The organism is Alcaligenes sp. DN25 (assembly GCF_023674485.1).
In the GTDB taxonomy this organism is placed as follows: Bacteria; Pseudomonadota; Gammaproteobacteria; order Burkholderiales; family Burkholderiaceae_B; genus Alcaligenes; species Alcaligenes phenolicus.
Map to the genome: position 1 here is coordinate 2500827 of NZ_CP098408.1, position 57671 is coordinate 2558497.

A 57671-nucleotide genomic window follows, 5' to 3' on the forward strand; every position below is an offset into this window, starting at 1 on the left:
ATAACCTTCAACAATCAGGACAAAGCCTTCTTTGCGTATGCCCTGACGTCCTTCCCACAAGCCGTATAGCTCGTGTCCTTTGGAAAACAGCGTGGTTTCCGGCGAATTCAGGTACTTGGGTTCGCCTTTTTCGATCAGACGACCGCCAAAGCCAATGATATGGCCCTTGGTACTGCGGATCGGAAACATGATGCGTGAACGGAAACGGTCGTAGCGACGACCATCTTCGGACTCGATCACCAGACCGGACTCAACCAGCTGCTTGTCTTCGTACTGCGGAAATACAGCCGATAAGCCGCGTCGCTCCGTACCTGTCCAGCCCAACCCGAAACGGGCAGCCGTCTCCCCATCCAGGCCACGACGTTTTAGATAGTCGATGGCAATGGGTGACTGTTTTAGCTGACGTAGGTAGTGCCCCTGTGCCGTTTCAAGAATATGATGCTGACGCGACAACTCGTCTTTACGACGCGCATCGGCAGCACGTTGGCGTGGGGTGCGATCTGCTTCGGGCACAGTCATTCCGACGGAACCAGCTAAGCTGCGTACCGCCTCGGGGAATGAAGCCCCTGTGTGTTCCATCAGGAACGAGATAGCCGATCCGTGAGCGCCACAACCGAAGCAATGGTAAAACTGCTTGGTGGGACTGACTGTAAATGAAGGGGATTTTTCGTTGTGAAAAGGGCACAGGCCAAGCAAGTTGGCCCCGCCTTTACGCAACTGCACGTACCGCCCGACGACATCTACGACATCGACACGGGCGAGCAGTTCCTGAACAAAAGATTCAGGGATCAATACAAGCGTGGAGGCAGTTGCTGGCTGCGGATGCGTTTGTAGTGACGCTTCACGGCGGCAGCGTGCTTGCGCTTGCGCTCAGCCGTTGGCTTTTCGTAGAATTCGCGCGAACGCAGCTCGGTCAACAGACCGGTTTTTTCAATAGTGCGTTTGAAGCGGCGCAGAGCAACTTCAAAGGGTTCGTTTTCTTTCAGGCGAACAATGGACATGTAATCCCTGACCTTTGTAAAAAGAGTTAGCGTAACAGATAGCCCAATATGGTAGCACGATTGCTGGCATACACCAAGCAAGGCGCAATTAGGCTATCCACCAATTATCTGAATGCCAGCGATCAAGCCTGGCCGGTACCCTTACGGATCCAGGCGTCCAGCTGATGAGGGCGAATGCTATCGTAGTCCTCAAAAGGCTGATGAATCCAGGGATTTGTGGGCAACTTGGACACGTAGTAGTCCGGGTCGACCTGGGCGTGGCCTTTCCACCACAAAACGGCGGTTTTCAGCTCGGTGATCGCGGGAAACTGTGCACGCAGGTGATCACGTACACGCATAAAAGTCTTGCCCGTATCGACCATATCATCGACCAGCAGCACATTGCCATCCAGGGTGCCACGGGTAATGGTGATGTATTGCGCAATATCCAGATCACCCTGTTCGGTACCGGCGGCTTCGCGATAGCTGCTGGTGGCCAAAATACCCAGGGGTACATCATAGATGCGCGAAATAACGTCTCCCACTCTCATGCCGCCTCGGGCCAGGCAAACAATTTTGTCGAATTTCCAGCCTGATTCGTGAATGCTCAGGGCCAATTGTTCAATCAGGCGATTGTATTGTTCCCAGGAAACCCATTCATCAGTATCGCTATTTGGGGGCAGACTCATATGTATTCCAGATATAAATGCACTAGCTGCGCTTTGGTACCTGCAAAACAAGAGTCTGGTAGGCCAACGCAGCGTCCAGAACGACAAAGCGGCCCTTCAGGCCGCTCTGTACGCACCGTACAACGGTGCAAGGCATTATACCGCGATAAATCGCTTATTTGGTAAACGGATCGCGCAATACGATGGTTTCGTTGCGATCTGGCCCTGTGGAAACCATGTCGATAGGTACATCGCACAGTTCAGCAATGCGTTCCAGGTAACGACGAGCGTTGATAGGCAACTTGTCGTAGTCAGTCACGCCCACGGTGGACTCGGTCCAGCCGGGCATTTCTTCCAGAACGGGCTCGGCTTCGGCAACCGCGTGTGCGCCGTAGGGCAGGACGTCCAGGAATTCGCCCTTGTAGCGGTAACCCACACCAATCTTGATTTGCTCAACGCCGTCCAGCACGTCCAGCTTGGTAATGCACAGACCGGAAATACCGTTAATCATGACCGAACGCTTCATGGCCGCCGCATCAAACCAGCCGCAACGACGTGGACGACCGGTAACGGAACCGAATTCCTTGCCAACCGTAGCCAGACGCATGCCGGTGTCATCCAGCAACTCGGTCGGGAATGGACCCGAACCCACGCGAGTGGTGTAGGACTTGGCGATACCGAGCACGTAGCTCAATTCCTGAGGACCCACACCCGAACCTGCGGAAGCGGCACCGGACAAGCAGTTGCTGCTGGTCACGAAGGGGTATGTACCGTGGTCAATATCCAACAATGCACCCTGGGCACCTTCAAACAGGAGTTTCTGCCCTGCTTTCTTGGCCTGGTACAGGTTGTTGGATACATCAGCGACCATAGGAGCCAGCTGTTCAGCGTGCTTCATGGCCAGGTCGCGAACCTGTTCAGCGGAAACAGCTTCAGCGCCCAGGTACTGGGTCAGCACGAAGTTGTGGTAATCCAGCGCTTCGGACAATTTTTCGTCAAAGATTTCGGGATCGTACAGGTCCTGAACACGCAGGGCACGGCGTGCCACCTTGTCTTCGTAGGCAGGGCCGATACCGCGACCGGTAGTACCGATCTTGCCGTCGCCTTTACGCTTTTCACGAGCCTGGTCCACGGCGATGTGGTAGGGCAAAATCAGCGGGCAAGCGGGCGAGATCTGCAGGCGCGAACGCACGTCCAGACCGGCAGCTTCCAGCTCGGCGATTTCAGTCAAGAGGGCCTCAGGCGACAGCACCACGCCATTGCCAATGTAGCAAGTGACGTGCTCGTGCATGATGCCCGACGGAATCAAGCGCAGAATGGTCTTCTTGCCATTAATCCACAATGTATGGCCAGCGTTATGCCCACCCTGGAAACGAACCACGCCATGCGCGGACTCGGCCAGCCAGTCGACGATCTTGCCTTTGCCTTCGTCACCCCACTGGGTGCCAATCACCACAAGGTTTTTGCTCATGTCTAGTATCAGAATAAAGGAGGCCGGCACGGTGCCGGACCAATAACAATCACCAACGCTACAAGCCGCCTGGCTTACAGCGCCCTAACTTGCAACTGACCGTCCAGCGAGACCAGCTCGCGATCGATCACGAATTCATCCAGATTCAGCTCCTGACCGGGCAGCATCTGAATCACAATTTCACCGTTTTGACGCAGCTGCTTGACCGCTGCAGTCAGGGCCGCATCACTCCCCCAGGGAGCGCGTACTGCACGGGCTGCCTGAGCCGGTGCCAAGCCAGCCGAGAGCTTGCGCAAATCCAGGCTGAAGCCGGTTGCAGGACGAGCACGACCATACATGCGGCCAATACCGTCAAAGCGTCCGCCCTTGACTAAGGCATCGTGCCATCCTTCGGCGTAAACCGAAAAGATCAGGCCCGAATGGTAGGCATAACCGCTGCCGATGTCGGCCAGGTCCACCGTAATTTCGTGGCCAGGCAAAGCATCAATGAAGCTGCGCAGGCTACCCAGAGCTTCGCGCACTTCCGGTTCGTCCGGCAGAACACTGCGGGCACGCTCCAGTACGCTGCCATCGCCATACAGCGAGGTCAAAGCCAGCAGATAGCGGGTGGTTTCAGGCAGACAGCCCGACTCACGACCCAGGGCGCGCAGGCCCGACACATCTTTGGCGTTCAGAAGCTCACACACTTCTGCCACGCGGGTTTTCAAAATAGGATCGCGCTCGATCAGGAAGCGCCCCAGATCGGGGTAGTTCAAGTCCAGGCGAGGATGATGCACCCCTGCCCGACCCACGCTTTCCAGCGCCAGTTGCACTACTTCCAGATCGGACTCAATACCGGCGTGGCCGAAAATTTCCGCGCCAATCTGCAGCAATTCACGGTCCGACAACAAACCAGCCGGACGGGCATGCAAGACCGAACCACAGTAGCAAAGCCGAGTGACGCCTTCGCGGTTAAGCAAGTGAGCGTCGATACGTGCCACCTGGGGGGTCATGTCGGCGCGTACGCCCATGGTGCGACCCGAGATTTGATCGACGACTTTGCTGGTACGCAGATTCAGATCTGTGCCAGAAACCGCTTGCAGGGATTCCAGATACTCCACCAGAGGTGGAGCTACCAGTTCGAACCCGTAAGTACGATACAAGTCTAGCAAATCGCGGCGCAGTTCTTCGATGCGGCGCGCCTCTGCAGGCAAGATATCAGCCAGGCTCTCTGGCAACAACCAATTGGACATACTCGTGCCTCGGACTACTTATAAACGAAAGTTCCAGCCAAACAAAAAGCGACTTGGGGCCTGTAAGCCGCCCAAGTCGCATGCGAAGTGGTGTTAGTAACTTACACGCTAGTATAAACGATCAGGGCCGCGGGTGGAACACCCAGCGGCCCTAAGTTCTCTAGCGGGGATCAGTTCGCAGGTGCTGCGGGTGATCCTTGCTTGCCCCAATACTTGAAGAAATCAGAGTCAGGGCTGATGACCAGTGTGTCGGTCTGTTTGCTGAAAGCACTGCGGTAGGCTTCCAGGCTGCGGTAGAAACGATAGAACTCGGGGTTCTTGCCATAACTATCGGAGTAAATGACAGCGGCTTCACCATCACCCTGACCACGGATGGCCTGAGCTTGGGCATACGCGTCGGCCAGCAACTCTTCACGCTGACGTTCGGCCTCGGCACGGATACGCTCACTTTCAGCCGCACCAGTTGCACGCAAACGGTTGGCTTCTTGTGTACGCTCGGCTTCCATACGACGGTATACCGATTCCGAAATCTCGGGAGCAAAGTCAATACGACGCAAACGCACGTCAATCACTTCCACACCCAAAGGACGGGCACGGGCCTCAACGGCCGTCAGCACTTCACGCATGATCGCATCACGCTCGGTGGAAACCACTTCTTTCACCGTACGTACGTTCACCGAGGCGTTCAGGGCATCACGAATCTGGGCCTGCAAACGCTCGACAGCACCACGATCCGTTGCACCAAACGTCACGTAAAACAGGCGTGGATCGGAAATACGCCATTTGACGTACGAGTCGATCAGCAGGTTTTTCTTTTCAGCCGTCTGAATACGCTCAGGGTCCTTGGTTTCAATCGTCTGCAGACGCTTGTCCAGGAACACCACGTTTTCAAACGGTGGCGGCAGCTTGAAATACAAACCGGGAGTCGTGATGGTGCCACGCACCTCACCCAGGGCAAAAACCAGAGCCGCATCGCGCTCACGCACGATGAAAACGGAAGACAGCAGCAGACCGACAATTACCGCCAGGGCCACCAGAGCAGGAAATAAACGTTGCATCAAGCTCTCCTAGCGTGCGTATGGGGAATAAGGACTGACCAAAGAGCCCAGCGAGGTATCCAGACCGGCTGGATTGGCTGGCGCAGGCGCTTTGGGTGCCGCAGCGGGAGCTGGACGGCTGACCTGTCCTTGCGAAGCGGCCGAAGCGACAGGAGCGGACGGCTCCATATCCGTACGGCTACCCACCTGACGCACGATCTTGTCCAAAGGCAGATAGATCATGTTGTTATCGCTACGGGTATCAACCAGTACCTTGCTGGTGCTCTCCAGGATTTCCTGAATTGTGGACAGGTACAGACGATCCCGCGTTACACCCGGAGCCTTCACGTACTCGGCCTCGACGCTACCAAAACGGGCAGTATCACCCTTGGCATCACCGATCACACGAGCCTTGTAACCCTCAGACTCCTGCATCATGCGAGCCACTTGACCAGCGGCTTCGGGCAACACCTTGTTGGCATAGGCCTGACCTTCGTTGATCTGACGCTCGCGGTCCTGACCGGCCTTGACGGCATCGTCAAAGGCGGCCTGAACCTGCTCGGGCGGCTGCACGTTCTGGATAGCTACGGTGCTGATCTGAATGCCGGTACGGTAGCGGTCCAGAATGGACTGGGCCAGCTGCTGCACGTCCGATGCAATCTGGGTACGGCCGGAGTACAGCACGGAGTCCATGGGCTGCTTGCCCACGACTTCACGCATGGCGGTTTCAGCCGCCTGACGTACCGACTCGTCCGGATTATTGGTGTTGAACAGGTAATCCGGTGCGCCTGTAGGCAGCAAACGGTACTGAACCACATACTGCATGTCGACGATGTTCTCGTCGGTTGTCAGCATCAACGATTCAGGCAGGACTTTATTGCGTGCACTGCCGCGGTAGCCCACTTCAAAGGTACGCAACTGCGAAATATTCACAGTCTGGTGATCTTCGATGGGAGCGGGCCAACGCCACTGCAAACCGGGATTCAGAGTTTTCGTGTACGCGCCAAAACGGGTAACCACGGCAACCTGACCTTCCTGCACGATGGTAAAGCCACTGGCCATCCACAGACCGACCGCGACCACACCGCCGATGATCAGCAGCTTGGGCGAGCCTTTGGGGATGGATGGGCCATTACCGCTACCCGGAGGCATGCCACCGGGAGGGGAGCGACGTCCCTTTTTGCCGAATAAAGATCCCAAGCGACTGTTGAAGTCACGCCATACCTCGTCGAGGTCAGGCGGGCCATCTTGTTTCTCGGGGCGGCGAGGTGGCTCGGAACCGTTTTTGCCACTGTCTCGTCCCCAACCGGGATCATTGAGATTGAATATTTTATTGTTCAGACGCATTGTTTTCCGCGAAATGACCTGATTCGACGATTGCTGTACGCAAGCCATCCAATCCGATGCGCTCTAAAGCGCTAACAAAGACTCGGGCAATAGTACCATGTTCATCCCGCTCTACCCGTGGCTCATAGCCGGCTTGGTCAATTTTGTTATAGACCAGAATGCGAGGTATTTCATGGGCCCCGATGTCCTCCAGAACCTTATGAACTTCAGCGATTTGTTCATCGCGTTGAGGGTTGGCCGCATCGACCACATGCAGCAATACGTCTGCATGGACGGTCTCTTCCAAAGTGGCCCGGAAAGCGGCAATCAAGGTCGGTGGCAATTCACGAATGAAACCCACCGTATCCGAAATTACGACCTGCCCTGCCCCTTCAATCCAGATACGACGCGTGGTGGTATCCAAGGTAGCAAATAACTGATCAGCTGCGTAGGCATCTGCACGGGTCAAGGCGTTAAATAGCGTGGATTTTCCCGTGTTGGTGTAGCCCACCAGTGACACCGACAAGGTGCCGCTACGAGAACGGGCACGACGTTGGGTGCTGCGCTGGCGTTGCACCTTGGCCAGACGCTCACGCAAGGTACGGACTTTGTCGCCAATCATCCGGCGGTCCATTTCCAGCTGCGATTCACCAGGACCACGCATACCGATACCACCCTTTTGCCGCTCCAGGTGAGTCCACATCCGGGTCAATCGGGAAGTCAGGTGTTGCAGTTGGGCCAGTTCCACCTGCAATTTACCTTCGTGACTTTGCGCACGCAGGGCAAAAATATCCAGAATCAGGGCAACCCGGTCAACCACACGCAGCTCCAGCTTGCGCTCCAGGTTACGCTGCTGAGCCGGGCTCAAGGCATGATCAAACAGCACGACTTCGGCGCCAGTTGCCTTGGCCAGGGCGACAGCCTCTTCCAGCTTGCCCGTACCGATGTAATAGGCAGAATCTGGACGGGACCGACGCACGACCATCAGTTCCATAATCTGGGCGCCCGCCCCTTCAGCCAGCATGACGAATTCTTCAGCATGGGCCTTGTAGTCCAGCTCGCCCATATCCACACTAATTACCAGTGCCTTCAACGCTTGCTCCAGAAACAAAGACCCGCCCGCGGGCACCGCGAGACGGGTCTTTCAGAGTACAAAGAACTGGGTGAGGATTTATTCAGCCTGCTCATCCGCAGCCAAAGTAACGGGGCGTGCAGGAACGACGGTAGAGATCGCGTGCTTATACACCATTTGAGTGACTGTATTGCGCAGCAGTACGACATACTGATCGAAGGACTCGATCTGACCTTGCAGCTTGATGCCGTTGACCAGGTAGATCGACACAGGGATATGCTCCTTGCGCAGCGCGTTCAAAAACGGGTCTTGTAGAATTTGCCCTTTATTGCTCATTGGTGAGGCTCCGGTTATGTTGTTTTTCCAGAAATGGAAGCGAATCCCACTACTTTACCGGGTTTTCCCTGAATTCGCACGTTCCAAACTGGAGATTTTTATCTAATAAGTGTATATCAGGCGCCTTGCCCTAAAATCTGCCGCAAACTGTTGCACAGTCGGGCACATTGCTCGGGCGATCCTACCGTAATACGTAAATACTGCTCAATGCGTGGCTGACGGAAATGGCGAACCAAAATCCCCTGTTCACGCAAGGCCTGCTGAATACCAGCTGCCGAATGCTTAGGGTGAGTTGCCATCAAAAAGTTCGCTTTCGAGGGCAAAATCTCGAAACCCAGCTGCTCCAGATCAGCGCGCAACTGCTCGCGTGCATCAATCACAGCCTGGCATTGACGGTCAAAATACTCCGTATCCTTCAAGGAAGCTACCGCACCCACCTGGGCAATCGTGTCCATGGGGTAGGAGTTGAAACTGTCTTTCACCCGCTCCAGCGCCTGGATGATATCGGCGCTGGCCAGGGCATAACCCACACGCAAGCCAGCCAGAGCGCGCGACTTGGACATGGTCTGAATGACCACCAGATTGTCGTATTTTTCCAGCAAACCAACCGAAGAGGTACCGCCGAAATCGACGTACGCCTCGTCCACCACCACCGTGGTGTCCGGGTTGGCAGCCAGAATGGCTTCTATATCCGTCAAGCACAAAGGAATGCCGGTAGGCGCATTAGGGTTGGCAAAAATAATGCCGGCAGGTGGCAGACTGCGCTTGCGCACATAGTCCTGCACATTCAACGTGAAGTCCTCGCGCAGCGGCACGATATCCGCAGGCACACCGAAGTACGAACAGTAAGTGGTGTAGAAGCTGTAAGTGATATCGGGCAGCAGGACCGGGCGCACGCCACGCAGGAACAAGGCGCTGAACACATGGGCCAGCACTTCGTCCGAGCCATTGCCCAAAAAGACGTTGTTAGCTTTCACACCGTGGTTGTGCGCCACAGCATCACGCAGTTCCTGCGCGCTATAGGAAGGGTAAAGACGCAAATCATCGGTCGCCGCCTGGCGGATCGCTTCCAGCGCTTTAGGCGACGGACCGAAAGGATGTTCGTTTGTGTTCAGCTTCAAGAGGTTATCCAGCTTGACCTGCTCACCCGGTACATAGGGTGAAAGCCCCGCTACATGATCACTCCACAAACGGCTCATTACGCGTCCTTCAGATAAGGGTTTTTAGATGATTTGAATTCGATGCGCAAAGGCGTGCCTTCCAGCTTGAAGGCCTCGCGAAAACGCGTCTCCAGATAACGGCGGTAACTGTCCGAAATGGCATCCAGGGCGTTGCCGTGAATCACCACGATCGGCGGGTTCATGCCACCTTGGTGAGCATACCGCAACTTGGGACGGAAAATGCCCTTGCGCGGTGGCTGTTGCTGTTCCACCGCTTCTTGCATGACGCGAGTGAGCTTGGGCGTGGACAGCTTGGAGAAGGCAGCCGCATGCGCGGCATTGACCGACTTGAGCAAGGGATTGATCCCCTGCCCTTTCAAGGCCGACAAGGTGTGCATCTTGGCAAAGTTCAGGAAGCGCAATTTGCGATCGAACTCGCGCTTGATCCACTCGCGCTGGTACTCGTCCAGGCCATCCCACTTGTTGATGCCCACCACCAGTGCACGACCGGTTTCCACCACGAAGCCCGCAATGCTGGCGTCCTGGTCGGAAATTTCGGTGTGAGCGTCAATCATCAACAAGACCACGTTACACGCTTCAATCGCCTGCAAGGTCTTGATAACGGAGAACTTTTCAACTGCTTCAAATACCTTGCCGCGCTTGCGCAAACCGGCCGTGTCGATCAGGGTGTATTCCACCCCATTGCGCTCGAACTCGATCTCAATGGCATCACGCGTCGTACCGGGCTGGTCAAACGCAATCACGCGATCTTCACCCACCAAGGTATTGATCAAGGTGGATTTACCCACATTAGGGCGGCCCACAATCGCCAGCTTGATACGGTGCTGAAATTCATCGTCATCCTGGCCATCCTCTTCAGGCTCAGGATTGGGCACTTGCTCCAGTGCCAGGTTGATCAGCTCTTCCACGCCATCGCCGTGGGAAGCGGAGATCAGGTAAGGCTGACCCAGGCCCAGTTCGTGGAATTCCACGCCACCGGCCTCGTAACGCATGCCTTCGGCCTTGTTGACGGCCAGCAGCACTTTCTGCCCCAGCTTGCGCAGCAACTGCGCAATTTCCAGATCCAGTGCGTTGACGCCCTCACGGGCATCGACCAGAAAGACGACCACGTCAGCTTCGGCAATCGCCTGCTGGGTCTGACGAGCCATCTCCAGCAACATGCCGGTTTTGGCCACAGGCTCGAAACCACCCGTATCGACCACGATATAGGGGCGGCTGCCAACCCGGCCTTCGCCGTAATGACGGTCGCGGGTCAGACCAGGGAAGTTCGCCACCAGAGCCGCGCGCGAGCGCGTCAGGCGGTTGAACAAAGTGGACTTGCCGACGTTGGCCCGACCGACCAAAGCCACTACGGGCTTAAAAGAAACGCTTTTCAATTGATTCCAACCAAGACCAAATTACCATTGCCGGTCTGGACCAGGACCCCACGCGGGGTTCCGATCAAAGGCGACACAATGGCACCACCGCCGACACTGACCCGGCCCAACAAGGTGCCGTCCAGTCGCGATAGAAAGTGAACATAGCCTTCCATGTCACCGGCGGCGAGCGCCTGGGGCATGACGGCCAAAGGAGCCAGACCACGGTTACGCAAAGCATTCTGCTTCCAGATGGTTTGCCCGTCTGTCATGGCAAACGCTTCAATCTGGTCGCGGCTATTGGCGGCATACAACATATGGTTGTCCGCTGCGATACCGGTACCGGCCGAAAATTCCCTATCCCACACCAGTCGTCCACCTTGGGAGACGTCAAAGCAGGCAACACGACCTTGGTAGGTTGCACCGCACAGCAGGGGATCGACGACCTGGGGAGCACCCACGACGTCATTAATGCGCTCCAGGTCCGTCGCGCCGCGGGAGACAGAAATACTGCCTTCCCACACCAGATGACCTTGAGCTGCGTCAATGGCCATCAAACGGCCGTTGGGCATTCCTGCCAACAACAAACCATCAATAATGCGCATTTGCATGCTGGTTTTCAGCGACAAGGCGGGGCCAGGACGCTGCAGACTCCAGCGCAGATCACCTGTGCTGGCATCAAATGCCTGCAAGCGGTAGTCGCTGGTACGCACCACAACCACACCGGCACCCACAGCAGGCGGCACATTCACAGCGCTGCTGCTACGACTGCGCCACAACTCCTTGCCCGAGTCGTCAAACGCAATGACGTTGCCGTCCACCGAAGCGACCGCAGTCACCACACCATCCGAACCTGCACCGGCGGTCAACTTCTTGCCGGCATTGGCCGACCACTGCACGCGACCCGTATCCAGATCAACCTTGCTGACCTGACCCGAGACCGTCGCGGCGTAGACCGAGGAGCCACTGACTTGCGGTGCAAATCCGGAGTCTGCGCCGCTACCAATCGAGGTACTCCAGCTGATCTTGGCGGCCACACCAGGGGTGTATTCCGTCAGGGGCGTAGGCTCGAAACGAGGATCCTTGCTGGAGAACATGGAGCAACCGGCCAAAGCGGTCAGGCTCAGGGCCAGAGCGCTCAAGCGCAGGACACGCATGGCAGAGGATGGGGATTTGCGAATAGTAGGAAGAGACATGAATTAAGCTCCTGCCAAGGCATCAAGTTTGATCTGTACCAACTGCGAAATAGGGTCTTGCTTGAGCAACTCCACGGCCTGCGTCCAGGCTTCGCGTGCTGCATCGTTCTGCCCTTGAGCGGCCAGAATATCGCCTTTGCGATCCGCAAACAGACCGGCAAAGCTGGCAGGAGGATTTGTCAGCTGAGCCAGGGCATCATCGTAATTCTTCTGTTCCAGCAAGATACCAGCCAGACGCAAACGCGCCAGCGGAGTCAGCGCCGGGTCGTGATTGGTTTTGACCATCCACTCCAGTTGCTCACGAGCAGGCGTCAGATTGCCGCGTTGCTGCAAAGCCTGGGCAGCCAGCAAGACACCGCGGGAGGTGTAGCCAGACTTGGGGAAATCGTTACGCAAGGTTGTGCTGGCAGCCAGCACGCGGGCATCGGCCTCTTCGCCGGTCTGGGCAGCCGCACTTTCCAGCGCCTCAAAGTAACCCATGGCCTGACCGGCCTGATGCCCCTGGTACCACTGCCAACCGCGCCAGCCGGCTACCGCCGCCAAGGCAGCAAAAGCCAGCACGATGCACAAGGTGCCCCAGCGGTCCCACCATGCTCGCATGGCATCTAGTTTTTCCTGTTCTTCAAGATCGTAGGCCATGCTCAAATCCTTGCTGACAAAACACTGGCGAGTTCAGAAAATTCAACAGACTGTTGCTGCTCGGCGCCATCCGCAGCACGCAACCATTTCACACTGGCCTGTTCTTTTTGGAGTTCGTCGTCACCCAAAATAACGGCGGCCTGCGCACCACTGGCGTCAGCCCGTTTGAACTGGGACTTGAAGCCGCTGGAGCCTGCATGGACTATCACCTGCAAACCGGCATCACGCAATTGCTCGGCCAACAGCGACGCCTTGCGCTGCGCTGCCTCACCCTGGTGAACCATATACACCTGACATTCGGGGATGGCTGGCTGCTCGCCATCTTGCGAGCACAGGTCCAGCAAGCGCTCCATACCAATGGCAAAACCTACAGCGGGCGAAGGCTTGCCACCCATCAATTCGATCAGGCCGTCGTAACGGCCACCGCCGCACACCGTCCCTTGAGCACCCAGGCGATCCGTTACCCACTCGAACACGGTCAGATTGTAATAATCCAGACCACGCACCAAGCGCGGGTTCAATGTGTAGGCAATACCGGCATCATCCAGACGATCGCAGACGCCCTGGAAGTGAGCACGAGACTCTTCACCCAGGAAGTCGAACAAACGTGGGGCCGCATTGGCCATTTCCTGCATGGCCGGATTTTTGGTATCCAGCACGCGCAAGGGGTTGGTATACATGCGACGCTGGGCCTCTTCGTCCAGCACATCCTTGTGCGCTTCCAGGTGCTCGATCAAGGCCGCACGGTGGGCGGCACGCTCTTCAGCCTGACCCAGGGAGTTCAGTTCCAGACGGATGTCCGTCAGACCCAGCTTCTTCCACAAACGAGCCAGCATGACGATCAGCTCGGCATCGACGTCCGGCCCTGGCAGACCCAACGCTTCCACGTCGATCTGATGGAACTGACGGTAGCGGCCACGCTGCGGGCGCTCATGGCGAAACACCGGTCCCATCGCATAAACCCGATGAGGGCGATCGTACAAGAGATTATGTTCGATAGTGGCGCGCACCATGCCCGCCGTAAATTCGGGACGCATGGTGAGCTTGTCGCCGTTGAGCGAATCGGTAAAGGAATACATTTCCTTTTCGACAATGTCGGTGACTTCGCCAATACCACGAGCAAACAGCTGGGTATGTTCCAGCACGGGGGTACGCATATTGCGATAGCCATAGCTGGCCAACCATTCCCGCACCAGAGCCTCCAGGGCTTCCCACTGTGCGCTTTCACCCGGTAAGGTGTCTTTCATGCCCGTCAGGGCGCGGAGCTTTTGAAACTGCTGCGTCATAATTCTAATGGTTTGCTCGCCATAGACTGACAAGCGTGTTGATCAAACCGTTGATGTTTTGCCGTAGCGGCGCTCAACGTAATTCTGGACAATGGTCTGAAATTCCTGAGCGATAGTATCACCCTTCAGGGTCACCACCCGCTCGCCATCCACATAGACGGGTGCCGAAGGGACTTCCCCGGTTCCTGGCAAGCTGATGCCAATATCGGCGTGGCGGCTTTCCCCCGGACCATTGACCACACAGCCCATCACCGCGACGTTCATGGTTTCCACGCCGGGATACAGATCCTTCCAGACGGGCATCTGGTCACGCAAATAGCTTTGAATATCGTTGGCCAGCTCCTGGAACACCGTGCTGCTGGTGCGACCACAACCCGGACACGCCACCACCATAGGGGTGAAAGCACGCAAACCCATGGTCTGCAAGATTTCCTGAGCCACCACCACTTCACGAGCACGATCGCCACCGGGTTCAGGAGTCAGGGAAATACGAATGGTGTCACCAATGCCTTGCTGCAACAAGACAGCCAAGGCGGCGGTGGAAGCCACAATCCCCTTGCTGCCCATCCCCGCTTCGGTCAGACCCAGATGCAAGGCGTAGTCACAACGAGCCGACAAATCCTGGTAGACCGTGATCAGGTCCTGCACATGGCTGACCTTGCAGGACAGAACAATACGGTTGCCCGACAGCCCCAGTTCCTCGGCACGCTGGGCGTTGCTGATGGCAGAGATAACCAGAGCATCGCGCATCACCGCCTGAGCCGTCCAGGGATGAGCACGCTCGTTATTTTCATCCATCATGCGGGCCATCAGTTCGTGATCCAGGCTGCCCCAGTTCACGCCAATTCGCACGGCCTTGTCGTAACGGCAGGCGATTTCGATCATCTTGGCGAAATTATCGTCCCGGCGCTTGCCACCGCCCATATTGCCCGGATTGATCCGGTACTTGGACAGGGCCTGAGCACACTCGGGGTAATCTGCCAGCAATTTATGGCCGTTGTAATGGAAGTCCCCCACCAAGGGGACATTTACGCCCATGCGGTCCAGCTGCTCGCGAATGGCAGGCACTTCACGGGCCGCTTCGGGGGTATTGACCGTAATACGCACCATTTCAGAACCGGCACGCGCCAGTTCCTTGACCTGGATAGCCGTTGCAATGGCATCGACCGTATCCGTATTGGTCATGGACTGCACCACGACTGGCGCCGAGCCCCCCAGTTTCACAACATGATCACCCCAGCGCACATCAACCGTACGCGTCACCCGCTTGGGTTGGGCCCCCACCGGCAGAGGTTGGCAAGCAGAGGGAGTTTCGGGACCCTGCGTCATTTCTTCAAGTCCTTGAGCCAATCGAACACCAGCCACTCTTCGGGAACCCAGCCCCGATCAATGGCGTAAAAACCAGCGACCAACAGCAAAACAATAATGATAAGAATCCAGATCCAGCCAAACCCGCCGCGCGAGTCCGAATACAGGCTCAAGTCCGCACTGGACAAGCCCGCACCCGAATGATTGCGCGGCACGGGCTTGGGCGCAGCGGTATCGCTGACCTGAGCTTCCAGCATGACCAGCACAGCCGATACGTCGGCCTCCAGAAAGCGCGCGTAATTGCGCACCATGCCCCGCAACGGCTGCCCACCGGGCAACTGGTCCCACTCCTGGGCCTCCAGGGCCTCTAGCTGGCGAACCGAAAACTTCAGGCGAGTGGAGGCTTCGTTCAGCGTACAGGATCGCGCCAGACGCAGTTCACGCAATGTCGGGCCTACACCTGAGTCCGTTTCCGGAGCCGATTGGTTGGAGGGGACCAGAGTCTCGCTCATGCACGTTCCTGTTTGATTTGAATGACAGCACGATCAGGCAAACGTTGTTCGATACGGGTGCGATCACGAATATCGCCCGCCAACTGTCCACAAGCGGCAGCAATATCATCGCCGCGCGTCTTGCGCACTGTGGTTACCACCCCACCATCCATCAGCCGTTGGGCAAACTGTTTGACCCGTGCAGCTGAAGAGCGTTTCAGACCGGACTGCGGAAAAGGATTGAAAGGAATCAAATTAAATTTACAGCGCACAATGCGTGCGATGTCCAACAGTTCCTGCGCATGCTGGTCGGCATCGTTGATGCCGTCCAGCATGATGTATTCAAACGTGATGAAGTCACGCGGCGCGTGCTCCAGATAGCGATTACAGGCATCCAGAAGCTCGGCCAGCGGGTACTTCTTGTTCAAGGGCACCAGGCGATCACGCAACGCATCATTGGGCGCGTGCAGCGATACGGCCAGTGCGACCGGGCAATCTTTGGCCAGACGATCCATCATGGGCACCACCCCGGAGGTGGAGACCGTCACGCGGCGGCGCGACAGACCGTAGGCATTGTCATCGAGCATCAGGCGCAAGGCACCGAGCACCTGATCGTAATTGAGCAAGGGTTCGCCCATGCCCATCATGACCACATTGCTGATAACACGTGTGCTGGTTTGCTCGGCATCGCCAATACGGGCGGTTTCCGGCGCATTCAGCAAAGCACGGCGAGCAAACCACAGCTGACCAATGATTTCAGAGGTCGTCAGGTTGCGGTTGAAGCCTTGATAGCCCGTGGAACAGAATGGACAGGCCACCGTGCAGCCAGCCTGGCTGGAAATACACAGGGTGCCCCGGTCGTCCTCGGGAATGAAAACCGCTTCGACGGCGTTATTGCTGCCTACATCAAACAGCCATTTACGAGTGCCGTCGGTAGAAATATGTTCGTGCGACATGCTGGGCGCGGTGACAACGCAATTAGCGGTCAGCTGCTCGCGGAACTCGCGCGCCAGATCCGTCATCTGCCCAAAATCGTCTTGTTGACGCTGGTGTATCCAGCGCTGCAATTGGCGCGCGCGGAAAGGCTTGCCACCCCATTGGGCGACCAGTTCAACAAGTTGCTCCGGGCCCAGGCCCAGAAGGTTAGTAGGTTCGAGCGATGACATAAAAAAAATAATACCTTCACGCGGTCTGGCTATTACTTTCTTGCAGGAAGGCAAAAAAGCCTCTTTTTGCGGATTTGCCCGGCACACCCATTCCGGTGTGCCGGGCAAGTCTTGCTTAGAGTGCCGCCAGTACTGCGCGGTTTAACGAATTAACGGCTGTAAACGTTGCACTCTGGGAAGAAGAAAGCGATTTCGACAGCAGCGGTTTCAGGAGCGTCGGAACCGTGAACGGCGTTAGCGTCGATGCTTTCAGCGAAGTCAGCACGGATGGTGCCAGCGTCAGCTTTCTTGGGGTCGGTAGCGCCCATCAGTTCGCGGTTCTTGGCAATGGCGCCTTCGCCTTCCAGAACTTGAACGAACACAGGACCGGAAACCATGAAGTCGACCAGATCCTTGAAGAAAGGACGCTCGGCGTGCACGCCGTAGAAGCGCTCGGCTTCGCCACGGGACAGGTGAACCAGGCGACCAGCGATCACTTTCAGGCCAGCGCCTTCAAAGCGGGAAATAATCTGACCGATCACGTTTTTAGCAACAGCGTCGGGCTTGATAATGGACAGAGTGCGTTCAATAGCCATGTGAAAATCCAAATAAGAACAATATAGTGTAGTCTTTGCTGCGTAAAGCAAAATGCAGATCCGACGGTTCGCGCTAAATTTTTTAATGAAAACAAGCACTTTCATCAGATTTACGGCAACCCGGCATTTTACCACGCCAAAGACGCACGGCCACATCTTAAAATAGTGCATCTTAAATTCGTTTTTTACCCAGGATTAGTCCCGCCCTATCTGGCACTGAACGTGCAATAAGGGGCAGGCAGACCGCATCACCATGACCAACTCATCCGCTACGACCTCCGACGAGCAATTATCCAAGAGCTTTGAACCCCAGGAAATCGAAACGCGCTGGTACGCGCGCTGGGAGCAAGCCGACCTTTTCAAGGGTGGCCAACATGTCCAGCCCTTGGGTGATCATCAGTCCGAACCCTTTGTGATCCAGTCCCCACCACCAAACGTCACCGGGACTTTGCACATGGGCCACGCCTTTAATCAGACCATCATGGATGGCCTGACGCGCTACCACCGCATGAAAGGCGACGATACGGTCTACATTCCCGGTACCGACCACGCCGGGATTGCGACCCAGATCATCGTGGAACGCCAGCTTGATGCCCAGAACATCAGCCGCCACGACCTGGGCCGCGAGAAATTCCTGGAAAAAGTCTGGGAGTGGAAAGAGAAGTCGGGCAATACCATTACCGGCCAGTTCCGTCGCCTGGGCGCGTCCTGTGACTGGAGCCGCGAATACTTCACCATGGACGACAATCTGTCCCGTGGCGTGCTGGAAACCTTTGTCCGTCTGTACGAGCAAGGCCTGATTTACCGCGGCAAGCGCCTGGTGAACTGGGACCCCGTGCTGGGCACCGCCGTGTCTGATCTGGAAGTGGTCAGCGAGGAAGAAGACGGCCATCTGTGGGAAATCAGCTATCCGCTGACCACACCTCAAGGCGGCCTGACCCACCTGACGGTGGCCACCACTCGTCCGGAAACCATGCTGGGCGACGTTGCCCTGATGGTGCATCCTGAAGACGAGCGCTATATCGGCCTGATCGGTCAAACCGTTACCCTGCCCCTGGTTGGCCGTTCCATCCCGATCATTGCAGACGACTACGTAGACCCGGCCTTTGGTACCGGCGTGGTGAAGGTTACTCCTGCCCACGACTTCAATGACTACGCCGTTGGCCAGCGCCACGGCCTGGAAATGATCAGCATCCTGACGCTGGATGCCCATATTGCCGACACCGCCCCCGAAGCCTACCAAGGCCTGGAGCGCTTTGCTGCACGCAAGCAAATCGTGGCCGACCTGGAAGCCCAGGGCCTGCTCAAGGCCGTCAAGCCACACAAACTGATGGTGCCACGCGGCGACCGTACCAATACGGTTATCGAACCCATGCTGACTGACCAGTGGTTTGTCGCCATGAGCAAGCCTGCACCTGAAGATTCCCTGCACCCTGGCAAGAGCATCACCCAGGTTGCCCTGGATGTGGTGGCCGATGGCCGTGTGCGCTTCTACCCCGACAACTGGTCCAACACCTACAACCAGTGGCTGAACAATATTCAGGACTGGTGTATTTCCCGTCAGCTGTGGTGGGGTCACCAGATTCCCGCCTGGTACGCCGAAGACGGCAGCCTGTTTGTCGCCCGCTCCGAAGAAGACGCTCTGGAGCAAGCCCGTGCCGCTGGCGTGACCGGCCCGCTGCGCCGCGACGAGGACGTACTGGACACCTGGTTCTCCTCTGCCCTGGTGCCCTTCACCGATCTGGGCTGGCCTGAAGAAACCCCGGATCTGGCTCGTTACCTGCCCTCCAGCGTGCTGGTAACTGGCTTCGACATTATTTTCTTCTGGGTGGCCCGCATGGTCATGATGAGCATGCACCTGACCGGCCGCGTTCCGTTCAACACCGTCTATGTTCACGGACTGGTGTGCGATATGGAAGGCAAGAAGATGAGCAAATCCAAGGGCAACACGATTGACCCGGTGGATTTGATCGACGGTATCGACCTGGAAAGCCTGATACACAAGCGCACGTTTGGCCTGATGAATCCCAAGCAGGCTCAAAGCATTAGCAAGCGCACCAAGAAGGACTATCCCGATGGCATCCCCGCCTTCGGTACGGACGCGCTGCGCTTTACCATGGCCGCTTACGCCACCCTGGGTCGCAACATCAACTTCGACATGAAGCGCTGTGAAGGCTATCGCAACTTCTGCAACAAGCTGTGGAACGCCACCCGCTTTGTGCTGATGAACACCGAAGGCCATGAACTGCATACCGACGCTGCTGCCGAACTGAGCTTTGCAGACCGCTGGATCATCAGCCTGCTGCAAGGCCTGGAACAGGACGCCGAGCGCGGTTTTGCCGACTACCGTTTCGACAACGTCGCCAACGCCATCTACCACTTTGTCTGGGACGAGTACTGCGACTGGTACCTGGAACTGGCCAAGACCCAGATCCAGAACGGCACGCCCGAGCAGCAGCTGGGCACCCGCCGCACCCTGATCCGTGTCCTGGAAGTGGTGTTGCGCGTGGCACACCCCATCATCCCGTTCATTACGGAAGAGCTGTGGCAGAAAGTCTCGGTGGTAGCTGGCAAACGTGCTGCCAATGAAACCACCAGTATTTCGGTCCAGCCCTACCCTATCGCCAATCCGGCCGCCATTGATGAACAGGCCATGGCACAGGTTGCAGAACTGAAAGCCCAAGTGGACGCGATTCGCGCCTTGCGCGGGGAGATGAACCTCTCGCCCGCTCAGCGCGTGCCACTGGTTGCCCAAGGTGATGCTGCAATCCTGAGCGCCAACAGCCCCTATCTGGCCAGCTTGTGCAAACTGGAAAGCGTGGAGATTGTGGACCAACTGCCCACCGACGCCGGCGCCCCAGTACAAGTGGTCGACACCACTCAGCTGATGCTGCACGTAGAGATTGACGTGGAAGCGGAGCGCATCCGCCTGTCCAAGGAAATCGAACGTCTGCAAGGCGAGATCAACAAAGCCGAAGCCAAACTGGGCAACGCCAGCTTTGTAGAACGTGCACCTGCCGCCGTGGTTGAACAGGAGCGCCTGCGCGTGGCTCAATTCGGTGAGACACTGGCCAAGGTGAAACAGCAGTTTGATCGTCTGGGCTAATCGCCTGAATCAGGTCTCGGTGACGAGAAAAGGCCCTGCACGAGTGCAGGGCCTTTTTGCATCTATGGTCCTTCAATCCAGCGGCACTATTCCGATTACTCGTAACACACCCTCGCTGTTCATACGAAACAGAAGAACACAGGAGCATCACACCAGCGCAGACCGGTCGCGCACAGAAGCCATCCCGCACTGACACAACAAGAAAAAGCGAAGCCATCCTGAGCGCATCACCTCTTGTGGTGTATTTTCCGGGCTATCCGCAAAAACGCCTGAGCAGCTGGAGAAAGCCGCTCGAAATTCAGAGCCGCCAGAGCAATTTCACGAGGCCTACACGGCTCCAGGCTGCGATAAATCACCCCTTCTGGTGGCTCCGGCAAGGCCAGCCTGCCCGCGATGGTCACAGCCACTCCTTGCGCGACAAAGCCCAACATGGAGGACAACTGCTCGAAATGGAACAAGGTCCTGGGGACCGCCCCTGCTGCCGCCAGAAACTGATCTACATGCGGGCCAGAGCCTGCCGCAGTCCGAATAAACGGCAAGTCATGGAAGTCACTGGCAGAAACACGGGCGCAAACGGCCAAACGATGCTCTGCCGGCAGCACGGCCACCAGCTCATCCTGGGCCAAGGGCAAGCAGTCAAAGCGATCATCTGGCAAGATCACAAAGCCCAGCTCCACACGCCGCTCCAGCAGCCACTGCGCCACTTCACTATCAATACCCTCATCAATCTGCACCTCCACTTCGGGATGCGTCTGCCTGTAGCAAGCCAATAAATGCGGCAGCAAATGCAAGGACGAGGAAGCCCCAAAAGAAGCAATACGCAAGGTGCCACGGGCAATTCCCTGCTCGTAGCAGGCCTCCTGATGCAAGGCCTCTCTCTGCTGCAGGATATCGTTGGCACGTTGCAGCAACTTAGCCCCCACTTCTGTCAGCTCCACTGAGGTCGGGCCACGAGAAAACAGGCAGACACCCAAATCGGCCTCCAGCTGCTTGAGCGCATGACTGACCGCACTTTGCGTCACCCCCAAGGCACTGGCGGCCCGCGAAAAGCTGCCTATCCTGGCCAGCACGGAAAAGATTTCAAGTTGAGTGAAGGTCATGAGCGTTTACTCATTCGACTATGAGGCAATAAAAGTAAATAGTACCCCTGCTGAAATCTTCTCCATAGTGGCTTTAATGAAATCTCCCAACTACTCCGTACACCTAACTCTGATTGGCATGGCCGCTCTGTGGGGAGCTTCCTGGCCCTGGGGCCGAGTCGTAGCGCAAGCCATGCCGCCTTTGGCGGCAGCCAGTCTGCGCTTCCTGATTGCCAGCGTCGCACTGCTGCTTTGGATGAGCTGGAGCGGCCGACTGAAAGCCCTATGCACACTTGACTCCCGAGAATGGCTAGGTCTGCTTAACGCCTCGGCTTTTGGGGTATTTGGCTATTCAATTTTCTTTCTTCTGGCCCTGAAACTGGTGCCAGCAGGCAAGGCCAGCATGGTCGTTGCCCTGAACCCGGTCCTGATCCTGATTCTGGCCTCTTTGTTGTTTCGCGAGCCAGTCAACAAAAAGATGAGCCTGGGAGTAATCCTGGCCGTATCAGGGGCTCTCTATGCCCTGAGTGCCGGCTCTATCAGCAGCCTCATGCCGGGCCAGAGTGGAATAGGCGAGTGGCTATTACTGGGCTGTGCTCTGTGCTGGGTCAGCTACACCTTGATTGGCCGCACCGTACTGACCACCGTAGATTCTCTGACCGCCACTAGCATGACCACATTGATTGGCGCAGTGCTGCTGTCCATCAGCAGCTTGGGGGTGGAGGGTCTTTCGGCCTGGGGCAGCCTGATCCATGCGCCAAGCCAAGCCTGGTACAGCGTATTGGCCTTGGGCCTGGGTTCAACGGCTCTGGCCTTCGCCTGGTATATGCACGGCGTGAAAAGCCTGGGCGCCACATCCGCAGGCGCCTACCTAGCCCTGGTACCGCTGTTTGGCGTTTTACTGTCCAGCCTGTGGCTTAAGGAGGCCCTGAACCCATCCTTGATAGGCGGAGGTTTGCTGGCGATTAGCGGGATGGCCCTGATGAGCTGGGGACGGCAGACACTGAATACCAAGGACAACACCCCTGCGGAAAATTCGCAACTGCAGCTTGGCCAGTACGACTAACAAAGTCACCCAGATACAAAACGGCCCGCATAAAAACGGACCGTTAAGGTTTGGCGAACGCTTTAAACAAAGCTATTCGCTCAAGGAAGCCAAAGATGCCAAAAAGCGCTCGTCTGCCTTGCTAAGTTCGCCACGCTGACGGGCCTGCTCAATCAACTCGGGCCGCCGCAAGGCTGTCAAACGCAGGGATTGCTCACGCCGCCATGCCTGGATACGACCATGATGACCAGACATCAACACGTCGGGCACCGCCTGATCGCGGTATACCTCGGGACGCGTGTAATGCGGGCTATCCAGCAAGCCGCTATTGTCGGCATGGAAAGAGTCCTGACGAGCCGAGTCAGCGTCATTCAACACGCCGGGCAAAAGCCGAATCACGCTATCAATAATCGCCAGCGAGGCAATTTCGCCGCCAGACAGCACAAAGTCCCCCAAAGACAGTTCCTGGGTGACGCGCGCATCAATAAAGCGTTGATCGATACCTTCATAGCGACCGCAAACCAGAACCGCACCGGGACCTTGAGCCAGTTCCTGAGCCACAGCCTGGTCAAAGCGTCGCCCTGTGGGACTTAGCAAAATCACTGCCGGGCTATCGCCACGATCAGCCAAAGCCTGATCCAGGGCATCATTCAAGGGGTCAGCCAGCATGACCATGCCTGGGCCACCGCCGTAAGGACGATCGTCTACGGTACGGTGCACGTCAGTGGTGTAGTCGCGCGGGTTCCAGGTCCGCATCTGCCAGATGCCCTGTTTGTGCGCACGGCCGGTAACCCCAGCCTCGCTGACCACATCAAACATGTCCGGGAACAGGGTCAGGGCATCAAATCGCATGAGGACTCGGCAAGAGAAAAAAGCGGATACGCTTTACAAGGCTCGACCAGTCAGGCCAGAGCCATGCAGGTGCGCAGGATTGAAACGATCAAATCGCCCAGTGGCTGTGCAGCTCGCGGGCGGACATATCCACCGTATGCACAATGGCTTGCACAAAGGGAACCAGCTCTTCAAGCGGCCTGCCCTGTTCGTCCTTTACAGGTGTAAAAACACCTTCGGCATCCCAGGAGCCGCGGTGCACGACCAAAATGGCATGCGCGCCGTTATCCAGCACTTCCACCACTTCGCCCAGGCTTTCAGCCTGGCCGTCCTGCTCGCCAAAGAAGCGGCAGCCGATCAGATCGACCCAATAAAATTCGTCTTCGTCCGCTTTGGGGAAAGCGGCACGGGATACCCAAACGGTATGCCCCTTGAGAGCTTGAGCCAGCTCTCGATTATCCAAACCCTCAAACTGCGCCACGATGGTTGCACCATGCTGCTTTGCGGTTTGTATCTGTCTGGGTGACACAGACGCAAAAACGCCCGCCTGAGATTCAGGCCGGGGCGTTTTTAACCACCATGTCTTTGCATTCAGCAGCGCCTTGGTTTGCATGGAATGCGGCTGGATCTTGACCCAACCACGCACACCATAAGCGGAAACAATACGACCGAGCTCAACAAGGTCAGCAGGAATCGCAGATTGCTTCACACTAAACGCTACTAAAAAAACAGGTGAATCAACTTAGGCAGCCGAAGCAACCTTAGCCGAGTATTCTTTCAACAGGCGAGCCACAGCAGGCGAAACCTGAGCACCGTTGTCGGTGAAGTGCTTAACGCGGTCCATTTGCAGACGCAGGTTTTCATGACCTTCGCCAGCAACGGGGTTGTAGAAACCCAGACGTTCGATGAAGCGACCATCACGGCGTTGGCTCGCCTCGGCGGCTACTACGTTGTAAAAAGGACGCTTTTTGGAGCCACCACGGGCCAAGCGAATTACCACCATTGATAATCCCTTTATTGTGTAAGGTAAACAAAAAATTCTAGCACTATTCTGGCAAGCATGCCAAAAGTAACACGCTAAGATAGCAGATTCAGTGCTAGATACGCAACAGACAAAGCAGTATTCTACCGCCGTCGGCTCAACGACGGCGTAAAAAATGCAGAGTTTTTTCGGCTTGCTGGTCTTGAGCCAACAGTTCGTTGCCAGTTTGGCGACAAAAAGCCTGAAAATCTTGAATGGCGTGCTGATCGGTCGTGATGACCTGCAACACTTGCCCGGATTCCAGCTGTGCCAAGGCTTTCTTGGCACGCAAGATGGGCAAGGGGCATTTCAGCCCACTTGCATCAACCTGCAGATCGCTGTTGGGCAATGCGCCGGTCTCGGACATCGTCATTACGCACCCAATTTACTTTGAACCCAGGCCTGCACCGAGGCATTGGCCTGCGGCAGAACGCTGGCATCGGTACCGCCGCCCATGGCCATGTCAGGACGACCACCGCCCTTCCCGCCCATTTGCGAGGCCACAAAGCCCACCAGATCACCCGCCTTGACCTTGGAGGTCAGGTCAGGCGTCACGCCAGCCACCAGGCTGACTTTGCCGTCTGCCACGATAGACAGCAGGATCACGGCAGACTGCAGCTTGTTCTTCAACTGATCCGCCATTTCGCGCAAGGCTTTGGCTTCCACGCCTTGCAACGTGGCAACCAGCAAGCTGCTGCTGTCATTCAACGGGACAGCCTGAGCCAGCAGATCCTGGCCTGCCGAAGCAGCCAGCTTGGATTGCATTTGTTCGCGCTCGCGCTCCAGATCCTTGATTTGACCTTGCAAGGCGCTGATACGGGCAACCAGACCCTCCGGCTGCGTACGCAGACTGGCAGAAGCGTCGTTCAACAAGCGTTCCTGCGCTTGTACCCAATGCAGGCTGTTGGTGCCGGTGATGGCCTCGACACGGCGCACGCCAGCGGCTACACCGCCTTCCGAGACAATCTTGAACAGGCCAATATCGCCCGTACGTTGAACGTGAGTACCGCCGCACAGCTCGCGCGAGAAACCGATATCCAGTACGCGCACCTCATCGCCGTACTTTTCGCCAAACAAAGCCATGGCACCACCGCTAACAGCGTCATCAAAGGACATCAGCTGGGCTTGCACGGCCTGGTTAGCCAGAACCTGCTCATTCACAATGGCTTCAACCTGAGCGATTTGCTCGGCCGTCATGGCGGCATCGTGAGCAAAGTCAAAACGGGTCTTTTCGGCGTCCACCAGGGAACCACGTTGCTGCACGTGACCGCCCAGCACCTGGCGCAAGGCCTTGTGCATCAAGTGCGTGGCCGAGTGATTACGGATCACGCGCTCACGACGCTCGGTATCCACCTGGGCTTGAACGGTCTGGCCCACTGTCAGCGTGCCTGCGTTCAGCACCCCTTGGTGGCCGAAAACCTGATTGGAAATCTTTTGAGTATCTTGCACTTCAAAGGACAGGCCCTTGGCATCGCTCAAGATACCGGCATCCCCCACCTGACCGCCGGATTCGGCGTAGAAAGGGGTGGCATCCAGAACCACCACCGCTTGCTGACCCTGAGCCACGGACTGCACCGAGGTGCCATCCACATACAAGGCGGTAACCGTGCCGCTGCCTTCCAGGGTGGTGTAGCCATCAAAACGGGTCTGCACACCGGAATAGCTCAAGCCTTCGGCTGTTTTGAACTTGCCCGAAGCGCGTGCCATCTGACGCTGGTTTTCCATGGCAACTTCAAAACCGTCCAGATCGACCTCAATGCCACGCTCGCGGCAGATGTCGGCGGTCAAGTCCACGGGGAAACCGTAGGTATCGTACAAGGTGAACAGCGTCTGGCCGTCCAGCTTGGCATTCTCCGGCAGGTTGGCCAAAGCGCCTTCCAGAATGCGCATGCCATTTTCCAGCGTTTCGCTGAAACGCTCTTCTTCCTGGCGCAGCACTTGTTCGATACGCTCGCGCTGGCTAATCAGCTCGGGGTAGGCTTCGCCCATGGTCAGGCCCAAGTCCTGTACCAAACGGTAAAAGAACAAGCCCTTCTGACCCAGTTTGTGACCGTGACGCAAGGCACGGCGAATAATACGGCGCAGCACATAACCGCGGCCTTCATTGCTGGGGATGACCCCGTCAATAATCAGAAAGCTGCAAGCACGGATGTGGTCAGCAATCACCTTGAGCGAGTTATTGCTCAAGTCGCTGGTCTTGGTTTCGCGTGCGGCGGCCTGAATCAGAGACTGGAACAGGTCGATTTCGTAATTGGAATGCACGTGCTGCAGCACAGCCGAAATACGCTCCAGGCCCATGCCGGTGTCCACACAAGGCTTGGGCAGCGGCGTCATGGTGCCGTCGGCGGAACGCTCGAACTGCATGAACACCAGATTCCATACTTCGATATAGCGGTCGCCGTCTTCTTCAGGCGATCCGGGAGGGCCACCCCAAACGTCAGCGCCGTGATCGTAGAAGATTTCCGAACAAGGACCACAGGGGCCGGTATCGGCCATCTGCCAGAAGTTGTCCGAGTTGTAGCGTACGCCACCCTTATCGCCGATGCGGATGATGCGCTCTTTGGGCACACCAATTTCCGAAGCCCAGATATCGTAGGCCTCATCGTCTTCTTGATAGACGGTGACCCAGAGTTTCTCTGCAGGCAGCTTGTAAACCGTCGTCAGCAGCTCCCAGGCATAGCGAATGGCGTCTTGCTTGAAGTAGTCGCCAAAGCTGAAGTTGCCCAGCATTTCAAAAAAGGTGTGGTGGCGGGCGGTGTAGCCCACGTTTTCCAGGTCATTATGCTTGCCACCGGCACGAACACAGCGCTGAGAGCTGGTGGCACGGTTGTAGGGGCGGGTTTCCTTGCCCGTGAACACATCTTTGAACTGCACCATCCCTGCGTTAGTGAACAGCAAGGTAGGGTCATTGCCTGGTACCAGCGAAGCCGAGGAGACGATGTGATGTCCCTTGGATTCAAAAAAAGAAAGAAACTTCTGACGAATTTCTGAGGTTTTCATTACATGCAACGCGATGGAAAATTTAACTGCCTATTATAAGACGATCAGCCTTGCAGCCCATGCGCGCGCTGCGCTGGCACAACACCTGCCGCCCCGGCAAAGCAGTGAGAAGCCAGGACGCCACACTCCCTGTACGAGCGGCTGCGTAAGCGTCAAATAGTACTGTTTTCAGCGGGCAGAAACAACAATTCCGACCCTGGCGAGTCGGAATGTGAAGGCACCCTGCTCATATTCAGGATGTCGTCCTGACGGGCCAGGAGGCATGAACCCTGGCCCTGCCTCGATCAGGCCTTGGGCTGATAGGGATGATGCTCGGCCCAATGACGAGCAATATCCACACGACGGCAAACCCAGACACGCTCGTGCGATTGCACGTAATCCAGGAAGCGCTGCAAGGCACGGAAGCGGCCAGGACGGCCAATCAGACGGCAATGCAAACCGATGGACAACATCTTGGGGGCTTCTTCACCTTCTTCGTAGAGCACGTCAAACGCGTCTTTCAGGTAGGAGAAGAAATGATCGCCGGTGTTAAAGCCCTGAGGAGCCGCAAAGCGCATGTCATTGCTATCCAGGGTGTAAGGCACGATCAATTGCGGCTTGACCGTATTGTCACTGAGTTGAACCTCGGTCCAGAACGGCAGATCATCACCATAGTAATCGGAGCTGTACAGAAACTGGCCTTCTTCTGCCACCAGACGCAAGGTGTTGGGGCTGTCACGGCCGGTGTACCAGCCTTCAGGGTGATGGCCCAGCAGGTCCGTCAGTACTTTTACGCACTGGCGCATATGCTCGCGCTCCACCTCTTCGGACACGTTCTGGTAGTGAATCCAGCGGTAGCCATGGCAAGCGATCTCATGCCCCAGGCGCACGAATTCCTGTGCCAGCTCGGGGTGACGCTCCAACGCCATACCCACACCGAAAATGGTCATGGGCAAACCGCGTTTCTCAAACTCTTTCAGAATCCGCCAGACACCGGCACGCGAGCCGTATTCGTAAATGGATTCCATGGACAGGTGGCGGTCCGGGTAAGCCGCCGCACCAATGATTTCGGACAGAAACTGTTCAGAGCCCGGATCACCGTGCAGGACGCAGTTCTCGCCGCCTTCTTCATAGTTCAAGACAAACTGCACCGCAATGCGCGCCCGATCAGGCCATTGTGCATGAGGCACGTTTTTACCGTAACCAACCAGGTCACGAGGGTACTTACTCAAGGACATACCGTCTCCGTTTAGCGTTTTACGCTGAGGGCCAGCCAAGGATCAGCAGCACTGCCATCACCCGCTTCGCTCATGCGATGTTCACAATCACTTAAGTGATGATGCATAGCCAGATGCGCGCCGTCGGCGTCGCCCTGACTAAGCTTGTCCAAAATCTCTTTGTGCTCGTAAAACGAGCAAGCCTGTTCGCCAGGTGTGTCGTGATAGGCAATGATGAGCGTGGTGCGGGCGCACAAGGTGTGCATCAGCTCGGTCAACTCGTCGTTGCCGGCGCAGCGCGCCAGCATCACGTGAAACGCGTTGGACAGGCGCAACCAGCTGATGCGGTCGCCGTGTTCAAAAGCGTGCTGTTCACGTTCCACCATTTCATACAGGCCAGCCAGACGCTCCGGCAGATCCGGGTAGCCGATCAATTTTTTCAGAATCAGCGCTTCCAGGTCTCGTCTCAGCTCAAACACATCCCGTGTCTGCTTGGCCGTCGGCTTCCAGATAAAAGCACCACGATTGGGCTCGATAACCACAATCTTGTCGTGTTCGAGCGCAGCCAGCGCTGCACGAACGGTCGCTCGCGAGCACTCGAAAATCGTGCACAGCGTGGCTTCCGTCAGTTTGGTTCCAGGCAAAAGACGACGGTCAACGACCGCATCAAAGATCTGGCTATAAACACGCCCGACCTCAGTATCTGCCATGCCTCCCTCTAGCAGCGAGGAGGCGCTGGGCGCTTGGGATTCACTGCTCATCCCCTCTTGCCGCCGTATCTGAAGCATAGAATTTCTCGTTATTGACTATTGACAATTATTCGGTACCCCGACAAAATCGTCAACATAAATTGTCGACAATCTGATTCCTCAAACAGAGCGACAGTTTCGGGGCCTCAACCCAGCGCACTGATCCTTGCACCGTTGGCCCCCGGCCGGTTCTCAAAACTGGGCTCGCTGGACCTTTTTTGATCACCATAAACCGGAGACATTTATGGGAAAGTTATCAACCCATGTCCTTGACACGACTCAAGGGCGCCCAGCCAGCGGCGTGCGCGTCGATCTTTATTCCATCGAAAACGATCAACGCACTCTGATCAAAACCACTCACACCAACAGCGACGGTCGCTGTGATGAGCCACTGCTGCAAGGCGAGGCCATGCACACGGGCGTTTTTGAACTGGTGTTCCATGCAGGTGACTACTTTGCCGCCAGCGGTGTGGCTCTGCCCGAGCCACGCTTTGTTGACCAGGTCGGCATTCGCTTTGGTATCGCTGATGCCAATGCCAATTACCACGTACCTCTGGTCGTGACCCCCTGGTCCTGGTCTACCTATCGCGGCAGCTGATCGCGTATCCAAGTCGACTTTTCGCTTCTATACGAAACCACTCTGATACGAGATCTTTATGTACGCTTACCTACTTGAGTACGGCAACCTGCTGTTGCGCTGGTTGCACGTGATTGCGGCTGTCGCCTGGATCGGCGAGTCCATCTACTTTGTGATGCTGGACAATGGCCTGAAACCGCCCAAAGGCGAAGAAAGCAAGAAACGCGGTGTGTTTGGCGAGATGTGGGCTGTCCACGGCGGCGGCTTCTATCACAACCAGAAATACCTGACCAACCCGGCTGAACTGCCTGATGACCTGCACTGGTCTTTCTGGAAGTCCTACACCACCTGGTTGTCCGGCTTCTTCCTGTTCGCCCTGCTCTACCTGACCAAGCCCGAGTTCTATCTGGTCAACCCCAACAGTCCCTGGGAATGGGCGGCCCAAATGACAGGCACTCAGGCCAACGTCATGGCCATTGCCTTCCTGGTACTGGGCTGGGTGGTCTATAACGGCCTGTGCCGCCTGATCAGCCCCAACATGAACCGCGACGGCCTGCTAAGCGTGGCAGTAGCCATCATGATGGTGGTCGTGGCTTACCTGAGCGCCCACATCTTCTCGGGTCGTGCTGCGTTCTTGCTGACGGGTGCTGTCATGGCCACCAGCATGTCGGCCAACGTGTTCTTCTGGATCATTCCCGGCCAGCGCCGCATGGTCAAGGCACTGAAAGCCGGTCAGGCGCCCAACCCTCTGGATGGCAAGCGCGGCAAACAGCGTTCGGTACACAATACCTACTTCACGCTGCCTGTCCTGCTGCTGATGCTGAGCAACCACTACTCGTTCACGTATAACAACCCCAATGCGTGGATCATCATGGTGCTGTTCATCTTTGCCGGTGCCCTGATCCGTCAATACTTCGTGCTGATGCACGCTGGCATCAAAAAGCCTGCCTACCCGGCTGCCGGTGTTGTGCTGCTGCTGATCGTGGGTTACCTGGCCGCTCCTGCCAGCTTGAAGGGTGAAGTTGCCAGTGCACCTGAAGCTGCCAACGGTGCGGAAACAATCAGTGTTGCCCGTGTCCAGGAAATCATGGACGCACGATGTGTTCAGTGTCACGCGGTCAAGCCCAATGCCGACTTCGGCTTTACGGCTGCCCCTGCCGGCATGTTGCTCGATACCATCGACAACACGGTACTGCACGCCGAACAGGTCAAGACCGTGGTGCACTCCAAGTACATGCCCTTGGGCAATATGACGCAAATGACCGACGAAGAGCGTGCCGCCATTGCCGCTTGGAGCGGTACCCGCGACTAATGCAGAACAAGGCTCAAGCCTGACGAGCGACAAGCTCCGTAGTAACTTCCAACCCCGATATGATGAAAATCATGTCGGGGTTTTTTCTTGCTTAGGGTCTCTGGAGCCGCCTGTCTGGTCTGCTGCTGCACGAACCCACGGCCTTGCTGACTCAAGAACAATCAGGCGTGAAACCTGGAAAGCAGTAGGCCTGGACTCCTGCGAATCGCAGAAGTCCTGTCACACTTAACCCTGCCTGGAAGGCAAACATAGTTTGATGGATTGCAGTTCAGGTTGCGGTTGCGGTTGCGGTTGCGGTTGCGGTTGCGGTTGCGGTTGCGGTTGCGGTTGCGGTTGCGCAGCTTGAGCCTGGGTTTGCCCGATTTCAAGCTCAATACAGCGACTACTCAAAGACAAGAGGCGTATGGACCTATCTCGCTCACGCCCTATCGGCCAAAGCTGTCCTTGCTGAAACAAGAGCAGACGCTGCTCATGCTGCACTTCGGCTAGCAACTGGGTGTCTTTTCCATAGATCGCTTTCAGCTTCAATCCAGGGGTGGGCTTACTGGAGTTGCTCTTGGCCACATCAGGCTGACTCGCCCCCTCTTGCTCCTGTGGTGTCCTCAAGCAGGACGACATGTTCTGCCTCGCCTGTTCGGCTTCCAGCAACAGCATCTCCCTTACTATCGTCGCCATGGTTTCCATCGCCCATGCCGGTGCACTAAACATCAGCGTCAGACCAAACAGAATGCTCAAAAGGGGTCTGCATGTAATCGGCCAGATCCTGATCAGCCAGATCCCGCTGCGCAGATTCATAAACATAGCCTTCCAGCTCCACGATAAAAGCGCTGCCCAGCAGCGAGGGGTAAGACCGCGAATTCAATGACAAGCTCATACGCTCCCAGTGCAGTTCAGGAAGCTGGGCCGCCAGTAAGTACACCGAGCGCAGAGGCGATTGGCTGAGCCAGGAACGGCGCCACACGCCTGCCCTTGTTTGCTCATTTTCGGCGGAGGATTCAACCCACTGAGCGGGGCTCAATGACAAGCGCATAAAAGCAGGCTGCAGGGCCGCCAGCTTGGCATGCAAACCTGGAGATGCCGCAGTTGGCATTCGCGTATGATCTTTCGTTTCCAAGAGCTGAGGAATCCATGTCTGATACCCGCGCCGGATACTCAAAGCCCCCTGCCCCAAGCCGGTGAACTCCAGCACATTCGGCTCACGAATCTGGCTATTCATGGCCGCACTAAAACTTTGCACATCCTCAAACCCGTAATGTGCCCTGCACTCCCACAGGCCGGCCTGACGGCGACAATCCACCTGCTGCAATTGCCAGTCTGCCCCCTGAGCAGGAAGCTCCTCAATCAAGCCCAACACAGATTGAATACTCGTCAAACCATGCTCTTCCTGTGATGGACTTTGCTCCCAATCAGACGCCATGGCAGCCAAGCGAGCCCGAAGATCAAGGGAGAACACGCTTCCAAGCGTAGCCAACACCAGCAAAGAAAGAACCGCCAGACGAAGCGGGATCTTTTCACACCCACCAACATGCCTGACAGGCTGGCGCAGCATACGGCCCTGCGGTCTTCTGCCCTGTTCCAGACAGACCCATAAATCAGCAGGTTGCCGCAGTTCACGTATAGAGGGATAACGCGCCTGCATGGCCCGCCGCAAGGTCTGCACTTGCCCGATCTGAGCCAGGAGGCAATCGCTACCTTCCATCACCTGACCATGTTCAAGCACCAGAAACCACAAACGGCCAGGAGCCACCGTCCATAAAAGAAAAACTGCGTCCTGAGGGTGGTGGGCAGCCATACAGGCAGCCGCAGAATAAGCCTGAACTCGCGTTAGTCTGGCTCTTGAAGGCCCATTCTGGGCCAAGCGCAAGACAGATTGGGTCCTCCGGCTGTTCAGCCAACAACTTGGAACCCAAGCCATTGCCTGCCCTGCTGTTCGTCCTGCTGTTCGTCCTGCTGTTTGCCCTGCTCTTTGTCCTGCTACATCCTCATCAGTCTTTTCCTGTACTTGTTGTAGTTCTTCTATTTGCCTTTCCGTTTGCTTACGTGCCTGTTCTCTCAGCCCCCCTTTCACTCCCATCAAGCAAGTCCAATACGATCTCTTCATTCGACGATTTTGAGTCCGCCGCATACCGTCCCTGGCATCCACCCACTGCAACCCAAACCAGTACTCCCGCTCAGGCAAGACAGAACTCATTTCACACCTCGACCAATTAAGCCCCCTGTCCCTGACCCGTCTACTTGTCGCAATCCAGACTGCTGCCCCAAAGCCAGAGAACTCTCATCGCGATACAACTCAATACGGCCTGCCTGATAACGCCACTTCAGGCCATATACCGCTGCAATCTGATCCAACAAGGCTGACAAACGTAGTTGTTCAAAAATCAGACCTCCCTGCCGAGTCGATTCCGGCCCCTCCTGCCCAGCGGTTCGTGGCGGGAAATGCGTTAAAGGCAAACGAGCCTGCGGGCTAATGAAAACGCTCAGATCAGACAATAAAGACAAACGACGCGCCAGCTCATCCAGATCGGGCAAAGGCGCTTCCAAAGAAAAACTGAAGGTTTGTCTGGAGCGCAATGCCGCTGGCAAGGCAGCCTGTTTTCGTAAAGGCACGGCCGCCCCCAGCAACCAGGGCTTGTCGACAGACTGTGCATGTGCCACGGAGGATGGACTATTGCCATCCAACACCACGGCATCATCCAGCCATGCCTGAGCCTGAGCCTGATCAACATGCTGCCCTGCTGTTTGCAAGCTGCAAGCCGCTATCAGCGGCAAAAGCAAGAGACAGAGATAATTCATGACTGTCCCTCGGGCGAAGCACTGGGATCACAGGCTTGCGGCCAAGCCAGAATCCTGAGCACCTGATTTGAGTAAAAACAGGCCTGCAAAGGATGAGCATTCAGTTGGGCAGCCGCCAACAACTGAGCCACAGCAGTCTCAAAGTCCCCCTCAAAGCGAGCCGCCGCCTTGATAGGGAAATCAACCTCCAAAGTCCAATGCTCAGGTGCAAAAACCCATTGCGCTTGCTTAGCCCATCGGACTAATGCCTGCCTCAAGGTTCTATCCTTGATTCGCAGTTCAAAAACAGGCTCTGCAATGGACTGTGCATCCACACCAGGAGCTGAGACTGGCAGCAACTCTGAACGGGCTTGAAAGGCTTGTGTCTGCAACACATTCCCAGGGGCAGACTCGCCCTCCTTCACTTGAGCCGCCATCCAATCTGGCGCGGGCTTTCCAGAAAACAGACTACTTTGCTCGGAAGAGCGGATATCGGAACGACTTAGGGGGAAATGGCTTGGCGAAGAATCACTACGCTGGGAGAGACTGGCTCGGGCTTGCTGCTGATCCTTCTGTTGACTACGGTCCTGTGGCAAGGCATCCGATGCCTCTACGTCAAATAATGCAGCAACTTCTGCATGGGCACTCTTGCGCCCTAAACTAGCCTGCGCCTGTGCTCGTCCGGCCCGAAATATCAACTCCGTCCACAGGCCTTCAATCACTTGAAACTGCCCCAAGGGCTTCAAAGACAGCAGCGTTTCCTGTCCATTCCTGCGCCCCAACACCGCCGGCAGCATCTGCTCCGGTGCAAAATGCAGCCAGATACGCCTGCCATTATCAAACACCTGCATAGGGCCGACTTGAGGGTCGCCAGACAAGCGCCAATCGAAGTTAAAGACGCGTGTTCCCGGATCAGCCAACAGGCCATCAGGCCCCTGACTGGTCTGACAGGCAGACAACCCCAGGCCACACATCAGCAAGACGCAGAAACGGACAAGAAAACGCATTGCGAGCACCCAAAGAAAAAACCCCATGTCCCGTCAAGGGCATGGGGTTTATCTTCAAGGATGCTCGCTCAAGCCGCTAGATCGGCTTGTACGCACAGATAAATCAGCGTCCTTTCTGAGCCACCAGTCGGTTGGCTTCCGTGGCGGCGGTACGCAAGGCCGTCATGGCAGGTTGCTGACCGTCCAGCGCGCTTTCCAGGCTCTGGTTGAACACGGCGCGAATCTGGCGGTAGTTACGGAAGTTGCCCTTGGCTGTACCCGATGTACCGCTGCTGTAGGCGCCCACCAGGTGCATCCAGTCGCCCTTGTCCTTGTAGTAGTCGCTACCCGTCGCGTTAAAGGCTTCACGGCTTACAGGCAAAAAGCCTGTTTTCTGATACCAGCGAGCGGCATTCTCTGGCTGGGCCAACCAGCTGATGAAGCGGGCCGAGGCCTGGTTCTGTTCAGCGTTATGGCCTTTCACCGCCCACAGCGCCGAGCCGGTCACAAAAGGCTTGCCGGGGGTTTGGGTGACTTCAGGGTAGTAAGGCAGACCAGTCACAGCGTACTTCAGGCCGCGCGTGTCGCTGTACTCACCGATATGGCCGGAGTTGGAGAACATGACTGCACATTCACCCTTGGCAAAACGCTGGGGCGACTCGGGCAAGGTGCCGGGTTTGACCATCAGCTCGGATTTCACCCAGCTGATCATCATGGACAAGTGACGGATATACATCACGTCAAAATCAAAGCCCACTTTGCCTTTAACCTTGGGGCCGGGTGCCAGACCGTAAATCTGGTTATTAACCGCTGCCAGGTTTTCCAGGTTGATGGAGACAGACTGGTCGGAGGTCAAAGGACAACGGCGCGAGCCTTTATTGGCCAGATCAACCAGTTGAGCTTGCAAGTCCAGCCAGACGCGGCTGGGCACGGGAGGCTCGATCTTGGCTTTATCAAACGCTTCCAGGTTGTAGTACATGACCGGAATTTCGGCCATGTAGGGGAAGCCTTGCAATTGGCCACGGCCATTGCGCACAAAGGAATTCGAGGCCAGGAACCAGGACACATTGTCCATTTTTTCCCGAGCCAGCAAGGTGTGCATGGGCATGATGTAGGGGCGATCGGCGACCTCGTCCAGGCCGGACATCTCGCCTAACTGCACCAGATTGGGCAAATCCTTGCCCGCTTGCATGACCTGCTCCAAAGAGGCCTCTGTGTCATGCGCCTTGACCGACACCTTGACGTCGCTCTGGCTACGATTGAAATCCCGAACCAAGCGTTCGAACTCGTCCTGATTGTGCGAGTTCAAAGCGGTCCAGACCTGAATATCAACGGCTGCCAGGGCGGTCGACCCGAACAGCAAAGCGGCTGAGCCACCCGCTGCCATCGCCAAAGCCATAACACCACGTTTCAACAGTAATCCGCGTAGATTTTTCATACATCCTTCAAGATAAAAAAGGAAATTCAGGTTCGGGTTTGTGCCCCATGACCAGGTCCGCCAAGGCTCGGCCAGAGCCTATGCCCATGGTCCACCCCAAGGTGCCATGCCCGGTATTCAGGTACAGGTTGGGAATGGAGGATCGGCCTATCAGTGGGACATTTGATGCTGTGGCAGGACGCAGTCCTGACCAGAAATGAACATTATCAAAATCCAATGCGCTTGGGAACAGATCAGCCACATGCGTTAACAAAGCCTGACAGCGGGCGGGGTTCAAGCTACGCGTATAGCCCGACAATTCGGCCGTTCCAGCAACCCGCAGGCTATCGCCCAGGCGGGAAAAAACCAGTTTGTGATCTTTATCTGTCAGGCTGACAGTAGGCGCGCCCTCGGGGACCAGCACCGGGAAGGTGGCCGAATAGCCTTTGGCCGGATAAACGGGGCAGGAAATTCCCAGCGGCTGCAGGACGGTAGGGCTGAAACTGCCCATGGCCACCACGAAGGCGTCTGCCTGTATGGAGTCGTACGCACCATCCGCGCCTATAACCTCGACCCCCACCACTCGGCCCTTGGCCGTCAGCAAACGGGTGATTTGAGTAGAAAAGCGAAACTCCACTCCGGCTCGCCTGGCCATGGCCGCCAAACCGCAGGTGAATTGATTGGCATCGCCCGACTCATCGTCTTTGGTGTAGTCGCCACCCACGATCTGGCCGCGCGCTGATGCCAGGGCAGGCTCCAGCTGCACCAGTTCGTCCACGCTCATGATGCGGCGGTCCACTCCCATATCTCGCATGACGTCGGCCATTTGCTGGGAGTCGTCCAGGCTTTGGGCATCCCGGTAAAACGTAATGATGCCTTTTTCCTGATGGCGATAATCAAAATCCAGGCTGGGACGCAATTGCTTGAGCGTGCTGCGGCTGTATTCCGCCATGGCCACCAGCGCGCGCACATTGGGCGCAACCCGCCCCGGCAGGCACTCTCGCAAGAAAGACAGGCACCAGCGCCACTGGCGCAGGTCCAGACGCGGACGGAACAACAAGGGAGCATCGTCCTGCAACAACCATTTCAGCAGTTTGAGCGGCATTTTCGGGTTGGCCCAGGGCTCGGCATACGAGACCGAGATTTGCCCGCCATTGGCACGCGAGGTTTCCTGCGCGGGACCGGTTCCCCGATCCACGACCACCACCTCACAACCTTGCTGGCTGAGCCACCAGGCAGTTGATACCCCAATAATGCCGCTGCCCAGAACTGCTACTTTCATGTGTACTGTCCGCTTGTTGAGCTATTGATCAAGACGCTTACTTGACGTCTGCCAGCGACGTAAAGGCATCTGCAAAATAATTGTCCGGATTCAGTTGAGCCTGCTCCACAAAGTCCTTGCGGGCTGCTTCAACCATACCCGGCGCGCCACAGGCGTACACCTGCCAGGCCGACAAATCCGGCAAATCAGCCAGTACCGCCTGATGCACAAAGCCCGTACGACCTGTCCAGCCATCTTCAGGCTGAGCGTCGGAAATCACCGGAATGAAACGCAAGTTAGGCAGTTCACTGGCCCATTTCTCGGCCAGTTCGGACTGGTACAGATCCTTGGGTCGACGCCCGCCCCAGTACAGGGCGACTTCGCGCTGGCTGCCGGTTTGAATCAGGCGCTCGATCAAGGCCTTGATCGGAGCAAAACCTGTACCGCTGGCCAGGAAAACCATAGGAGCCGCGCTATCTTCGCGCAGGAAGAAAGAACCCAAAGGTGCTTCCACGCGCAGAATCTCGCGCTCTTTCATGGCCGTAGCACCGGCACCGAACACGTGGTCGGTAAACACACCACCGGGCATGTGACGGATATGCAATTCCACCTGATTGTCTTCCCGTGGTGGCGTCGCCATGGAATAGCTACGACGGCTGCCGTCTTTCAGGATGAATTCCAAATATTGGCCGGGGTAGTATCGGAATGGCTCGGACGATGGCATTTGCAGACGCACCACCATCACATCATCACGTACTTTTTCCAGACCCACCACGCGCGACGGCATTTTACGAATCTGGATATCAGTCGCCATGCGAATTTCGTGCGATTCGATCAACATGTCGCTGCTGGGCTTGGCCTGACAAAACAGGGTGTAGCCTGCAGCGCGATCCTCTTCGCTCAGCAATTGCTCGGGCGCACGGCCTGCATCGTATTCACCTTCAATAACCTTGCCACGGCAAGACGAACAGGTGCCATTGCGGCAGCTATAGGGCAAGACAATGCCTGCATTCAGCGCGCCATCCAGCACAGACTGTCCGGGCTGTACGTCAAAACTGTGCCCGCTGGGCTGAACCGTGACTTTGAAACTCATATCCAACACTCAAAAAAGAAATCGATCAGGCGGAGGGCCAGCCTCCGGCGGCTATATAAATTCAGGACTCTTCAGGCCGATGCAGCACAGGGTCGTTCAATTTGAGCGACAGGGCCTTGCCCTTGCCTGCCCGCTTGCCCAGATAATTGGCCAGCATGTCCAGATCCATCACAATGGTCGACAGACGCTTGCGGTTCACTCCGCTGACGGCCAGACCCGCCTCACCAAAGGCAACCCATTGACTGAGCGTATCGCCCTCGTTCAGTTTGATCAGCACCGTGCCACGCCCCCCTTTGGACAGCACTTTCAACTCCTTGATGTCCACCACCAGGAAACGTCCCTGCTCGCTGAGCAGGCCCACGTACTGATCATCCGGGCGCAAGGCCAAGGGCTTGAGCAGCTTTTTGCCATCCTCGACGGTGACAAACTGCTTGCCCGCTTTCTGCCGTGTATTCATGTCGCCCTGAGAAGCCACAAAACCGTAACCGTCGCAGGCAGCCAGCAAGTAGTTCTGATCCAAAGGCGCCCCCAGAATATGCTCAATGGGCGCACTGGGGCTGACTTCAATCATGGAGGTAATGGGCTGACCATCGCCACGCGCTGAAGGCAAACTGGAGACCGGAACAGTATAGACCCGGCCATCGGTGCCGATGGCGACCAGGTCCGTGGTACTGCGACACTCCAGCGCATCGCGCAAGCCATCGCCAGTCTTGAAGCTGAATTGCGAGGCGTCATGGCCATGGCCCTGGCGTGAACGCAGCCAGCCTTTGCGCGACACAATCACGGTAACCGGCTCGTCAACCACCTTGGTTTCCAGCACAGCGCGCTCGGCCGCTTCAATCAGGGTACGACGGTCATCACCATAGGTTTTAACGTCTGCTTCAATCTCACGAATCATCAGACGCTTCAAGGCTTTGGGATCATCCAGCAGCTTTTGCAAAGACTCCTGCTCGTCCAGACGCTCTTTCAGCTCTTTCTCGATCTTGAAGCCTTCCAGACGCGCCAACTGACGCAAGCGCATTTCCAGAATATCGTCGGCCTGACGCTCGCTCAGATCAAAGCGCTCCATCAGGGCGGCACGCGGCTCGTCGGATTCACGAATAGTTTGGATGACTTCATCCACATTCAGGTACACCACCATGCGCCCTTGCAGCACATGAATACGGTCGGTGACCTTATCCAGACGGTAGCGAGTACGACGCTCCATCGTGTGACGGCGGAATTCCAGCCAGTTCAGCAAGACCTGGCGCAAGGAACGCTGACCGGGACGGCCATCCGTATCAATACATACCAGGTTGATGGAGACGTTGCGCTCCAGACTGGTCTGCGCCAGCAAGGTGGTCACAAACTCGTCCCGATCAATCGCGCGGGATTTGGGTTCAAAGACCAGGCGCACCGCAGCCTGCTTACCCGACTCGTCACGCACGGCATCAAGCATGTTCAGCATCAAGGCTTTGGTTTGCTGTTGCTCGGTGCTCAGCGATTTCTTGCCAGCCTTGACCTTGGGGTTGGTGCGCTCTTCAATCTCTTCCAGAATCTGCTGGGAGGAGCTGCCGGGCGGCAATTCTGTGACGACCAATTGCCATTGGCCACGGGCCATTTCCTCGAATACCCAACGGGCACGAGCCTTGATGGAACCACGGCCTTGGGCGTACACCGCCGCAATATCGTCAGCAGCGGAAATGATCTGACCACCACCGGCAAAGTCCGGGCCGGGGACGATCTCATGGATTTCCTGATCGCTCAAATTCGGGTTGCGCAACAGGCTGACGCAAGCCTGGGCCACTTCGCGCAGGTTGTGCGAAGGAATCTCGGTCGCCATCCCGACGGCAATCCCCGATGCGCCGTTAAGCAGCATGATGGGCAGGCGTGCAGGCAAAGTCACCGGCTCTTTCTGGCTGCCATCGTAGTTGGGGATGAAGTCCACTGTGCCTTCGTCCAGCTCGTCCAGCAGCAGACGCGAGAACGGTGTCAAACGTGCTTCCGTGTAACGCATGGCGGCGGCATTGTCGCCGTCGCGCGAGCCAAAGTTGCCCTGCCCGTCTACCAGCGGATAACGCAGCACAAAATCCTGCGCCATACGCACCATGGCGTCATAGGCCGCCTGGTCACCGTGCGGGTGATATTTACCCAGCACATCCCCCACCACACGGGCCGATTTCACGGGCTTGGCCGTCGGGCCCAGACCCATGGCATCCATCGCGTACAAAATGCGGCGTTGTACCGGCTTCTGGCCATCGGTCAGATCGGGCAAGGCACGTCCACGTACCACTGAAACGGCGTAATCCAGATAAGCCTGTTCCGCGTAAGTCGCCAGCGTGATGCTATCGTCCGATCCCGCCGGTTCAAAATCCAATTGATTGCTATCCATAAATAACTCTTAAGTCGGGCTCAGACGTCCAGATCGGCCAAATTGCCTTTTTCTTCCAACCAGGCTCGGCGGGCCGAGGCCTCACCCTTGCCCATCAGCATGGTGAACATGGCTTGTGTATCGCTCAGGCCATCCTCGCCCCAATGCACAGGCAGCAAGCGGCGGGTGTCCGGATTCATGGTGGTATCCCACAACTGCTCCGCACTCATTTCACCCAGACCTTTAAAGCGGCTGATGCTCCAGGACTCGTTACGTATACCTTCGTTGCGCAGCTTTTCCAGTGTCGCGTCCAACTCGCCCTGATCCAGACAGTAGATCTTGCGGGCTGGGCGTTTGCCGGCGGCAGGCACGTCTACGCGGAACAAGGGGGGACGCGCCACATACACGTGGCCCGCCTCGATCAGTTTGGGGAAGTGACGGAAGAACAGCGTCAACAACAGCACCTGAATGTGCGAGCCGTCCACGTCCGCATCAGACAGGATACAGATACGGCCATAACGCAAACCGGACAGATCCGGCTCGGACTGGGCGTCGTGCGGGTCCACGCCGATCGCCACGGAAATATCGTGAATTTCCTGGTTAGCGAACAAGCGGTCCTTATCGACCTCCCAAGCGTTCAGAACCTTGCCGCGCAGGGGCAAGATAGCCTGAAATTCCTTGTCACGGCCCATCTTGGCCGAACCGCCAGCCGAGTCACCCTCGACCAGAAACAGTTCCGAACTTTCCAGATCGTGCGACTCGCAATCCGTCAGCTTGCCGGGCAACACGGCCACGCCCGAGCTCTTGCGTTTCTCCACTTTCTGCGCCGAACGGGTACGGGCCTGAGCCTGACGCACCGCCACTTCAGCCAATTTGCGACCCTGATCCACATTGGCATGCAGATGCAGTTCCAGCGCATTGCGCACATAGCCACTGACCAGACGCACGGCGTCACGGCTATTGAGCTTTTCCTTGATCTGCCCTTGAAACTGCGGGTCCAGCACTTTGGCCGAGAGCACAAAGCTGGCACGGGCAAAGACGTCCTCGGCCTGCAGCTTGACGCCTTTGGGAATCAGGCTATGCAGTTCGGCAAAACTGCGCACGGCTTGATACAAGCCATCGCGCAAGCCCGATTCGTGTGTTCCCCCCGCTGGGGTTGGGATCAGATTGACATAGGACTCACGCACAATATTGGAGTCCAGCGCCCAGGCCACCACCCAATGCGCACCTTCGCCGGCGGAGAAATTATCGTCATCTTGCGGGGCGTACTGGCGGCCCTCAAACAGGGGAACCAGCAGCTCCACCCCTTCCATTTCCTCCTGCAGGTAACCGCGCAAACCGTCCTCATAGCGCCACTGCTGGCGCTGACCGGTTTTTTGCTGCACCAGTTCCACCGTCACGCCTTCCAGCAGGACGGCCTTGCTATGCAGGATATGGGTCAGTTGGGCCAGAGGAATCTGGGCGGAGTCAAAATATTTGGCATCGGGCCAGACCCGCACACGGGTACCCGTCTTGCGCTTGGCCACCGTGCCCGTTTGGGTCAGGGGCTGTTCCAGCTCGCCGTCGGCAAACACAATCTCGTTGGCTTGTCCGTCACGCCAGACCAGCACTTCCAGGCGACGAGACAAGGCGTTGGTCACCGACACACCCACCCCGTGCAAACCGCCGGAAAAGGCGTAGGCACCACCATTGAGCTTGTCAAACTTGCCCCCGGCATGCAGTCGCGTGAACACCAGTTCAACCACCGGCGCATTTTCTTCAGGGTGCAAGCCAACAGGAATACCGCGCCCGTCATCCTCAACCTGTATGCCGCCGTCCTCCAGCAAGGTGACAGTCAGTGTGCGGGCAAAACCAGCCAGGGCTTCGTCGGCCGCGTTATCGATGACCTCCTGCACAATATGCAGGGGATTATCCGTGCGGGTATACATGGCCGGGCGCTGACGGACCGGTTCCAGCCCTTTGAGCACCCGTATAGAAGATTCGTCGTAACGTGTAGTAGACAACTTGATTCCCGGTAGATCGTACAGAAAAACGCTATTTTACGAGTGGTTAGGCGCCAGTGGGGAAACGCTTTATTGGCGCGCGTTGCGCAGCGAATGCACATTATCAACCAGACGCAATGGTATCCTGTCAAAAATTGGCAACAAGACCGTCGCAATTGGCCGTAGAATACATTGTGCTCAGGTCACGCCACACGTATAGTTTTTCGTTATTCTCACTTTTTTTGTATCTAGCCATGAGCGACTCCATTAAACACATCACGGACGCCTCCTTTGAGTCTGACGTCCTTAACGCCGACCTTCCCGTTCTGGTCGATTACTGGGCTGCCTGGTGCGGTCCTTGTAAAATGATTGCCCCTTTGCTTGATGAGGCAGCCGAACTGTACCAAGGTCGTGTTATCATCGCTAAGCTCAACGTCGATGAAAATCCCGACACCCCAGCTCAATATGGTGTTCGCGGTATTCCAACGCTCATGCTGTTTAAAGACGGCAAAGTGGCCGAAACTAAAGTCGGTGCACTTTCCAAGTCCCAACTTAGCGCGTTTCTCGACAGCTCCCTGTAATCTCTGATTAACCGCACGCAGGCCCTTCGCTGGCCTGCGGTCTGCTGCTGAAAGCCCTTCCCCACTCCCATGCACCTGAACGAATTAAAAGCTCTGCACGTCTCGCAGCTGCTAGAAATGGCTGCCACTCTGGAAATCGACAACGCGAACCGCTTGCGCAAGCAAGAGCTGATGTTCGCCATCATGAAAAAGCACGCCAAAAAGGGCGAGCAGATTTTCGGCGACGGGGTGCTTGAAGTCCTGCCTGATGGTTTTGGCTTTCTGCGTTCGCCAGAAACCTCTTACCTGGCCAGCACAGACGATATCTATATCTCCCCTTCGCAGATACGTCGTTTCAATCTGCACACGGGTGACTCCATTGAAGGTGAAGTGCGCACCCCTAAAGACGGCGAGCGCTACTTTGCCCTGGTAAAAGTTGATAAGGTTAACGGCATGCAACCCGAGGCCATCAAACATCGCATCATGTTTGAGAACCTGACGCCGCTGCACCCGGACCAGCCCATGCGCCTGGAGCGCGACATCAAAAGCGAAGAGAACATCACAGGCCGTATCCTGGATATCTTCTCGCCTATCGGTAAAGGCCAGCGCGCCCTGATCGTGGCCAGCCCCAAATCCGGTAAAACCGTGATGATGCAGCACATGGCTCACGCCATCACGACCAATTACCCCGAGGCCATCATGATCGTCCTGCTAGTGGACGAGCGCCCCGAGGAAGTAACCGAAATGCAGCGCACCGTGCGCGGCGAAGTGGTGGCCTCCACCTTTGACGAACCCGCCACACGTCACGTGCAAGTGGCCGAGATGGTCATTGAAAAGGCCAAACGCCTGGTTGAATTGAAAAAAGACGTGGTGATCCTGCTGGACTCCATTACCCGTCTGGCACGCGCCTACAACACCGTGGTCCCTGCTTCGGGCAAGGTTTTGACCGGTGGTGTGGACGCCAACGCCCTGCAGCGCCCCAAACGCTTTTTTGGCGCTGCCCGTAATCTGGAAGAAGGTGGCTCCTTGACCATCATCGGTACTGCCCTGATTGAAACCGGCAGCCGCATGGACGAAGTCATCTATGAAGAATTTAAAGGTACCGGCAACTCCGAAATCCATCTGGAGCGCCGTCTGGCCGAGAAACGTATTTACCCAGCCATCAACCTGAACAAATCAGGCACACGTCGTGAAGAGTTGCTGATCAAGCCCGACCTTCTACAAAAGGTCTGGGTTCTGCGCAAGTTCATCCATGGGATGGATGAAATTGAAGCCATGGAGTTTATCCTGGACAAAATCCGGGCCACAAAGACCAACTCCGAATTCTTCGACATGATGAAGAAGTAAATCGAACATCCTGCGCAAGCCTCTCTATACGAGAGGCTTGCTTGCGATGGGCGTATGATCGGGTGCATTCCCGTGCATCCATTCTTTCAATCTGCTGAGTTCTACTCGAAATCTCAGTATTGCAAACAGAGTTCGCTTGCAATGAAATCTATCTCTCTAGAACAGTTCCTAGCCAGAGTGCAGTCCCGCGACCCCAACCAGCCTGAATTCATGCAGGCCGTTCGGGAAGTCATGACCAGCTTGTGGCCCTTCATCGAGAAAAACCCCCAGTACGCCGATCATGGTCTGCTCGAGCGTCTGGTCGAACCCGAACGTGCTATCCAGTTTCGTATTTCCTGGGTAGATGATCGTGGCCAGGTTCAGGTCAATCGCGGCTTCCGTATTCAACACAGCAATGCCATCGGTCCTTTCAAGGGCGGCATGCGTTTTCACCCCTCGGTGAACCTGTCCATTTTGAAGTTTCTGGCATTTGAACAGACCTTCAAGAATGCCTTGACCACTCTGCCCATGGGCGGCGGCAAAGGCGGCTCGGACTTTGATCCCAAAGGCAAGTCGGATGGCGAAGTGATGCGCTTTTGCCAGGCCCTGATCGTTGAGCTGTACCGTCACTTGGGCCCCGATACCGACGTTCCTGCTGGTGATATCGGCGTGGGCGCGCGTGAAGTGGGCTTTATGGCCGGCATGATGAAAAAACTCTCCAACAGCGCAGCCAGTGTGTTCACCGGCAAGGATTTGTGCTTTGGCGGCAGTTTGATTCGTCCTGAGGCCACGGGTTATGGCACCGTATATTTCGTACAGGAAATGTTGGCACGTAAAGGGCTGTCCTTGGACGGCATGACAGTGTCCGTTTCCGGCTCGGGCAATGTGGCTCAGTACGCCATTGAAAAATGCCTGGATCTGGGTGCCAAAGTCGTTACCGTTTCCGACTCGCAAGGTTGCGTGGTGGACATGGACGGCTTTACACGTGAAAAACTGGCTTCCCTGATGCACGTTAAAAATGTACAGCGTGGCAGTCTGGTCGATTACGCCCAGCAACATCACCTGCTGTACGAACAAGGCAAACGTCCTTGGCATATCCCTGTGGATGTCGCCCTGCCTTGCGCCACCCAGAACGAACTGGACGGCAAGGATGCTGAAATCCTGATCAAGAACGGTGTACGTTGCGTTGCCGAAGGTGCCAATATGCCCAGCACGCTGGATGCAGTCGATGCCTTTATCCACGCCAAGATCCTGTATGCCCCAGGCAAAGCCAGCAATGCGGGCGGTGTTGCCGTATCCGGTCTGGAAATGAGCCAAAACGCCCAGCGCTTGAGCTGGACACGCGAACAAGTTGACGCAAAGCTGCACTCCATCATGCGTGACATCCACGAAAATTGTGTGAACTATGGTCAAGAAAGCAACTTCATCAACTACGTTAACGGCGCCAATATTGCCGGCTTTGTCAAAGTCGCCAATGCCATGCGTCATCAAGGCGTTTATTAAGTTTTGCGCCTTGCTCAGTAGTCAAAAAAACCGCCCACAAGGCGGTTTTTTTTATGCTGCAAATCCCAAGCTTCAATACAGGCATCCAAGCACACTTTCTTAACGTGCCCCTCGCCTTCACCACACCAGCTACGGCGAAGCTTTTTGATCCACAGCCGCTGCAATTGCCTTGCCAATCGTTGCGATGGCCGCATTGCGCTCTTCCATGGAGGCCTTTGTTTCCGTGATGTAGACGGCAGCCACCAGCGGCGCACGCTCAGGGGGCCACATCACCGCCACAACACCGCGAGTGCCGTAAGCCGCTGCCCCGGTCCGGTCTGCCACGGTCCAGCTCTCAGGAACACCGGCCCGCAGCAAAGGCCCACCCACTTCGTTATGCGTCATCCAGTCAATCAGCCGATCTCGGTCTGGGGCTTTCAGCGCATCGCCCAGCACCAGACTCTGCAAGGTATGCACCATGGCTTGCGGGCTAGTGGTGTCACGCGGGTCACCTGGCCTGGCCTCATTCAAGCTGGGTTCGTTGCGATCCAGGCGTGTCACCATGTCGCCTACACTGCGTAGAAAGGACGTGATCGCTTCGGGCCCGCCCAGCATCTCCAGAACCCCATTGGCCGCAGTATTGTCGCTGTTGCGCATCGTGATCGCACACAATTGCGACGCTGGCACATACTGCCCTATCAGGTTTTCTGTCGTCGGTGCGTAAGATTGAATGGCCTCTTCCTTGACCAGCCAGGCGGTCTTCATGGCACCCGGCCCTCGGGCCAACAACGCCGCGCAGATCAAGGCCTTGCTGGTACTGGCCATAGGGAAGCGTTCATCGGCACGGTATTGCCACAACTGCCCATCTGTCGTATCCAGTACAGCCAGTCCGACACGGGCCTGCAAGGATTGTTCGACCGCTTGTGCGGCCTGAGCCACAGGATGCGTTTGCGCTCCAAGCGCATGGAAAGGCAGGCTCGCCACGAGCAAGGTCGCTGCCAGTTGTTTCAGTCTCTGTGCGCTCATCGGCCTATCCTTTGCATAAGGGTTAAAACACGGAAAAGCCTGGCTGCGACCCTGACAACAAGCGAGGCGAATCGTTTGGGTGAGGCGCTTGCCATCAAGGCTCGATCCGAGGCTGTTTCTCTTGTTTCGCGCTACCAACAGCAGGGACCGCCAACTCTTTGAGCTGGGGATCATCCATCTTGCCTGTTACCGCATACGTGACAGACAGGTGACTGCTCATCGGAATCTGCATCAGCCACTGTGTCAGCAAGGCCCCAACTCCCACCATCGGGTTGACAGTAAAGTACGCTGCAATCGCCGCACCGCTCATATCCAGATTCGGGTCTACCACCGCAATCAAATCCAGCGTCTCATCCCGGATATCAATCCAGCCTTTCAGGCTGATCGCCCCTGCCGGCCCCTTGATCTGATAATTATCCAGCTCCAGCTTGCCCTGCGACAGATTCATGCGCCCGGTCAGGCTATCGAACGCAAAGCCTTGTTTCACCGCCCCAAACAAATCCAGATCCAGACGGCTCAAGCGCGAGATGGACTGCAAGCTAAGCAGCTCCAGCAGTTTGGCCGAGCGCGACTTCAGGCTGATAAAGCGCCCTTTGCGCAAATCCACATTGAACTGGCCACGGATGTTGCGCTTGTCAAAAGACCAGGGGAAGTCGCTCCAGAACAAGGCCGCCTGTACCGTGCCGTCACCATCCTTGATGGACTCGGTCAGCAAGCCACTGACATCCACAAACTGTCCCAAATTGCTTACCCGGCTGTTTGCCACCAACTCCAGGCCACGCTGCGACCCACTCAATGCCAAAGAGCCGTAACCATTCAGCTGCATACCCTGGGCATTCAGAGAAATGTTTTCCAACGTCCACTTTTGTCCCTTTCCAGCGGGCTTGCCCTTGGCTTCCAGCTTGCCAAAGCGAACACCCTGAATCTGCAAATCATCCACCTTGAACGAGATCGCGGGCAAACGCAGGTCGTCATTCATGGGCAAGTCGGCGTCGGGCCAAGCCCAATCAGGCCTGCCACTGTCAATGTACAGATGGGAGAAGTTGGCATTGAACATGCCGGTGTAGCGGCCATCTTGATGCTGCGCCTGCAAACGCCCTTCGGCCTGCTTGGCCTTCATGCTTAGAAACAGTCTGCCAGCGGCATCTTCCGTGCTTTCCATTTCCAGCTGGTCCAGCAGTTGCCCTCTGAAAAACGCCTGATCCGCTTTCAGACGCACCCGCTCCAGCAAAGGCAGCAAGGGGCGGGCCGAAGGGGGCAAAGGACTGCCATCCAGATTCTGGCCAAACTCCCCCACCACCATTTCCCAGGCATCCAGGTCCATACGGTCATAGCGACTATGTAATTCAAAACCGCGTTGGGGCCAGTTCACCAATCCCGGTGTTCCCATGCTGCCACTTTGAAAGTAGCTGCCATCACGGGAACCTTGAGCATGCAGCAGGTTCAGCAAAAAGCTCTGTCTGTCCTCCAGGCTGATTTGCAGCCGATCCATCTTGGCGGCGGAATCGCTACTCCAATCCGCCTTCAGTTTGGCCGCACGCTCGGCAGGCTTGTGGAAAGGTTCAGGCAAATTCAGTGCCAAACCTGTCAGGTTCGACTCGGCCCCAAACGAAAAAGATCCCTTGGCGTCCAGCTTCATCAACACGCTATAAGGTGTCTGACCCTGCAAACGCTGCAAGCCCTTCAATTCCAGGTATTGCTCCAGACCTTTGGCTGTCAGCACACCATTCAGGCGTAAACCGGGTTTGCCGGGCTCCAGCACACCACTGATCCGGGTATCACCGCCCAGCATCTTGCCCGTCAAGGTTTGGGCACTGACGCCTTTTTCACTAAAGGTCAGCTCGCCTTTCAACGCTGTAAACGAAGGGGCTTCAGGCATGTACTGAAACTCGCCATTGTTCATCTGGATTTGGCCCTGTACCTGGGCATCATCAGCATTATCCAAAGGAATCTGCAACTTGACCGGTACGGTCCAATCCCCTTTGACACGGCTGTCGGCCAGCAAGCCATCTAGCAAGGCATTCAAGGGGGATTGATGCACCAGGGCCAGATAACTGGTCGCCGGTGCCTGGGACAGACCTTCCAGCTTCAGAAAGCTGTTTTGCTCCAAGGAGGTAATGTGAGTCTGAATATCGCGCAGCACGATATCCTGCTGCTTGGCAATCGGCATGCGCGCCTGCTGAGCCACAATATCCAGATTGTCGTTATGCATGCGTATGCTGCCCTGCACGCCTTCCAGACGCGGCCAGGCCAACCGCTTGGGACGGGCGGGCTGGTAATCCACAATTCCCTGATCCAAAGCCCCCGCCACTTCAAAGCTGCCATCCTCCGGACTCAAGCCATACGGGAAGGTATCCAGGCCGCCTTGCAGACGGATTGTCCCGTCTCGTACCGCCCCCTGCACCAGTCCGGCCTGCATCCATTCACGCGCCAGAGGATTGACCGTCAAAGGCAGGTAATTCACCAAAGCCGCCAGATTCAGGTGCTTGAACTGCCCCTGCCAGTCAGCCACACCGGCCTCGAACGTGGCATCCTCGCGCCAGCTACCTGTTAACTGTGCATCCAGATCAGGATTACGCAAAGCCAGATTCATTTTGCTGACGCTCAGTCTGGCCTGCTCATCCCGGTGGACGGTGCCTTGAGCATTGAGCTGATCCACAGCCAAATACTGGGCAAACAAATCCGGCACACGCAGACCAAAACTGTTCATCGACAAGGCCCACTGCACATCGCCACTTTGCTTGCCTTGGGCCAGCGCCTGCATATCATTCAGCCCCCCCGCCAGTTCCAGATTGGCTTGCTGCAGTTGCAGGCGATCATCGCTATCGGTAAGCACGGCCACATCACGCAACTGGGCGGCAAGCTGCATCTGTACGGTCTGGGCCGCTTTAGGCTGAGTGGCTTGAGCGCGCACATCGACCCAGCCCTTGTCCAGGGCCACAGGCACATCCAGCCACGGGCGCAGCGCAGGAGCATCCACCCCTTTAGCCTGAACCGTCAGTTCCCAGGGCAGGTCCATCACATCCACACTCTCGGGCAGACGACGCTTGCCCTGCACACGCAAGGCCAAAGCCAGGGACTCGCCCAAATTGGCGGGCAAGGCTGTCGCCAGATTGACCTCGTGCCAGCCCTGCCTGTAACCGATCTGCAATTCAATCGACGGCAGACTCAAGACAGGCGCGCCACGCAGATCATCCTGCCATTGCAAGGACGTACCTTGAATGCGAATGCCGCGCTGCTCCAGCAACCAGCGAACCGGTCCTTGCCAGGCTTCGGGTTCGGACGGGGCATTGTCATCATTCAGATCCAGCACCTGCCCCATTACCAGAATCTGACCCTGGGGGTCGCGCCGCACCGGGATCGTCAAACCTTGCACATCCAGCTGGCGCAATTGCAGCGAGCCGCTGAACAAGGACTTCCAGCTGATATCGGCTTGCAGTTTGGGCAGCTGCAACATGGGCTCCTGCCCAGGTTCTGCCAGCGACAGGTTTGTCACGGAAAGATGGGGATTCCAGCCCTGCCAGTCGCCTTTTAATTCTTGGATCTGGACTTGCAGGCCGGTTTGCTCACTGATTTTCTGCACCAGATAGGGACGCAGATTATCCAGTTGCGGCACGAGCAAGTAACGTAGCCCGACAAGGCCTAGCATCAGCGCAAAATAGAGCACTAGCGCCAGTCGCACAAGCCCTCGAACTACCATGCAATCAATTCCCGAGTATAGTTAGATGCGGTCATTTCCGGCCTAGTCAGACAAGTCATTTCACTTGTCGTTCCCCCTTATCCGAAAAGCCTCTTATCGTATGAGCCAGTCCATTATATTGAAGCCCGTGATGCAATGGTCCGGCCCCTTGCGTCGAAAAGTAAACGCTCAGCCACAATTTGGAGCGTGGCTGGAAGAGCAAGCCCAACACCCTGTCACCCCCGCATTGATTACGCAATGGTATAGGACTTTGCTGCCCGAGCCCGATAATGATCGTCTGGCACAAGTGCGCCAGGCCTTGCGCCAACTGCGCGAACGGGTCTTTCTGGTGCTGATGATCCGCGATATCAATGGCTTGGCGCCCCTGGATGAAGTCATGCAGGCCATGAGCAGCCTGGCTGATCTGGCCGTGGCACAAGCCTATGAAACCGTGGCCCGGCAACTGGCTGACGTACACGGTATTCCTAAAAACTCGGAAACCGGCCTGCCCCAAGAGATGATTATTTTGGGTATGGGCAAGCTGGGCGGGGGAGAATTAAACGTTTCCTCGGACATTGACCTGATCATGCTCTACGACGAGGACGGCGAAACCGATGGTCGCCGCCCCCTGAGCTATCACGAGTTTTACGGCAAAGTAACCCAGCGCATGATGCCCGTGTTGTCCGATACGGATGCCTTCGGCCAGGTGTTTCGCACCGACTTGCGTCTGCGTCCGGACGGTGATTCGGGGCCGCTGGCCTGGAGCATGCAGGCCCTGGAAAACTATCTGGTCAATCAAGGCCGGGAGTGGGAACGCTATGCCTGGATCAAGGCGCGCCCCATCAAGGCCCAGGCCTTTGAAGGCAGCCGTAGCGCTGGCGATATACATCACTTCGAAGCGCTGCGTACCCCTTTTGTGTACCGCAAATATTTTGACTTTGATGCCCTGTCCGCCCTGCGCGGCCTGCGCGAGCGCATCCGTCAGGACTGGACACGCCGCGCCCTGAACCGCAATGGCGTGGAGACCTGGCACAACATCAAGCTGGGGGATGGCGGGATTCGAGAAATTGAATTTGTAGTCCAGCTCAATCAACTGATACGTGGTGGACGACAGCCTTCCCTGCAAACAACCAGCCTGCACAAGGCTCTGCGCGGTCAATGCGCAGCCGGTCTGCTGGACCAGGAGGTCTGCGACAAGCTACTGGCCGCCTATACCTTCTTGCGACGTGTCGAACACCGTCTGCAGTATCGCGAAGACGAACAAACCCATTTGCTGCCCCAGGACGAGGAGCTGCGCACCGAGCTGGCCGCCACCTTGGGCCTGAGCCTGGCCGATTTCGACGAGCAGCTAGGCCAGCACAGAAAGTTTGTGTCGCATACCTTCCGCAATGCCTTCCGTCTAGCGGGTATGGGGGAAGAAGCCAGTGCCGAGCCTCCTGTAGCGGCAGCCCCCACCCTCGAAGTCAACAGCGCCGAGCAAGATCAGGCTTTGCGGGAACGCATCGAACAATTGCGTCAGGCACTTTTGAACAGCCATCGCCTGCGCAGCCTGCCCAATGCCAGCCTGGATCGCGTACAACGCTTGATCCCCTTGGCTGAGGACTACGCCTACCGCTCCGAAAACCCGGAAATGACAGCGACACGGCTCTTCAACCTGATCGAGCTGATCGCCCAACGCAGTGCTTATCTGGCTTTGCTGGCTGAATACCCCGATACGCTGGCCCGCGTCGCCCGTATTGTCTCAGCCAGCCCTTGGGCCGCCCAGTATCTGGCTCAATACCCGCTCCTGCTGGACAGCCTGATCGAATGGCATTCGCTAATGGAAATTCCGGACTTTGCGGCCCTGTCCGAGCAAATGTGCCGCGACCTGGACGCCTGCCGTCTGCCCGATGGCCAGGCCGATGTCGAACAGCAAATGAACATGATGCGCGACTGGCAGCACCAGATCACCTTCCAATTACTGGCTCAGGACCTGGAAGGCGTGCTGACGGTGGAGGCCTTGGCCGACCAGCTCTCGGCCCTGGCCGACATGATGCTGGCCGAGACGCTGGAGCGTACCTGGCCTCTGACGCGCCCCCGCAGCCTGGGCCCTGAACACGACACCCCGCCCCGCTTTGCCGTCATCGCCTACGGCAAGCTGGGCGGCAAGGAAATTGGCTACGCCTCGGACCTGGATCTGGTGTTTCTCTATGACGACCCCAGCCAGGACAATGTGGAGCGCTACATCAAACTGGCTCGCCGCATGACCAGCTGGTTGTCGGCCATGACCTCCTCCGGTCGTCTCTACGATATTGACCTGCGTTTGCGCCCGGATGGCGATGCCGGTTTACTGGCCGTCAGTGTGGATGCCTTCGAGCAGTATCAAACCCGTAGCGCCTGGTCCTGGGAGCATCAAGCCATTACCCGTGCCCGTTTTGTGACCGGGGATGCCCAGATCAAGGAACGCTTCGATGAAATCCGCCGCTCCATCTTGTTGATGGAACGTGACCGTCGCAAACTGCGCGCAGACATTCTGGACATGCGAGACAAGATCAGTGCCGGGCACCCCAACCGCAGCGAGCTGTTTGATTTGAAGCACGACCGTGGCGGCATGGTGGATGTGGAGTTCATCACCCAATATCTGGTGCTGTGCCATAGCCGAGAGCATCCCAAGCTGCTGGAGAACCTGGGCAACATCGCCTTGCTGGGCATTGCCGCGCAAGCGGGCCTGATTGCGGTTGACCATGCTCAGGAAGTTGCCGATGCCTACCGTGCCCTGCGCCGTCGTCAGCACGCATTACGTCTGGAAGGGGCGGAAAAAGCCCGTGTCCCGCAGACCGAACTAACTCAGGAACGGCAGGCCGTGACGCGACTATGGGACGAGGTCCTGGGGTACTAAGGCAACAGATTGATTTCACTAAACTTTGCCAAGAATCTACAATAGTCGCATTGATTTATTGTGCGACCGACTCGGGACGCCCTTTTTCTCGGATTCAGATTCATGTCCACTCAGCTCAATCGTCCAGTTTTAACCATGCCGGAAAAGCGCGAGAAATTGCTGCTGCACTCCTGCTGCGCCCCCTGTTCGGGCGAGGTGATGGAGGCCTTGCACGCCTCGGGGATTGAATACACCGTTTTCTTCTACAACCCCAATATCCATCCGGTGCGCGAATATGAACTGCGCAAGCAGGAAAACATCCGCTTTGCCGAACAGCACGGTATCGAATTTATTGATGCCGACTACGACGTGGATAACTGGTTTGAACGCGTACGCGGTCTGGAACACGCCCCCGAGCGCGGCGAGCGTTGTACGGTCTGCTTTGACATGCGCTTTGAGCGCACAGCCCTCTACGCCCATGAAAATGGCTACGACATCATCTCCAGCGTCCTGGGTATCTCGCGCTGGAAAGACATGAACCAGATCAACGACTGCGGCGAGCGCGCCGCAGCCCGTTATCCGGAGATGAAATACTGGACCTACAACTGGCGCAAAGGTGGCGGCTCGCAACGCATGCTGGAGATCAGCAAGCGCGAGAACTTCTATCAGCAGGAATATTGCGGCTGCGTGTACTCGCTGCGCGACACCAACCGCCACCGCCGCTCGCAAGGCCGCCCTCGTGTCGAGATCGGTGTGAAGTTCTACGGCAAAGATGAGCTGGACCTGACTCCGCCCCCAGCACCGGCGCAAAAGAACGCATAAGCGAGGCCTGAACGGTCGTCCTGGCGGACTTAGCACACCTGGCTGAAACAGCCTCTGCTTGACAGTTGTCCCTTATACGAACAGTGCATCGATAAGCCCCACCAGGATTCTGAATAGCTTTGTCTTTGCCAAAACCCAAGTGGGTGGCACAGATCACAGGTAAAGCAACCCAAGCTTGAAACAATCCGTCGAGCCAAAGAAAAAGCGCCTTGGTTGCCCAAGGCGCTTTTTTTACTGCCGTTTCAACTAAGGCTTACTGCATGCGCTGGTCCGCTCTACTGCTCAACGCTCACCAGCACAGCAGTAATCAGAGCCTGCTCATTACTGGATACTGCGGGTGAACGTAAACTCGCCGTCCTTCCAGTCCACAGGCACCACATCTTTAGGACCAAAGCGACCTTCCAGAATCAGACGTGCCACCGGGTTCTCAATGTGCTGCTGGATAGCACGTTTCAACGGACGTGCACCAAACACAGGATCAAACCCGGCCTTGGCCAACTGCGCCAAAGCAGCCTCGCTGACTTCCAGATGCATGTCACGTTGAGCCAGACGCTGATCCAGACGCTCAAGCTGGATACGAGCAATGGACTCGATGTGTTCTGCTTCCAGACCGTGGAATACCACCACTTCGTCGATACGGTTCAGGAACTCGGGGCGGAAATGCTGTTTCACTTCTTCCCACACCACTTCCTTGATCACATCGTAAGGCTCGCCCGACAAACGCTGAATATGCTGCGAACCCAGGTTCGAGGTCATGATGATCACCGTATTGCGGAAGTCCACCGTACGGCCCTGACCATCGGTCAAACGGCCATCGTCCAGCACCTGCAAGAGCACGTTAAAGACGTCGGGGTGTGCTTTCTCGACCTCATCCAGCAAAATCACCGAATAAGGTTTGCGACGCACGGCCTCGGTCAGGTAACCGCCCTCTTCATAGCCCACGTAGCCGGGAGGCGCCCCGATCAAACGAGCCACCGAGTGTTTCTCCATGAATTCGCTCATGTCGATACGAATCATGTGATCCTCGGAATCAAAGAGGAAGTTGGCCAATGCCTTGGTCAGTTCGGTCTTACCCACACCGGTTGGCCCCAGGAACAGGAAGGAACCATAAGGGCGGGAAGGATCAGACAGACCGGCACGCGAGCGACGGATGGCATCCGACACCAAACGTACGGCTTCACCTTGGCCGACCACACGCTTGTGCAAGTAGTCTTCCATCTGCAAGAGTTTTTCACGCTCGCCCTGCATCATCTTGGACACAGGAATACCGGTTGCGCGCGAAACCACTTCCGCGATTTCCTCGGCACCAACCTGTGTACGCAACAAGCGAGGCTTGTCCTGATCAGCCTTGTCCATATTGGCTTCAGCCGCTTTCAGGCGCTCTTCCAGTTCGGGCAGCTTGCCGTATTGAAGCTCGGCCAACTTGTCGAACTGGCCCTTGCGTTGCAGCTCGGCCATTTCGGCACGCACTTTCTCGATTTCCTCTTTAACGACTTGCGAGCCCTGAACTGCCGCTTTTTCGGCTTTCCAGATCTCTTCGTAGTCGTTGTACTCACGCTGCAGCTTCTCCATCTCGTCATTGATGGCCTGCAAACGGCGCTGAGAGGCTTCGTCCGTGTCCTTGATGACGGCTTCACGCTCAATCTTCAACTGAATGATGCGGCGATCCAGCTTGTCCATGACCTCGGGCTTGGAGTCGATCTCCATGCGGATACGGGCCGCGGCCTCGTCGATCAGGTCAATGGCCTTATCGGGCAGGAAACGGTCCGTAATGTAACGCTGCGATAGCTCGGCCGCAGCCACAATGGCCGGGTCGGTAATCGCCACACCGTGGTGCAGCTCGTAGCGCTCCTGCAAACCACGGAGAATCGCAATGGTGGACTCCATGTCCGGTTCGTTAACCAGCACTTTCTGGAAACGACGCTCCAGAGCCGCGTCTTTCTCGATGTACTGGCGATACTCGTTCAGCGTAGTAGCACCGATACAGTGCAGCTCGCCGCGCGACAAGGCGGGTTTGAGCATATTGCCGGCATCCATGGCACCTTCGGCCTTACCGGCGCCCACCATGGTGTGCAACTCGTCAATAAAGACAATGGTTTTGCCATCGTCCTTGGACAGCTCTTTCAAGACGGCTTTCAGACGCTCTTCAAATTCGCCACGGTACTTGGCACCTGCCAGCAAGGCAGCCAGGTCCAGCACCAGAACGCGCTTGCCCTTCAGGGTTTCGGGCACTTCGTTGTTCACGATACGCTGCGCCAAGCCTTCCACAATGGCGGTCTTACCTACACCAGGCTCACCAATCAACACGGGGTTGTTCTTGGTGCGACGCTGCAGAATCTGGATAGTGCGACGAATTTCGTCGTCACGGCCAATCACCGGGTCCAGCTTGCCCAGACGGGCATGCTCGGTCAGGTCAGTGGTGTACTTGTCCAGCGCCTCACGGTTGCTATCACCTTCGGCATCATTCACATTGGCACCACCGCGTACGGCCTCGATGGCCGCTTCCAAGGCACGGCGCTGCAAGCCGGCATCGCGCAAGGCACGACCGGTTTCGCCTTTGTCGTCAGCCAGGGCCAGCAGGAACAACTCGCTGGCGATATAGGTATCACCGCGCTGGGCGGCTTCCTTGTCGGTTTTGGCCAAAGCGGCTTGCAGAGCCGAGCTGAGCTGCTGCTGACCTTCCGCCCCTTGTACCTTGGGCAGATTGGAGATCAGGCGGTTAAGCTCGTTTTCCAGACGGGGAATGGCGACGCCCGCACGAGCCAGCAAGCTGCCAGTGCCGGAATCGGCATCGGCCAGCAAGGCGACCAGTACGTGGGCGGG

At 56.7% G+C, this 57671-nt stretch carries 47 protein-coding genes (2 of these 47 cut by a window edge); 9 read left to right on the forward strand and 38 right to left on the reverse strand.

The window, feature by feature from the left end:
* From dnaG to ndk, 18 genes are all read right to left on the reverse strand, one after another.
* Window positions 1–792, reverse strand: partial view of a DNA primase gene (dnaG, locus tag NBV64_RS11685; protein ID WP_009455860.1) — the 5' end (the start) only. Its footprint begins 1212 nt before the window's first position; the window shows 792 of its 2004 coding nt (coding positions 1–792); the start codon lies at window positions 790–792; its stop codon lies off the left edge, out of view.
* Window positions 789–1001 carry a 30S ribosomal protein S21 gene (gene rpsU / locus NBV64_RS11690; protein WP_003799344.1) on the reverse strand — a complete coding sequence of 71 codons (213 nt, stop codon included), beginning with the start codon at window positions 999–1001 and terminating at the stop codon, window positions 789–791. The genes dnaG and rpsU overlap by 4 nt, the downstream gene beginning before the upstream one ends.
* 122 nt (window positions 1002–1123) lie before the next feature.
* Window positions 1124–1669, reverse strand: coding sequence for a phosphoribosyltransferase (locus tag NBV64_RS11695; protein ID WP_021446480.1), 546 nt, complete (start codon window positions 1667–1669; stop codon window positions 1124–1126).
* Window positions 1670–1823: 154 nt separating this feature from the next.
* Window positions 1824–3119, reverse strand: a complete 1296-nt coding sequence (locus NBV64_RS11700) for an adenylosuccinate synthase (RefSeq protein ID WP_009455867.1) — start codon at window positions 3117–3119, stop codon at window positions 1824–1826.
* Window positions 3120–3193: 74 nt separating this feature from the next.
* Window positions 3194–4351 (reverse strand): ATP phosphoribosyltransferase regulatory subunit, encoded by a 1158-nt coding sequence (locus NBV64_RS11705; protein WP_250755843.1) that lies wholly within the window; start codon window positions 4349–4351, stop codon window positions 3194–3196.
* A gap of 170 nt (window positions 4352–4521) precedes the next feature.
* Window positions 4522–5409 (reverse strand): protease modulator HflC, encoded by an 888-nt coding sequence (gene hflC, locus NBV64_RS11710; protein ID WP_250755844.1) that lies wholly within the window; start codon window positions 5407–5409, stop codon window positions 4522–4524.
* A 9-nt stretch (window positions 5410–5418) separates the two neighbouring features.
* On the reverse strand, window positions 5419–6735 hold the full coding sequence (hflK, locus tag NBV64_RS11715) for an FtsH protease activity modulator HflK (protein WP_250755845.1): 1317 nt from the start codon (window positions 6733–6735) through the stop codon (window positions 5419–5421).
* Complete coding sequence (gene hflX / locus NBV64_RS11720; protein ID WP_009455872.1) at window positions 6719–7807, reverse strand: GTPase HflX; 1089 nt, start codon at window positions 7805–7807, stop codon at window positions 6719–6721. Before hflX ends, hflK begins: the two co-directional genes overlap by 17 nt.
* Window positions 7808–7885: 78 nt before the next feature.
* On the reverse strand, window positions 7886–8122 hold the full coding sequence (hfq, locus tag NBV64_RS11725) for an RNA chaperone Hfq (RefSeq protein ID WP_003799329.1): 237 nt from the start codon (window positions 8120–8122) through the stop codon (window positions 7886–7888).
* 116 nt (window positions 8123–8238) lie between these two features.
* Window positions 8239–9321, reverse strand: coding sequence for a histidinol-phosphate transaminase (gene hisC / locus NBV64_RS11730; RefSeq protein ID WP_250755846.1), 1083 nt, complete (start codon window positions 9319–9321; stop codon window positions 8239–8241).
* Window positions 9321–10679, reverse strand: coding sequence for a ribosome biogenesis GTPase Der (der, locus tag NBV64_RS11735; protein WP_009455876.1), 1359 nt, complete (start codon window positions 10677–10679; stop codon window positions 9321–9323). The genes hisC and der overlap by 1 nt, the downstream gene beginning before the upstream one ends.
* Complete coding sequence (gene bamB / locus NBV64_RS11740) at window positions 10676–11854, reverse strand: outer membrane protein assembly factor BamB (RefSeq protein WP_250755847.1); 1179 nt, start codon at window positions 11852–11854, stop codon at window positions 10676–10678. Before bamB ends, der begins: the two co-directional genes overlap by 4 nt.
* A 3-nt stretch (window positions 11855–11857) precedes the next feature.
* On the reverse strand, window positions 11858–12493 hold the full coding sequence (locus NBV64_RS11745; RefSeq protein WP_009455880.1) for a YfgM family protein: 636 nt from the start codon (window positions 12491–12493) through the stop codon (window positions 11858–11860).
* Between the two features lie 2 nt (window positions 12494–12495).
* Entirely contained in the window at window positions 12496–13779 is a 1284-nt protein-coding gene (gene hisS / locus NBV64_RS11750; protein ID WP_250755848.1) for a histidine--tRNA ligase, read from the reverse strand.
* A 42-nt stretch (window positions 13780–13821) separates the two neighbouring features.
* On the reverse strand, window positions 13822–15108 hold the full coding sequence (gene ispG, locus NBV64_RS11755; RefSeq protein WP_035272271.1) for a flavodoxin-dependent (E)-4-hydroxy-3-methylbut-2-enyl-diphosphate synthase: 1287 nt from the start codon (window positions 15106–15108) through the stop codon (window positions 13822–13824).
* Window positions 15105–15599, reverse strand: coding sequence for a helix-turn-helix domain-containing protein (locus NBV64_RS11760; RefSeq protein ID WP_035272268.1), 495 nt, complete (start codon window positions 15597–15599; stop codon window positions 15105–15107). Before NBV64_RS11760 ends, ispG begins: the two co-directional genes overlap by 4 nt.
* A complete protein-coding gene (gene rlmN / locus NBV64_RS11765; RefSeq protein ID WP_250755849.1) occupies window positions 15596–16744 on the reverse strand; it encodes a dual-specificity RNA methyltransferase RlmN in 1149 nt (382 codons plus the stop codon). The genes NBV64_RS11760 and rlmN overlap by 4 nt, the downstream gene beginning before the upstream one ends.
* A gap of 149 nt (window positions 16745–16893) precedes the next feature.
* Window positions 16894–17319: a nucleoside-diphosphate kinase gene (gene ndk / locus NBV64_RS11770; RefSeq protein WP_009455885.1), complete on the reverse strand. Its 426-nt coding sequence runs from the start codon at window positions 17317–17319 to the stop codon at window positions 16894–16896.
* Between the two features lie 253 nt (window positions 17320–17572).
* Here ndk and NBV64_RS11775 point away from each other — a divergent pair, with 253 nt between their 5' ends.
* Window positions 17573–20425 carry a valine--tRNA ligase gene (locus NBV64_RS11775; RefSeq protein ID WP_083053370.1) on the forward strand — a complete coding sequence of 951 codons (2853 nt, stop codon included), beginning with the start codon at window positions 17573–17575 and terminating at the stop codon, window positions 20423–20425.
* Between the two features lie 227 nt (window positions 20426–20652).
* On the opposite strand, the gene NBV64_RS11780 is transcribed toward NBV64_RS11775, so the two are convergent.
* Complete coding sequence (locus tag NBV64_RS11780; protein WP_250755850.1) at window positions 20653–21525, reverse strand: LysR family transcriptional regulator; 873 nt, start codon at window positions 21523–21525, stop codon at window positions 20653–20655.
* Between the two features lie 76 nt (window positions 21526–21601).
* Here NBV64_RS11780 and NBV64_RS11785 point away from each other — a divergent pair, with 76 nt between their 5' ends.
* The gene (locus tag NBV64_RS11785; RefSeq protein ID WP_250755851.1) at window positions 21602–22570 is read left to right on the forward strand and encodes a DMT family transporter; all 969 of its coding nucleotides are present in this window, start codon (window positions 21602–21604) and stop codon (window positions 22568–22570) included.
* A 72-nt stretch (window positions 22571–22642) separates the two neighbouring features.
* On the opposite strand, the gene trmD is transcribed toward NBV64_RS11785, so the two are convergent.
* The 7 genes from trmD to NBV64_RS11820 form a co-directional block, all read right to left on the reverse strand.
* Window positions 22643–23401 (reverse strand): tRNA (guanosine(37)-N1)-methyltransferase TrmD, encoded by a 759-nt coding sequence (trmD, locus tag NBV64_RS11790; protein ID WP_035272257.1) that lies wholly within the window; start codon window positions 23399–23401, stop codon window positions 22643–22645.
* An 88-nt stretch (window positions 23402–23489) separates the two neighbouring features.
* Window positions 23490–24089 (reverse strand): ribosome maturation factor RimM, encoded by a 600-nt coding sequence (gene rimM / locus NBV64_RS11795; protein WP_060185248.1) that lies wholly within the window; start codon window positions 24087–24089, stop codon window positions 23490–23492.
* A 33-nt stretch (window positions 24090–24122) separates the two neighbouring features.
* On the reverse strand, window positions 24123–24383 hold the full coding sequence (gene rpsP, locus NBV64_RS11800; protein ID WP_009455906.1) for a 30S ribosomal protein S16: 261 nt from the start codon (window positions 24381–24383) through the stop codon (window positions 24123–24125).
* Between the two features lie 136 nt (window positions 24384–24519).
* Window positions 24520–24774, reverse strand: coding sequence for a sulfurtransferase TusA family protein (locus tag NBV64_RS11805; RefSeq protein ID WP_009455909.1), 255 nt, complete (start codon window positions 24772–24774; stop codon window positions 24520–24522).
* A complete protein-coding gene (alaS, locus tag NBV64_RS11810) occupies window positions 24774–27401 on the reverse strand; it encodes an alanine--tRNA ligase (RefSeq protein WP_250755852.1) in 2628 nt (875 codons plus the stop codon). The genes NBV64_RS11805 and alaS overlap by 1 nt, the downstream gene beginning before the upstream one ends.
* A 284-nt stretch (window positions 27402–27685) precedes the next feature.
* Entirely contained in the window at window positions 27686–28618 is a 933-nt protein-coding gene (gene puuE, locus NBV64_RS11815; protein ID WP_021446474.1) for an allantoinase PuuE, read from the reverse strand.
* An 11-nt stretch (window positions 28619–28629) separates the two neighbouring features.
* Complete coding sequence (locus tag NBV64_RS11820; RefSeq protein WP_250755853.1) at window positions 28630–29307, reverse strand: GntR family transcriptional regulator; 678 nt, start codon at window positions 29305–29307, stop codon at window positions 28630–28632.
* Window positions 29308–29590: 283 nt separating this feature from the next.
* On the opposite strand from NBV64_RS11820, the gene uraH reads away from it, so the two are divergent.
* On the forward strand, window positions 29591–29944 hold the full coding sequence (gene uraH, locus NBV64_RS11825) for a hydroxyisourate hydrolase (protein ID WP_009455919.1): 354 nt from the start codon (window positions 29591–29593) through the stop codon (window positions 29942–29944).
* Between the two features lie 58 nt (window positions 29945–30002).
* Complete coding sequence (locus tag NBV64_RS11830; RefSeq protein WP_009455921.1) at window positions 30003–31235, forward strand: urate hydroxylase PuuD; 1233 nt, start codon at window positions 30003–30005, stop codon at window positions 31233–31235.
* 225 nt (window positions 31236–31460) lie between these two features.
* Here the strand turns inward: NBV64_RS11830 and NBV64_RS11835 are convergent, their stop codons facing one another.
* The 9 genes from NBV64_RS11835 to NBV64_RS11875 all read right to left on the reverse strand — a co-directional run bounded on the left by NBV64_RS11835 (window position 31461) and on the right by NBV64_RS11875 (window position 43117).
* On the reverse strand, window positions 31461–31970 hold the full coding sequence (locus NBV64_RS11835; RefSeq protein ID WP_250755854.1) for a hypothetical protein: 510 nt from the start codon (window positions 31968–31970) through the stop codon (window positions 31461–31463).
* A complete protein-coding gene (locus NBV64_RS11840; RefSeq protein ID WP_250755855.1) occupies window positions 31936–33027 on the reverse strand; it encodes a hypothetical protein in 1092 nt (363 codons plus the stop codon). Before NBV64_RS11840 ends, NBV64_RS11835 begins: the two co-directional genes overlap by 35 nt.
* A gap of 395 nt (window positions 33028–33422) precedes the next feature.
* On the reverse strand, window positions 33423–34028 hold the full coding sequence (locus tag NBV64_RS11845; protein ID WP_250755856.1) for a hypothetical protein: 606 nt from the start codon (window positions 34026–34028) through the stop codon (window positions 33423–33425).
* Window positions 34025–35014 carry a TcpQ domain-containing protein gene (locus NBV64_RS11850; RefSeq protein WP_250755857.1) on the reverse strand — a complete coding sequence of 330 codons (990 nt, stop codon included), beginning with the start codon at window positions 35012–35014 and terminating at the stop codon, window positions 34025–34027. Before NBV64_RS11850 ends, NBV64_RS11845 begins: the two co-directional genes overlap by 4 nt.
* A gap of 103 nt (window positions 35015–35117) precedes the next feature.
* Complete coding sequence (locus NBV64_RS11855; RefSeq protein WP_250755858.1) at window positions 35118–36431, reverse strand: extracellular solute-binding protein; 1314 nt, start codon at window positions 36429–36431, stop codon at window positions 35118–35120.
* A gap of 7 nt (window positions 36432–36438) precedes the next feature.
* Window positions 36439–37692, reverse strand: coding sequence for a D-amino acid dehydrogenase (locus tag NBV64_RS11860; RefSeq protein WP_021446472.1), 1254 nt, complete (start codon window positions 37690–37692; stop codon window positions 36439–36441).
* 37 nt (window positions 37693–37729) lie between these two features.
* Entirely contained in the window at window positions 37730–38764 is a 1035-nt protein-coding gene (locus NBV64_RS11865) for a CDP-6-deoxy-delta-3,4-glucoseen reductase (protein WP_009455928.1), read from the reverse strand.
* 61 nt (window positions 38765–38825) lie between these two features.
* Window positions 38826–41135, reverse strand: coding sequence for a DNA topoisomerase IV subunit A (parC, locus tag NBV64_RS11870; protein ID WP_009455929.1), 2310 nt, complete (start codon window positions 41133–41135; stop codon window positions 38826–38828).
* Between the two features lie 20 nt (window positions 41136–41155).
* Window positions 41156–43117, reverse strand: a complete 1962-nt coding sequence (locus NBV64_RS11875; RefSeq protein ID WP_035272235.1) for a DNA topoisomerase IV subunit B — start codon at window positions 43115–43117, stop codon at window positions 41156–41158.
* A gap of 233 nt (window positions 43118–43350) precedes the next feature.
* Here NBV64_RS11875 and trxA point away from each other — a divergent pair, with 233 nt between their 5' ends.
* From trxA to gdhA, 3 genes are all read left to right on the forward strand, one after another.
* Window positions 43351–43677: a thioredoxin TrxA gene (trxA, locus tag NBV64_RS11880; protein WP_009455930.1), complete on the forward strand. Its 327-nt coding sequence runs from the start codon at window positions 43351–43353 to the stop codon at window positions 43675–43677.
* 69 nt (window positions 43678–43746) lie between these two features.
* The gene (gene rho / locus NBV64_RS11885; protein ID WP_009455931.1) at window positions 43747–45003 is read left to right on the forward strand and encodes a transcription termination factor Rho; all 1257 of its coding nucleotides are present in this window, start codon (window positions 43747–43749) and stop codon (window positions 45001–45003) included.
* Between the two features lie 141 nt (window positions 45004–45144).
* Window positions 45145–46485 carry an NADP-specific glutamate dehydrogenase gene (gene gdhA / locus NBV64_RS11890; RefSeq protein ID WP_009455932.1) on the forward strand — a complete coding sequence of 447 codons (1341 nt, stop codon included), beginning with the start codon at window positions 45145–45147 and terminating at the stop codon, window positions 46483–46485.
* A gap of 129 nt (window positions 46486–46614) precedes the next feature.
* Here gdhA and bla read toward each other — a convergent pair whose 3' ends face one another.
* Both bla and NBV64_RS11900 read right to left on the reverse strand, forming a co-directional pair.
* A complete protein-coding gene (bla, locus tag NBV64_RS11895) occupies window positions 46615–47490 on the reverse strand; it encodes a class A beta-lactamase (RefSeq protein WP_009455933.1) in 876 nt (291 codons plus the stop codon).
* Window positions 47491–47584: 94 nt separating this feature from the next.
* A complete protein-coding gene (locus tag NBV64_RS11900) occupies window positions 47585–51172 on the reverse strand; it encodes a YhdP family protein (protein ID WP_250755859.1) in 3588 nt (1195 codons plus the stop codon).
* 118 nt (window positions 51173–51290) lie between these two features.
* Between NBV64_RS11900 and glnE the strand changes: the two genes are divergently transcribed.
* Both glnE and NBV64_RS11910 read left to right on the forward strand, forming a co-directional pair.
* Window positions 51291–54047 carry a bifunctional [glutamate--ammonia ligase]-adenylyl-L-tyrosine phosphorylase/[glutamate--ammonia-ligase] adenylyltransferase gene (glnE, locus tag NBV64_RS11905; protein ID WP_009455935.1) on the forward strand — a complete coding sequence of 919 codons (2757 nt, stop codon included), beginning with the start codon at window positions 51291–51293 and terminating at the stop codon, window positions 54045–54047.
* Between the two features lie 102 nt (window positions 54048–54149).
* On the forward strand, window positions 54150–54848 hold the full coding sequence (locus NBV64_RS11910; RefSeq protein WP_009455936.1) for an epoxyqueuosine reductase QueH: 699 nt from the start codon (window positions 54150–54152) through the stop codon (window positions 54846–54848).
* Between the two features lie 321 nt (window positions 54849–55169).
* Here the strand turns inward: NBV64_RS11910 and clpB are convergent, their stop codons facing one another.
* A protein-coding gene (gene clpB, locus NBV64_RS11915) for an ATP-dependent chaperone ClpB (RefSeq protein ID WP_250755860.1) crosses the window boundary here: on the reverse strand, window positions 55170–57671 show its 3' portion. Its footprint extends 90 nt past the window's final position; the window shows 2502 of its 2592 coding nt (coding positions 91–2592); its start codon lies off the right edge, out of view — the gene reads right to left on this strand; its stop codon occupies window positions 55170–55172.

Bases quoted from the DNA above. Each gene is read 5' to 3' on its own strand.
- uraH (WP_009455919.1), top strand. From the start codon at position 29,591: ATGGGAAAGTTATCAACCCATGTCCTTGACACGACTCAAGGGCGCCCA.
- rlmN (WP_250755849.1), bottom strand. From the start codon at position 16,744: ATGTCATCGCTCGAACCTACTAACCTTCTGGGCCTGGGCCCGGAGCAA.
- trmD (WP_035272257.1), bottom strand. From the start codon at position 23,401: ATGCGATTTGATGCCCTGACCCTGTTCCCGGACATGTTTGATGTGGTC.
- NBV64_RS11910 (WP_009455936.1), top strand. From the start codon at position 54,150: ATGTCCACTCAGCTCAATCGTCCAGTTTTAACCATGCCGGAAAAGCGC.
- NBV64_RS11745 (WP_009455880.1), bottom strand. From the start codon at position 12,493: ATGGCCTACGATCTTGAAGAACAGGAAAAACTAGATGCCATGCGAGCA.
- hflC (WP_250755844.1), bottom strand. From the start codon at position 5,409: ATGCAACGTTTATTTCCTGCTCTGGTGGCCCTGGCGGTAATTGTCGGT.
- NBV64_RS11850 (WP_250755857.1), bottom strand. From the start codon at position 35,014: ATGCGTTTTCTTGTCCGTTTCTGCGTCTTGCTGATGTGTGGCCTGGGG.
- bla (WP_009455933.1), bottom strand. From the start codon at position 47,490: ATGAGCGCACAGAGACTGAAACAACTGGCAGCGACCTTGCTCGTGGCG.
- NBV64_RS11840 (WP_250755855.1), bottom strand. From the start codon at position 33,027: ATGGCTGCCCACCACCCTCAGGACGCAGTTTTTCTTTTATGGACGGTG.
- puuE (WP_021446474.1), bottom strand. From the start codon at position 28,618: ATGTCCTTGAGTAAGTACCCTCGTGACCTGGTTGGTTACGGTAAAAAC.
- NBV64_RS11820 (WP_250755853.1), bottom strand. From the start codon at position 29,307: ATGGCAGATACTGAGGTCGGGCGTGTTTATAGCCAGATCTTTGATGCG.
- rho (WP_009455931.1), top strand. From the start codon at position 43,747: ATGCACCTGAACGAATTAAAAGCTCTGCACGTCTCGCAGCTGCTAGAA.
- rpsP (WP_009455906.1), bottom strand. From the start codon at position 24,383: ATGGTGGTAATTCGCTTGGCCCGTGGTGGCTCCAAAAAGCGTCCTTTT.
- NBV64_RS11775 (WP_083053370.1), top strand. From the start codon at position 17,573: ATGACCAACTCATCCGCTACGACCTCCGACGAGCAATTATCCAAGAGC.
- parC (WP_009455929.1), bottom strand. From the start codon at position 41,135: ATGGATAGCAATCAATTGGATTTTGAACCGGCGGGATCGGACGATAGC.
- NBV64_RS11845 (WP_250755856.1), bottom strand. From the start codon at position 34,028: ATGAATTATCTCTGTCTCTTGCTTTTGCCGCTGATAGCGGCTTGCAGC.
- gdhA (WP_009455932.1), top strand. From the start codon at position 45,145: ATGAAATCTATCTCTCTAGAACAGTTCCTAGCCAGAGTGCAGTCCCGC.
- hisC (WP_250755846.1), bottom strand. From the start codon at position 9,321: ATGAGCCGTTTGTGGAGTGATCATGTAGCGGGGCTTTCACCCTATGTA.
- NBV64_RS11830 (WP_009455921.1), top strand. From the start codon at position 30,003: ATGTACGCTTACCTACTTGAGTACGGCAACCTGCTGTTGCGCTGGTTG.
- NBV64_RS11700 (WP_009455867.1), bottom strand. From the start codon at position 3,119: ATGAGCAAAAACCTTGTGGTGATTGGCACCCAGTGGGGTGACGAAGGC.
- NBV64_RS11695 (WP_021446480.1), bottom strand. From the start codon at position 1,669: ATGAGTCTGCCCCCAAATAGCGATACTGATGAATGGGTTTCCTGGGAA.
- bamB (WP_250755847.1), bottom strand. From the start codon at position 11,854: ATGTCTCTTCCTACTATTCGCAAATCCCCATCCTCTGCCATGCGTGTC.
- NBV64_RS11705 (WP_250755843.1), bottom strand. From the start codon at position 4,351: ATGTCCAATTGGTTGTTGCCAGAGAGCCTGGCTGATATCTTGCCTGCA.
- hisS (WP_250755848.1), bottom strand. From the start codon at position 13,779: ATGACGCAGCAGTTTCAAAAGCTCCGCGCCCTGACGGGCATGAAAGAC.
- alaS (WP_250755852.1), bottom strand. From the start codon at position 27,401: ATGAAAACCTCAGAAATTCGTCAGAAGTTTCTTTCTTTTTTTGAATCC.
- NBV64_RS11860 (WP_021446472.1), bottom strand. From the start codon at position 37,692: ATGAAAGTAGCAGTTCTGGGCAGCGGCATTATTGGGGTATCAACTGCC.
- trxA (WP_009455930.1), top strand. From the start codon at position 43,351: ATGAGCGACTCCATTAAACACATCACGGACGCCTCCTTTGAGTCTGAC.
- NBV64_RS11760 (WP_035272268.1), bottom strand. From the start codon at position 15,599: ATGAGCGAGACTCTGGTCCCCTCCAACCAATCGGCTCCGGAAACGGAC.
- ispG (WP_035272271.1), bottom strand. From the start codon at position 15,108: ATGACGCAGGGTCCCGAAACTCCCTCTGCTTGCCAACCTCTGCCGGTG.
- NBV64_RS11780 (WP_250755850.1), bottom strand. From the start codon at position 21,525: ATGACCTTCACTCAACTTGAAATCTTTTCCGTGCTGGCCAGGATAGGC.
- glnE (WP_009455935.1), top strand. From the start codon at position 51,291: ATGAGCCAGTCCATTATATTGAAGCCCGTGATGCAATGGTCCGGCCCC.
- NBV64_RS11865 (WP_009455928.1), bottom strand. From the start codon at position 38,764: ATGAGTTTCAAAGTCACGGTTCAGCCCAGCGGGCACAGTTTTGACGTA.
- NBV64_RS11805 (WP_009455909.1), bottom strand. From the start codon at position 24,774: ATGACGATGTCCGAGACCGGCGCATTGCCCAACAGCGATCTGCAGGTT.
- hflK (WP_250755845.1), bottom strand. From the start codon at position 6,735: ATGCGTCTGAACAATAAAATATTCAATCTCAATGATCCCGGTTGGGGA.
- hfq (WP_003799329.1), bottom strand. From the start codon at position 8,122: ATGAGCAATAAAGGGCAAATTCTACAAGACCCGTTTTTGAACGCGCTG.
- NBV64_RS11785 (WP_250755851.1), top strand. From the start codon at position 21,602: ATGAAATCTCCCAACTACTCCGTACACCTAACTCTGATTGGCATGGCC.
- ndk (WP_009455885.1), bottom strand. From the start codon at position 17,319: ATGGCTATTGAACGCACTCTGTCCATTATCAAGCCCGACGCTGTTGCT.
- rpsU (WP_003799344.1), bottom strand. From the start codon at position 1,001: ATGTCCATTGTTCGCCTGAAAGAAAACGAACCCTTTGAAGTTGCTCTG.
- NBV64_RS11855 (WP_250755858.1), bottom strand. From the start codon at position 36,431: ATGAAAAATCTACGCGGATTACTGTTGAAACGTGGTGTTATGGCTTTG.